Genomic DNA, 57671 nt, shown 5'->3' with positions numbered 1-57671 from the left:
TAGGTATAGACCCGGTCAAAGAGAAAAGTTCGCAGTTCGTCAAGGGCAACAAGCATCTTGTCACTGATGTGCAGATTCCCGTCATTGGCGGTAAGAGTCTCAACAATAAGATCACGGACCATCGCTCCGATACGCTTTGAATGATTGGCACCGACCACCTTGACGATACTTGCCGGCAGGTCATTTTCCTGGAGTATCCCCGCCCGCAGAGCATCATCCATGTCATGATTGAGATAGCCAATAATATCGCCGAGACGCACCACCTGTCCTTCGAGTGTACGCGCCAGCCGGGAACGCTGTATCGGAATAATGGGTCCCCGCCCCTTGGAATGGCAGATAATACCATTGCGCACCTCGTGGGTAAGATTCAACCCGCGTCCGTTGTTTTCCAGAAAATCGACGACCCGCAGACTATGCACATAATGGCGAAAACCGCCGGGATGCATTTCGTTGAGAGCAGTCTCTCCAGCGTGACCGAAAGGAGTATGCCCAAGGTCATGACCGAGGGCAATGGCCTCAGTGAGCGCATCATTGAGACAGAGAGCAACGCTGATTGTACGGGAGATCTGCGAGACTTCAAGTACATGGGTGAGTCGAGTGCGGTAGTGATCGCCGGTGGGGGCGAGAAAAACCTGAGTTTTGTGTTTGAGACGGCGGAAGGTTTTGCTGTGAATAATGCGGTCGCGGTCGCGTTGGAACGGGAGACGAATATCCTCCTCCACCTCCGGTTCGGGTTTGCGCCTGCCAGCACTGTTACAGTTTAATGTGGCAAGAGGTGAAAGGCAGATACGTTCTCGTTCCTCAAGCTGCTTCTTAATCGATTTTCCAATAACGGGGACGAAGGGCATGGCTCTGTTCCAAAGGGAGGTTTCCTTGAATAATACACCAATTTTTGATATTACACCTTCCAGACGCGAATTCAAAGAGCTGTACGGATGAAACTTTTTCAATATGACGTGCAATTCAGTACTGCGCCAGGCTGATTTCGAATGTTGTTCACCCCAAAAAATTCCCCGGAAAACTGTCATGAATTTCTCAAGACTCTCCCGTCCGCTCATCGTTCTGCTCATCGCCCTCGCGCTGTTTGCCGTAGAACGGTTTCAGAATGAACCGACCGTGCCTGCACCGCAGATCCGCTCAGAACGCCTCCAGCCCGCACCGCAACTGACCAGTGCACCACTCTCCATAAGCAACGCGATCCGCAATCGCGCCGACCACATACAGGTGACAGGTGAAGGCCGGGTTGTGAAACTGCTGCGGGATGATACCCATCCTCCGCGCCACCAGCAATTTCTCATCACTGTCAACGGTGCAGCAAAAACGGTGAAAATTGCCCATAACATTGACCTTGCTCCGAAGATCAAGGGGCTGAAAAAAGGTGATCTGATCAGCTTCTCCGGTGAGTATATCTGGAATGACAAGGGCGGAGTATTGCACTGGACCCATGCCTCTGACACTCCGAGTCATCCTGGTGGCTGGCTTGAGGTCTCCGGTCGCAGATATCAGTAAAAACGGGAAAAAAAATTCCTGCGCCATCTCATACCATTTACATTTTGTATTAACCAGATAACGCAACTGCGTGGAAATATTTTTTTAAAGTTTTTCGCTGTTCCGTCTTTTGCTTTTCCCTGTCTCCCGTCTCCTTTCTCCTGTTTCCCATCCCCCTGCCTTTACATTCGCCAATAGAAAGTGAAAATGGCATTTATTACGGTCATAACTTAATAGAAATGGTGTCATGCCTTCGCAATCCCGCTCAACCCGATAAAGACAAAAAACCACACTCCGAGCACAAACAGTACTGTCAGCGGCACCAGTACCAGCCGTCGTTCCAACACCTTTCCCTGTAATCCGCAGAGCAGTGCAAACATCGACAAAATGGGAAAAAGGTAGCGGCCCTGGGGCTGAAAATCCATCGTCCAGGAGTGAATAAAAGAGACCACAATCAGTGCTGCACTGAAGGCAAGGACCCCCAGCGCCGTAATATTTTCGGCGAAATTTCCACGGTAAAAATAATAGAGAAAGAAAAAGAAGAAAAAGGCTCCAGCACACCAGCGCACAAGGTTGTACCACCGCACCGGCCCGGAAATACAGGAGTAGCCGAACTCCCCAAAACCGCTGCGAAAACTCTTCTCAAACCAGAACTTGTCACGCAGCGCCTGCTTCCAGCTCACCCCCTTCGCTCTCAAGCCGAGAGAACCTATGCGCTCCTCGGGAGGCGTATCAGGATGCCAGGCAGGCTGGGCATATTTTCGCTGCATGGCGAGCTGCTTTTCGGCCAGTTGCCCGTCGTTGATGTAGTTGTCAAGCCCGATCCGCAAACCGAAAAATGCCGCACCGATCAGACCAATTGCCACCAGCCGTCTCAACGCCATCCACGTGGACTCCTTCGACCTCTGTTCACGATAGAGCTGCAGCAGGAGGAGCAGACAGACCAGCACCGTAAAGGGCAGATAATTCTGTTTAATCATAAACACCACCCCGGCGCCGATGCCCGCCAGTACCACCCCCAGAATCCGCCACCTGCCTTCATAGAAGAGAAAGCGCTGCAGCACACTTTCCTTATCCACTACCTGCCACCCCACCAGCCAGGCCATGAAAAGCGAAAAAGCATCGGAGTTGCAGTAACTGAAGAGATACCAGCTCTGTGAGGTCAGCAACAGGGGTAGAGCAGTCAACCGGGCACAGGTACTGCGCATGGTGGCAAGCAGAATAAGACTGAGAAGAAAAAGCTGGAAAGCTCGTCTGTCCAGGGGGGAAGGCAGTTGAAGGAAGGCGGTTGCTCGGGTGAACCTGCCCGCGAACAGATAATAAATTTCTTTGCTTGAGAGCCTTGAGTTACCATATACGCTGAAAGTACAGGCGATTTCCGGATTGTCCACCGCTGGCGGCAGCCAGTGGCTCTCATAATATTTCTGCGCCGCCAGATGGACATACTCATCCGGGTGGGCATTGTTCCGGCTCTGCAGTGCCATGACCAGTGCAAGGCACCAGACACCGAAAAGCAGCATCGGTACAAAGGCCACTCCCGGCACCAGACGTCTCCCCCCGAACCAGATCAACAGCACCCCGCAGCAGATCACCAGAAAACGCGGCAGCAGTATTCCCCAGTCCTGGCCGACAAAACCCTGCTGTGGAAAAATTTCAAGCTGCGGATCGTTGTCAGAAGAACGCACCAGCACCGTCTTCCCCTGCAGTTCAATCTGAGTCCCGGCAACAAGGGGATGAAGACGGGTGGAAAGTTCAGCAGCATTCAGCTCAATCGGTGTATGGCCCGGTTGAATCATTCTGAAGCTGGACAGTTTTGCCTCTCCCGCGTAATTATGGGTATCGATACGCAACCGTTCCACTTTCCTGAGGCTGGGCAAAGGAAAACTATAAACGACCAGCCCTGGCCTGATATGAACTGCCACAGAACGCAATTCCGACCAACTCTGCTCCCCGGAGGCGAAAAAAATGCGTACTCGACTGCCCTTCGGGGCATCATGTATCTCAAGATTTAGTTCCACCGTGGCACGGTTATACACCACGAAAAAGTAGAGGCAACAGAAGACCAGGCAGAGAAGAGAAAGAAAAACGACCGTGTGCAGTCGTGGATCACGCATCGCACGTATTTTTTTCATGGAGAGATCCTCACTTGGGTTTGATTCAGTCGCATTGCATGGTAAATACTTTTTATTACCATATTTCTACAGCTCTTTCCGTCAGGAAATAACGAGACCGGATCTGAACAATACGATATTCTTCAAATATTTTTTCTCCTGCTGCACATTCAATCTGAGGAAGACCTCATGAACATTCTGTCCATCGGTACAGTCCACATCCCCTGCACCACACAGCAGCGGTGAATAGAGTGTACTGTATACACCTCAATACTGGAACAGCAGACGTGGCTCCCCGGCGATGAGGGGGGGATACAAAAAGGGGAAAAGGGGAAAAGAAGAGTGGAAGAACAGTTTCAACAATCTGACGGTAACCGTCAGGAAAAAGCACAACAGTGGTGCGATTTGCAAGGCCGTAACACAGATCGGCCTGCTGACCGCACAGCACTTTCCGCCCAATAAAGCTGACGAAAATGAACTGCGCGATCTCGTTATTGAGTAGAAAGAGGAGGCTGCCCCGCCCACCTCTTGAGCTGGGCAATTTCCTGTGGCCAGATCTTCGGTTCCACAGTCTCAAGCACCAGCGGAATACCGTCGAAACGGCTGTCAGCCATCAGCCAGCGGAAACACTCCGCACTAATATTCCCCTTGCCAATACTGTCGTGGCGATCCACATGGCTGCCAAGGGTAGACTTTGCATCGTTAAGATGCATCCCTTTAAGATATTTAAAACCGATGATGCGGTCGAACTCGGCAAAGCTCTTCGTACAGGCCTTCGCGCTGGTCAAATCATACCCTGCTGCAAAAAAGTGGCAGGTATCAATACATACCCCAACCCTCTCTTTCTCTTTTACGCCATCAATAATGGCGGCAATCTCTTCCAGGCGCCAGCCGAGATTCGTTCCCTGTCCTGCGGTATTCTCAATCACCGTACACACATCCGGCACCTCTTCGTGGGCCAGGTTGACAGACTCGGCGATGCGGGCGAGACACGCCTCTTTCTCAATTTTTTTCAGGTGGCTTCCAGGATGAAAGTTGAGTAAGTGCAGGCCAAGCTGATGACAGCGCAGCATCTCATCGTTAAAGGCGGTGCGAGACTTCGCCAGCGCCTCATCTTCCGGGTGACCAGGATTGATTAGATAGGAATCGTGCGGTAGAATTTGTGCCGGAGTAAATCCATACTGTTCACAGGCCGCCTTAAAATCATCGATATCTTTCTCCGTCAGCGGCTTTGCTTTCCATTGACGCTGATTTTTCGTAAAGAAAGCAAAAGCTGTTGCGCCGATGGCGGCGGCATTAACAGGGGCATTGGCAACTCCGCCAGCAGCGGAAACGTGGGCTCCAATATATTTCATACTCCATTCTCCATTATACTCTGCAATTCATTTTCATACTGTTTCCCACAACAACACCACCTCCAGATCAAAAATATCCGCACGGCGGGGCTTGATGGCAAAAACCTCTGTCGTATAGTTTTCGACGGCATATTCTTTACTGAGGTCAGTTACCTTTTCCTCAATCTCGGTGGCCATCATGTCAATATCCTCCCTCAGGCGGAGAACCTCGTCCTCGGCCCGTTTTACGTCACCGCGCTCCCGTGAAACCCGGCCCACTCCACGCACACCGGTGGCTGCCTGGCGGATATTGGTGGCAGAGAAAGCCCTGCGGCCAAAGAATGCGCCAAGGACTGCAGTGCCAAAGGAAATGAGAGTGTCAGCAGTCTTTGTCTGTACATCCTGTTTTTCCTTCTCTACCTTTACCAGAGCTTTTTCCAGCCGATCCTCCAGCCGTTTCTGTTTCACTTCGTACTGCTGGCGCAGTTTTTCCACAGCCTGCTCCCTGCGGTCGCGCAGACAATCCCCCACCCGCACCATAAAATCAGCCTCAGTTTCTCCAGGAGTTGATTCCAGCCGCAAATCCTTCACCCGAAACAGCTCCAGCCTCCGGTTTTGATACAGCCAGTCGGCATACTCCTTCTCCAGCGGGTGCAGACTCGACAGCGCACTTAATGCCCCTGGCAGCGGATAGTATTTCGCCCCTTCCGGCGCACTCATCGCCCAGTCATCCGGAGACGAGACCTCTTCCAGCAGGTCCCAGTCGGGACGACTCCACTGCCTGTCAAGATAAAGGCGGCGGTTCCATGACTCCACAATGTCAATATTGCGACGCGCGTCATAATACCGCACCGAAGCGATGAAACCGAGCCACGGATCAAAATCCGGAACCTCAACAGGAGAGGCAAGATGGTAGCGCTGCGCCATTTCTCTTTTAAATACCGGAGCCATGCCCGTACTCCCCGCATCACGGGATGCAGTCATTGATGGACGATTTTCACCCGGGGGAAGACTTTCTGTAACCTGCCGATTTTTCATCAACCGCCTGATGTCATTCTTACTCATCGGCCCTTTCAGATAACTCATCACCCAGCGTGTTTCAAAGAGCACCGGCTCTTCAAGGTAAACGGAGTTAAGCAAAAACTGCCGGCCCTTCATACTGGCCAGCATCCGCCGCACCTCAACCGTCTTCACGTTGCCATCGCTGGCCCCGACAATTCCCTCGACCACGCGGTCCTGGTCCTGCCGGGTCTGCAGGCGGCCAACAAACCACGAACCGATATTGGCCAGGCCTCGATAGTCAAGATCCACTGGATTCTGCGTTGCCAGTACCACTCCCACACCGAAGGCACGCGCCTGTTTGAGCAGCATCATCATCGGTTTTTTCGACGGAGGATTGGCGGTAGGCGGAAAATAGCCGAAGATCTCATCCATATAGAGCAGCGCCTTCAGAGATGAAGCGCCCTGCTGGCGACGCATCCAGCCAATGAAGGCGTTCAACAGCATGGTGACGAAAAACATCCGTTCGTCGTCGGTGAGATGGGAGATGGAGAAGATAACGGTACGCGGCCGACCATCGCTGCTGTAGAGCAAATGCTGGATATCAAGCGGCTCGCCCTGCATCCAGGCGGCAAAGCCAGGACTGGCGATGATATTGTTCAGGGCAACAGCCAGCTTCATGCGTTCGGACTGCGGGTAAAAACTCTCCAGCGGGAAAACACCCACCTTGTCAAACGGAGGGCTGACGATGTCTCCGATAAGCCGTTCCATATTCGGCGATTCGCCACGCCGCCAGTGGTGAAGGAGCAGGGAACTGAGCAGAATGTGCTCGCGGCTCTGCAGCGGATCCCCCCTGACACCAATGAGCGCCAGCAAACTGGTGACGGTGGCGCTGACCATGCTGTGAAGAGTGTCGGCATCGTCCATCACATCCTGCGAAGGGGCCTCAAAGCTGGAAAGAACCGACACCGGCAGCCCCGCAGAGCTTCCCGGAGTATAGATGGCCACCTCCGTACGCCTGCGCAGTTCGCCGATACGACTCAGATCCTCTCCCCACTCGGAAAGTCCTTCACGCCACTGCGTGGCGGTACGCTCGGCAAAGGCCTCCACCGAGAGTTCCCTGCGGGTTGCCTCAGTCGGATCAACCCAGGGTTGAAAATCCTCCGCCCGACACTCGGGAAAAGTGAGCATCAGGTTCCCCATATCGCCCTTCGGGTCGATGATAATGGAGGGAACCCCGTCCATGCTCACCTCTTCAATCAAATCAATGCCGAGGCCAGTCTTACCGGAGCCGGTCATACCGATGATGATTCCGTGGGTGGTGAGATCTTTATTTTTATAGAGAAAGGGGGCTTCGCCAGCGGGGACACCGTTCATATCAAGTTCACGACCGAGATAGAGCAGGCCCATCTTTTCATATGTTCTGGTAATAGTCATTTTGTGCCTGTTTTTAAGGGGTTGCCGAAAGATGTTTCTTCAAATCAGGATGACTGTATTCCGACCCGCAGAGAGAATTCGGTGTGTTGTGCAGGATTTGTCGTTTTTTTGCTTTTTTGCTTTAGGGTCCCTTTACTTTTCTCCATGCGTTGCCACCAGCGGTTATACAACTGGCTGCATCTCAGCGTTTCAAAAAAGTTTGCTGCCGATTTTCGCATTTACCGCAGGAGAGACAAAAGTTGCCTCGCCACTGTCAGCCTTTGGATATTGCACGCCCAAAACCAAAACTTCTGATGTAACCAGCCCCATCTTTTTGGGACCGAAGTTCAGGACAGCGAGAACAAGCCTGTCTTTCACCTCTTCAACAGGATGTTTTGTAAAACGCCCATAACTCGTTCTGGTACCAAATTTCCCAAAATCAATAGTCATTTTATACGTCAGTTTTGGCGTTTTTGTCTCCAGCTCTACTGTAATTATCCTTCCCGTGCGAATATCAAGTTTTTCCATTGTCTCTTCAAAGAAAACAAGGGGTTTCGATTCTCTGGCCATGCGAATTCTCCTCTTAAAAATTTGAAAAAAAATGATTCCTGCAGGTTTGCAATGGTGCAGCTTCAGAAAGCTGTTACAGGATCCACTTACGAAACTCCTCGGTTGGATACGGCTCTGCCTCAAGAGATTCCGGAACAGAGTTGCGGTCTCCTCCCCGGAAAACAAGAACTGCCCGGCCACGGCGGGAATCATCAGGCGGGATCTTTCGCGCGTAGCGTACCATCAAAGAGGCGGACAGCTCAATATCAGATGAAAGCTGTTCCTTGTCACTGTACTCTTCCGCTTTTTTCAGGATTGCTGACGGCCCTGGCCACTCCTCCATGGTGAGCAGCATATCCTGCGTTCCGGCGAGCAGTTCCAGGCAGTCGTTCTCTTTTTCATCCCGTCCGAGAATCAGCCACCCGCCCGAGGGGAGATGGACCTGTCGCCCGATTAACAGTGAACGCACATCGCCGACACTCACGGAATCATTGTCAAGGGTACTCACTCTGCTGTATAACCCCTTGATTCTCCGGCTGAGAATTGGATCGGTAAGAATACAGCCTCCAGCTGGAGCGGGATAGTTTGTAATGCCCATTTTCCGCGCCAGAGCTATCTGGTCAAAACGCCCTCGACCGCTGATGCCATAGAGCTGCGAACGATCCACCCAGCCCTGCAGTTCCGCCTCAGTCTCTGGCATGAACTGTGCCGAAAGCGGCCGCAGGAGAAGCGAATGGACATCCGCATCGCGCTCAATAACATTCAGCGTATCGCGACGCTGTGACATCGGGCGCTGACCCAGCACTTCTCCGGAAATAAGGAAAGAGGCACCACGCTCGACAAGCAGTTCCTTTGCCCTCGTTATCATCATGATTTTACAGTCGATACAGGGATTGAAGTTTTTGCCGAATCCGTGATCGGGATGCCGCAGCATGGCAAGGTACGGCTCGCTGATATCCTCGACATGGACTTTTATACCAAACTGTTTTAATGCATAATCTTTATATGCTGGAATATCCCTTATAATATCATAATTAAAAAATGGGGTTACGAACTGTACCGCCTCCACCTCCACTCCCTGGGCCATCACCACCCGGGTGGCAAGAATAGAGTCCAGACCGCCGGAATAGAGTGCCAGCGCCTTCACCTTGTCAGATACTGCTTCAATCACGTAAACTGCTCCTTTTCATTCTTTTTCCAAGAAGATCCCGAGCCCAGGCCTCCGTCTGCTCAGTGGCTGAATCTCCGGCCAGCATTCGCACCAGCTCGACAACACGCTCCTCTTTACCAAGCACCTTCACATCAGTGCGGGTGCGCTCCCCCTGCACCGACTTCACCACTTCAAGATGCAGGCCGCCCCTGGCGGCAATCTGCGGCAGATGAGTAATGCAGAAGACCTGATGGTGTCCCGCCAGCTCCTGTATCTTGCGCGCCACAGCCTCGGCCGCCTCTCCACCGATCCCGGTATCAACCTCATCAAAAATCACCGTCTCCACCATATCTTTCTTTGCCAGAAGACACTTTATGGCAAGCAGCAGACGGGAGAGCTCGCCGCCGGAGGCGATCTTTGCCAGTGGCCGTGCTGCCTCTCCAGGATTGGCCGAGAAAAAAAACTCCACGGTATCCCAGCCGTCAGGACCTGCCACAGCAAGAGCTCCCTCCCGAGACATGTCCGGAGCCGCAAAGTTGACTTCAAATATCGGTCGATTAAACGACAGCGAAGCCAGTTCATCCACCATTGCGCCCTCCATGGCAATCGCCGTCTTCCGACGCATGCTGCTGAGTTTACTGCCGAGAACAAAAACTTCCTCCTCCAGCGCAGCCACCTCAGCTGCAAGGGCATTCATCTCCCGCTCCATATTCTCCAAATGCTGCAGTTCTTCCTCACCGCTGGCGACAAATTCGAAAATCTGTTCAAGGGTCTCGCCATACTTGCGTTTGAGTTGTGAAAGAAGATCAAGACGCTCATGGATATGTTCCAGCCGGACCGGGTTGCTCTCCAGACTTCCCTGGTAATTTCGCAGCTCCTGAACCAGATCTTCCGCCTTGAAGGTATAATCACTTATTTCTTCAGCAAGTTTATCAGCAGTGTCATCCAGCGTCGCGATCTGAATAACATTTTGACGAAGCTGCGACAACTCATCCATCAGTGTACCGGAGAGCAGATAATGGCTTTCCCTGCACAACTCCATCAGAGACTGACCGTTCTTCAACCGCTTTTTTTCCACTACCAGTGCATCGTCTTCCTGCGGCTGCAGGCTGGCAGCGTGAATCTCACCAAGCTGAAAGCGGAGGAGATCAAGCCGCTGCTCTTTTTCCTGCTCCTCCTGCAGAAGAACCGCCATCTCTGCCTTCTTTTCCTGCCACTGACGGTAGTGCTCAGTATAGGCCTTTTTCTGACCCTGAAGATCACCAATGGTGTCAAGGAGGTCGAGATGAACCCCGGTCTGCAATAGACGCTGCTGATCATGCTGACTGGCAACGTTGAGCAGTTCCACTGCCAGCTCACCAACCAGTTTTCCCGTGGCCAGCGAACCATTAACATAGAAACGACTGCGTCCGTTTGCACTCAGCACCCGCCGAATAATGAGTTTGGTATTTCCACCAAAACCGCCCTCTTCCAACCGTTCGAGAAGGCGCCAATGATGCGAATCAATCTCAAACAGAGCCTCAACCTCGCAATTTGATTCACCACTGCGAATCCACTCTACTGAAGCGCGGCGGCCGGAAAGAAGATGAATAGCCCTGAGCATGACCGATTTGCCCGCACCAGTCTCACCAGTCATTACCACCAGAGAACCAGCTCCACTGCCCGGCTGCTCAAAATTCAACTCCAGCGCCTCAATCAGTGCCAGATTTTTTATACGCAATTCACAAAGCATGATTATTCCTGCTACTGCCGAAAAAGAAAACGAATGAAGTTCACCTTGATTTTCGAAATTTCCGCTGGAAGAGGAAATGCCCCCTCTACAGAGCAGTTTTCCGTGTTTTCAACACCATGGAAATTTATAAGAAGAAAGGACGAGGAGAACGCGTTGAATGCTTTTTTCCCGCATTTTTTTCTGCCTTACTGCAATATACTCATTTTTCAGGAGTCATTCCCTGCAAAAAATGCCAGCCTTCTCTAAGAAGATACCCATAAAGTAACCGCAGTAATACCATTTACACTTTGTATTGACCAGATAACGCGACTGCGTAGACATCTTTTTTGGCGATGACGAATGAGTAATAATTCGTGTTTATCCGTGTCCATTCGTGATTCCTTTTGCAGTTTGTAACCACGAATGGACACGAATTTTCACGAACAGGGACAACGCACTAAACGAAAACGTTTGTATCCGAAGTTAAGCCGTACATTGCACCAGGATAATCAACTTTGGGAGTCATCCGAAAGTCGGGGTTGAGCGTTTTACGCTCTCATATTCCGTGGTTTACCTGGAACATGAGAACAGATCCTGCTCCTTATGGGCCGATAAGCAGAAACAATACATTGCCATAGTTCTCATGCAGTTTGCTCCCACGGAAAACACGGAAGAACACGGAAAAAATCAATTACCTCAAAGTAAATAACAGACCGAATTCAACCATAAGGGCATTCTCTTATGGTTTTTTCAGTAATAATTCGTGTCCATTCGTGGTTCCTTTTGTCGTTTGTAACCATGAATGGATAAACAGGATACAAAACGGGGTATAACTTAAGAGGAATGGTATAAAACATCTGCCAACAGCCCGGCAATAAAAAAGGCAGGAGCTTTTCAGCCCCCGCCTTCCACAACTTTTTCTTTCATCAGGGTACCTTGAAAAACCTTGCATGTCGTTCATATTCGAGGTTCTTCAAGGAAATTTACCGCCTATAACTTTAAATACCAGAGTCTGGCGCGTACCTTCGCGGATAAATTTTTAACTGTAACGAAGGAAATGGGTAAAAGACCGGTTCTTCGATATTTCCATTACGCTGTCGGATTCCGGTTTATTTGACAATGTTCTGAATAGTTTCAACGATTTCCGGATTGGCAAGGGTCATCACATTCCCCACATCCGACTTGCCGGAGATAGCCGCCAGTACCCGGCGCATAATTTTACCGGAACGGGTTTTCGGCATATCCGGAACAATCCAGACGTTCCGACACTTGGCAATCTTACCAATTTCACGGGTAATGGCATCGGCAATTTTCTGCACAAACTCCTCTGAAGATTCAAATCCCGGTTTCAACGAGACATAAATCTCCGGCTCTTTCCCTTTGATTTCATTGGCGACAGCAACTACAGCCGCTTCGGCAACCCCCTCTACTGTAAGTGCCGCCGACTCAATTTCCTTGGTTCCGAGACGATGACCAGAGACGTTAATAACGTCATCTATCCTGCCGTGGATACGAACATACCCGTCCTTACTCATTGAACCGGCATCACCGGTAAGGTAAAGCCAGTCATGCCAGTCTTTGCTGTCGAGTCTGCTGTACATGCCGTAGTAATCATTAACAAACCGCTCACGATTACCCCACACGACCTGCATACAGCCCGGCCAGGGATTGCGGATACAGACATTACCAGCCTTGCCGCAGCCCGGTTCAAGCATGTTGCCCTCTTCATCAAAGATACCGGGATGAATCCCCGGTACACCTGGCCCGGCGCTGCCTGGCTTCATCGGCTGCAGTGCCGGTACAGTGGAACAGAGAAATCCGCCGGTCTCAGTCTGCCAGTAGGTATCGCAGATCACTGCCTTTCCCCTGCCGACCACGGACTCATACCAGCGCCATACCTCCGGCTCAATCGGCTCGCCAACCGTCGTCATGTGTTTGAAATGAAAATCATATTTCTGCGGTTCATCCGGGCCAACCTTGCGCAATGCCCGAATGGCAGTGGGAGCAGTGTGAAAAATATTAACATCAAGATCCTGAGCAATGCGCCAGCTGCGTCCTGCATCGGGATACGTCGGCACACCTTCGTAGATCACCGAAGAACCGCCGAGTGCCAGCGGACCATACACGGTGAAACTGTGCCCGGTAATCCATCCGATATCGGCCGTGCACCAATAGACATCCTCAGGGTGCAGATCAAGGATATATTTCGTCATCGCCGTGACATAGGAGAGATACCCGCCAGTGCCATGCACGGCCCCCTTCGGTTTTCCGGTAGTACCGCTGGTGTACATCAGAAACAAGGGATCGTTGGAATCCATCTCTTCTGGTTCCACCCGCACGCCGTAGTATTTTTTCAGTTCTTCATTGATAACAATATCCCGCCCCTCAGTGAGAGTTGCTCCCGCAGAAATTGTTCCAGGATAACGCTGCCAGACCAGGACATGATCCACCTTCTGCCCACTCTTCTCTGCCAGTTCACATGACTCATCATCCACCTTCTTGTGCGGGAGAAGACGGCCGCCCCGATAGTAGGCATCAATAGTAATCAGCACGCGGGAACCTGAATCAACGATACGGTCAGCACAGGCGCTGGAGGAAAAACCACCGAAGACCACGTTATGGATCAAACCGAGACGGGCACAGGCCAGCATGGTAATGGGCAGTTCAGCACACATCGGCATGTGCAGAGCCACCCGGTCACCCTTTTTCAACCCGGCGGTATCGCGCAGCAGAGCAGCCAGTTCATTCACCCGCACCCACAATTCCTGATAGGTGATATGCTGGGTCTGTTCCTCCTCCAGCTCAGGCACAAAGTGAATGGCAGTCTTATTTTTCAGCTCGGCCAGATGACGGTCAACACAGTTGTAGCAGGCATTGAGTTTACCATCAACATACCATTTCCAGCAGGGAGCGTCACTGCCGTCAAAGATCTTTGAATATGGTTTATACCAGCTTAAAAGCTCGGAAAATTCAGCATAATAGTCTGGAAAATTCTCATATTTGAAACGTTCAAATATTCCCTCATCGGTGAGGTTGGCCTGGGCCTTGAACTCCTCTGAAGAATAGAAATACGCCTCTTCCTTTCCGCGTACGGCAAAGCCGGAATCACTGCTCATTGGGACTCCTTTCTGCTGCCACGAACCAGTCTGGTTCCTGTATTTTGGTTGTAAGAATCATCTTCGAGCCGCCTGCTCTAGAGAAAAATTCAGAGCAGTAATTCCTGCACCACACGACTGTGGCACGGCATGAAATGAAATGTAGGATAAAGAGAATAATGGACTTTAAAAAAAAATAAGAGTACCATCTTTCAAAGATACTGCAACCCATTATCTCTATTTTTTATATTCAAATTTTCTTAAACATCATGAAGATAACTGTACTTGTTGACAACCGTACCTCATCCCCGGCCCTCCTTTCTGAGTGGGGACTTTCCCTCCATATCTCAGTCGGGAATTCCCATCTGCTCTTTGACGCCGGAGCCGACGACGCCTTTGCCCGTAACGCTGAAACACTCGGGATCGACCTGAGCAACGTTGACGCCTTTATTCTCTCCCACAGCCACTACGATCACGGCAACGGCTTCAGTGCTCTCCTCCAGCGCAACAGTTCCGTGCAGGGCTGGCGTGCCTCTCTTCCTGACGGAATCTGCTGCAGCAAAAAAGGGATAAAACCCGCACGGATAATTGACCTCCGTGAAGACATCGCCGCCCTGGTAAAAAAATTCAACGAAGCAGACCAGCTCACTGAGATTCTGCCGAATGTATTTATTCTTCCTGCTTCTCTTGAAAAAGCAAACTGGCCAATGCCGCGAGGCAACCGCTCCCAGTTTCTTCGACACGCGGACGGCACAACTTCCCCGGATAACTTTCAGCACGAACTTATTCTTGTCATTCATGAGGGAGACGGACTCGTCATCTTCACCGGGTGTGCCCACAGCGGTGTCTGTAATATGATAGAGACCACCCGACACTACTTCCCCGACCTGCCGGTCAAGGCAGTAATCGGCGGTTTCCACCTCACCTCCACAGAAGGAGATGAAGCATCTGACGAGAGCGAAGAGGAAATCATCCGTATCGGTGAATACCTGCTGGCTGAAACAACCGGCCGGGTATGGACCGGACACTGCACAAGTGACCGGGCATGCCAGATTCTTCAGAGGGTAATGGGCGAACGAATTTCTCTGATGGAGTCTGGACTCGTTATTGAGCCTTAATCCCAGGTTCTTCAAGGTATCCTCAATATGTCAGCAGGAGATGCTGTTACAGCATGATCTTCAATAATTCCTCACCCCTGTCAGCACTCTCTTCATGGACATTCTCTTTAATACGCATGGTCTTATCCAGATAATATCATTGCTCGCTCTTGGCCTTGTCGCCGGAGTCATCAACACCCTTGCCGGTGGTGGTTCCAACCTCACGGTGCCTTTGTTGATGGTGTTCGGCATGCCGCCGGATATCGCCAACGCTACCAACCGCATCGGTGTTCTCATGCAGAGTTTTGCCGGTGCTGAAGGCTTTCGCCGGAAAGGCTGCCTGCCCCTGCACGATTTCAAGGCAATGCTCCTGCCTCTCTTTATCGGCGCTGCAGCTGGCGGATTTGCTGCAGCCTTTGCTCCGCAGACTCTGCTCAAATACTTCATTCTCGGGGCAATGCTCCTTGTTGCCGGGATAACCCTTGTCCGCCCTGATGTCATTGCACCCCCTCCCGGCACAGTGACGAAAAGGGTGACAGATGTGCCCTCTTCCCGCTGGTTTCTCCTTCTCACTGGTTTCTACGGCGGCTTCATTCAGGCCGGAGTCGGTTTTCCCCTTATTGCTGTCTTTGCCGGTTCACTGCGCTATGATCTGGTGCGCAGCAACGCTCTCAAAGCACTCGCTGTCCTTTTTTTCACTGCCGTGGCACTGCTCATCTTCATTGTGCAGGATCAGGTTCGCTGGATCCCCGGACTGATTCTCGGTGTCGGCTCCACCATTGGCGCAATGCTTGGTGTGAAGATGGCAATCCGTGCCAGTCAACGCTCCCTGAAATGGTTTCTTTTCATCATGACCCTCATTGCCAGCGCGGCTGCTGTTCTGCTCTGACCTTTTTCTGTCCACAACACCAGTGCAGTTGTCAGGTCACCAGATTTCAGGTAAAATCGGCGGCACAAAACCGCAAAACCGCCCCCGACAATTTATACCATTTACATTTTGTATTGACCAGAAGACGTAACTGCGTGGACATCTTTTTTGGCGATTACGAATGAGTAATAATTCGTGTTTATCCGTGTCCATTCGTGGTTCCTTTTGCAATTTGTAACCACGAATAGACACGAATTTTCACGAACAGGGACAACGCATTAAACGAAAACGTTTGTAGCCGAAGTTAAGCCGTACAGTGCACCAGGAGTATTAATCAACTTTGGGAGTCATCCGAAAGTCGGGGTTGAGCGTTTTACGCTCTCAAACATCAATTACCTCAAAACAGGCAACAGACCGAATTCAACCACAAGGGCATTCTCATCTGGTTTTTCCAGTAATCCATGGCTCAGCGTGTTCAGCACCGCCATGGCGCAGCAGCCCACAATCTGATAAACCTCATCTTTCAGTAATAATTCGTGTTTATTCGTGTCCATTCGTGGTTCCTTTTTTTCGTTTGTAACCATGAATGGATAAACAGGATACAAAGCGGGTTAGAACTTAATAGGAATGGTATTATCCCACCTCTCGGAACAACACATGCAGACCTCCCTTTTTGAGCAGAACAACTCCGCCGGGGCTCCCCTCGCCGAAAAGATCCGTCCGCAGGTTCTTGCCGACGTCTCCGGACACGAAAAAATACTCGGAGAAGGCTCCGCGCTGCGCAGGATGATTGACACAGACATTTACACCTCCTTTATACTTTGGGGACCTCCAGGAAGTGGCAAGACCACTATCGCCCGTCTGATTGAGAAGTCAACTCACCACCGTTTCAGCTCTTTCTCCGCCGTTTTCAGCAAGATCGCCAACGTCAAGGCACTGATGCACGAAGCCGAACAGCGACGCCGTTTTGAGAAGCAGTCAACTCTGGTGTTTGTTGATGAAATCCACCGCTTCAATAAATCGCAGCAGGACGCTTTTCTTCCCTGGGTAGAATCCGGGGCGGTGGTGCTCATCGGTGCAACTACCGAGAACCCCTCCTTCGAAATAATTTCTGCTCTGCTCTCCCGCTGCCACCTGTTCGTACTCGATCCCCTCAGCGAAGAGCATCTCCTCGCCATCTACCGTCGTGCCATTCCCCTTCTTGGCAAGCGTCTCTCTTTCACTGACGAGGCGCTGCAAATCCTCGCCGAAAGAGCCGGGGGAGATGCCCGTCGTGGACTCAACGACCTCGAAATGGTGGCTGGCAACGCCGAGATCGGCGAGACCATTGATGCCGAACAGACAATGTCTCTCGTGACGCAACGCTCCTCTTTTTACGACAAAAAAGGTGAGGAACATTATAACCTCATCTCTGCCTTCCAGAAATCAATACGCGGCAGCGACCCGCAGGCCGCTCTCTACTGGGCGGCACGCATGATCGAATCGGGTGAAGATCCCCTTTATCTCGTCCGCCGGCTGGTACGCATCGCCTCAGAAGACATAGGTCTGGCCGACCCCAACGCACTGGTTCAGGCAATTGCAGCGAAGGAGGCAATCCACTTTCTCGGCATGCCCGAAGCAACCACGGCCCTCACCCAGCTGGTAGTCTACCTTGCCACCGCGCCGAAAAGTAATGCCGTCGAAACCGCATGGTTTGCGGCAAAGAAGGATGCTGACAGCAGCGGCCATCTGAAAACGCCGATGCACATCCGTAACGCCCCAACCAAAACCATGGCGGAACTGGGATACGGCCAGGAATATCGTTACTCACACGCCTGTGAAAACAACTATGGCTATCAGAAATATTTTCCCGATTCCATGGAGGAAAAAGAGTATTATATTCCATCTACATTCGGCTTTGAGCGAGAAATCGCCAAACGGCTGGAATGGTGGCACGGATTAAAAGAGAAGCAACTTGAAAAGGAAAAGAAAAAATAAGAGAACATCGAATAATCGTCCATCTTCTTCGTTATTTACATTTTGTATTGACCAGAGAACGCGACTGCGTAGACATCTTTTTTGGCGATTGCGAATAGTAATAATTCGTGTCCATTCGTGTCCATTCGTGGTTCCTTTTGTCATTTGTAACCACGAATAGACACGAATTTTCACGAACAGGGACAACACATTAAACGAAAACGTTTGTATCCGAAGTTAAGCCGTACAGTGCACCAGGAGTATTAATCAACTTTGGGAGTCATCCGAAAGTCGGGGTTGAGCGTTTTACGCTCTCAAACATCAATTACCTCAAAACAGGCAACAGACCGAATTCAACCACAAGGGCATTCTCATCTGGTTTTTCCAGTAATCCATGGCTCAGCGTGTTCAGCACCGCCATGGCGCAGCAGCCCACAATCTGATAAACCTCATCTTTCAGTAATAATTCATGTTTATTCGTGGTTCCTTTTGTCGTTTGTAATCATGAATGGATAAACAGGATACAAAACGGGGTATAACTTAACAGGAATGGTATGATACATTTTCTTTTGTGCTTCGAATATGAACGAATACAGGCTGTTTCAAGGTACCCATGACAGTACAGAATTTTGAAGCAATAGAAATGCAGACAATAAAGGGGCTGACATCTCCCTCCGCAGCAGGCAGCAGCGCCACAGCAGCGTCTACACTCAGCCCTGCCGCCAGAGCAACAGCGGTGCGACAGAATATTGCCATGCGCCGAGAGGCAAATATACGAAAAAACGCGTTTTTCAATATCCCCGATAAAAACCCGGAACAAATCCGTCTTGATGCGGTGCAGTCAATTCTCGGCAGCAGAACTCAAAAGTTCCGTACCAGCGCAGGCGGAAGATTTTTTCTTCTCGGCTGCGCCATTCTGCTGATGCTTTTCATCCTTCTCTTCACCCGGGGCACAGCGGAAGCAGTCAACTGGATCATTGAGCTGCCCAACAGCACCAGCCACTGGCTCATCTGGCCGACGGGGGGTATTGGACTGGGAGTGATCATCATCGCCCTGCGCTCTTTTGTGCACTGTCTTCGCGTTGTCATCACCCCCGGGCCGCGCTGCATTCTGAAAAAAGACCGCATCATCTGCCCCTCTCTCTTCGGCAACAGGGAATTCAACTATGATGAAATTATCAAGGTATCCACAAGCTGTTCTGTTCAACGCAAACGACACCGTCTCTTCAATGAACTGCTGATCTATACGCTGGAGGATAAAAAGCCCGCACGGCTTGATATCAGTGGCCTCCCTGAAGCGGAAGAACTCTTCGCCACCATTGATGATATCATCTCCTGGCTGCATACAGAGAAATTCGACAGCGCCTTCATGGAATCTATGGATCAACTCGCGCATACCACACCGAACATTATCAAAACGCAGATACAGAAAGAGTTTCTCAAACGCCTCTTCGGCAGCTCAGAGAATATTCGTTTCATGACAACCACTTCATCCATAATGCGAGACGGCTTTCAGTTTGTGCTCATTGGCGGAATCATCGCCACAGCATGGTATTTGATGACAGAAAGGGCTCCCTTCTCCTTCAGCTGTGAATATATCGCCCTCATGTTCGGCACCCTTCTCGCGGCGGCCTTCATGTTTACCCCGTTGCTGTATGTCTTCCGCGTCAATCCACCCTTCATTCTCCACCATGACATGATTGAGTGTGCATGCGCCTTCCAGCGTCACACCTTTTTCCTCAAAGAGATTCAGAAAAGCAAGGTGATCGGCCGCGAAACATTGTACATGAGCATTAAAAATCGCAGGTATCTGCTGCACTTCCCGGCAAAAGGAATCAACCCGCCCGCCCATATCATGGAATATGCACTGAACGGTCTTATTCACATCTCCGAAAAAGATTTTCTCAGCTTCCGTGCACTGATTGAAAAAGATGTTCGCTTCCAGGACGCCCGCGAAGAGTATCTGAAGCAGGCGAAGACAACCGGCAAGTATTGACTCTCCTCCCACCTCATCTGCCGCATTTCTCAAGGTACCCTTAAGAGAGAGTTTTCCAGTGGTCTTTGATACGCAGCTGGCAGGGTTTAAAATGCTTTTTGTAGTTCATGGCACGCACCTCATCAATCTGATACCCGAGATAGAGATATTCAATATTCTCCTCGCGGCAGAGCTCCAGCAGTTTAAGAATATTGAAGGTACCAGGGGAACGGCGGTGGAAATCAGGATCAAAATAGAAATAAACAGCGCTCATCCAGTTATTACCGGCATCAATGATGCCGGTGCCCATCAGCTTTCCACCCACTCTGTATTCCACCATGTAACTCATCGTGATACTGTTGAGGAAAAAATCATGGAAGTATTTAAGGGCGGCATTGCCATCCTTTGGAAAACGGGTGCGAAGAAACTTTTCACAAAGAAAAAGATTCTCCGAATCGGGGGTGAGAGACTTTAACTCCATGGTCACGCCACTGTTTTTCTTCAGGACTCTTTTCTGATTACGGTTGGGAACAAATGAAGGGACGTGCTGCCGGATGGAGACACAGGCGGTGCAGTCAGCGCAGTGCATGGAGTAGAGCCAGTTGCCGTTGCGCCGAAACCCTGCCGAGAGAAAGAGCTCCATCTCTCTTGACCCCGGCGGCTGTACCGCCCCCTGATAGAAGGTGGCAACCTTCGGCAGTTCGTATGGGCAATCTACTGAAATACTTCCGAAATTGTACTGCACGCTGGCAAAAAATCTTTTAAAATCTTCGCGACACTGCTCGTCATAAGTGACGGTGGAAAAAGCTTTCATGGAATTTTCCAGAGGGGGATTGCAAATTGAATAAAAAAAAGCTGCCGTTCCTCAGAACGACAGCTTTTATTATGACACCCTTTCCCCCTTTCAGCAAGGCCGGGAGAGGTACCCTTCAATCAATATCAGACGCTTTTACTGATAAACGGACCGCCAACTGGTAAAACCGGTTTCCCTGCCAGAGTCTGCAGGATGATGGCTGCCATCATATACCAGGCACCCAGTGCACAGAAGATAAGATCAATCGCTGTAATGGTAAGAATGCTTTTCATTCCGCAGAGGAAAACGAGATCAAGCCCGATAAAGCCGAGCACGAGGGTGAAAAAGGTGAAAACCATGGCTGCATGCACCCGCAGTGAAGCAAAGAACATGATCAGGGTGTAAAGAGTAAAGGCAAAGAGAAACCAGCCGAGGTCTGTCCCGTTGACGCTGAGATGCTTAACGATACTGTTGTCACCGCCAATATTCTGCAGATCAAAAAGCATCCAGATCAGTGCAAGGGCAATCCAAAAACCACCATAGACAACAAATGCGGAGTAACCGAAGTTGTTTCCACACTTAAACTCCTGAAAACCTGCGATAAGCTGTGCCATTCCACCAAGCGCCAGCGCCGTGCAGAACACCACCCCCGTGCCACAAAGACCGAGGTTGTGAAGCTGAAGAAGCAGCGTTGTCATACCGAAGCCTGCGAGACCTACGACTGCCGGGTTGCCTTGTCCAGTTCCTGCCATACCGTACCTCCTGTTTGAAGTAGTCTAGTCTTGAGAAAATCTCCTATGGTGTGTCGGGTGTGTCGGCGCGGCACATAACCGACAAATCGCCTCCTGTTAAGAGTATGCCGCAGGATTAACTGCAGTTGTGTCATCTGAAGGATGACATGAAAATAACCCTTCTTTCAATAATTGTGCAGTGTAACCTACTTTACAACAAAAGCACTCACAATTTCTTGAAAAATGCCCTGAAAAGAAGACGTTGGTTCGGATATTATGAAAAGATTTCCAGTACTTGCAGGAGGAAAAAAAGGAAGGGAACCGGAAAAAAAATATTCAAAGCCGCACTTCGCGGCGTTCCGAGTAAAAAAGGTGCAGATCTTCCGGAGTGTTGACATTGCGCCAGGCGGCACGCAGCTCCCAAGGTACAATGGGATTGGCGATTTCAGGATGGCGGGCAACACGACCAATGCGGCAGTCGGCCTCCGCATACAGTGCCTCGAAAAGTTCCAGCGCGCGATGGGTGTACAGGGCAAAAAGAGGTTCATACCAGTCCCGGGCAGAGAGGCGTGGCACGACCCCCCGGTTCTCCGCTGTGCGCTGTTCAAGCACCCACCACACAGCCTCTGCACTGACAGCCGGCATGTCACAGGCAAGAACCAGCCAGTCAGTCTTCGGCTCACTGCGCATGACGGCAAGGATTCCGGCCAGGGGCCCGCTGATGCCCTCTACGTCGGCAATACGGCAGAGGTTCGCACAGGAAGGAGGGACCTCACCCTGGCCGAGAAGCACCGTCTCTGCCACGAAGGGCTGCACCAGTTTAACAGTGCGCTCCAGCCAGGTCGCCCGCAGAGTGTACTCGTCAACGCCAAGCAGATGTTTCGGCCGCCCCATGCGACGACTGCGACCGCCAATAAGAATCGCTGCTTTAAGAAGATTCAATGATAACGGACAGGTAAGGAAGAGGGGGGCAGAACTCCGGCGGTCCGTCCCCTCTCAAGAAAGGTTTCAATAGCCGCCATGCCTTCCGTGCCAAGGTCTGCCGACCAGTTATTCACATAGAGGCTGATATGACTCTGTACCACCTCCGGAGCCAGCTCCTGGCTATGCTGGCGAATCCACGGCAGGCTCTCCCCCGGGTGGGCAAAGGCGTAACGCACGCTGGCAGCGATGGCCCGCTCAAGGGCCGCGATAGTCTCCCCGCCAAGAGTGCGTTTTGCCGCAATACAGCCCAGCGGAATGGCCGTGCCGGTGAGGCGCTCCCACCATTCACCGAGATCCTGCAGACAGACGAACCCCTGGTCGGCATAGGTAAAACGCGACTCGTGGATGATGACTCCGGCAGCCACTGTGCCACTCTTGACAGCATCCATGATATGGTCAAAGCGCAGTTCCACCAGCTCACACCCGGCGGCATTTTCAGACAGAAACATCTGTAGAAGCAGCGCCGCAGTAGTATATCTTCCCGGAATGGCAATCTTCTTCCCGGCCAGGGCAGAAATTCCCCCCGAGTGTTCCGCCGGAGTGATGAGCAGCGGACCACATCCGCGTCCAAGGGCCGCACCGGCACTGAGTACACAATACTCCTCCAACAGATGCCCGAGGGCATTGAAACTCAGTTTGGTGATGTCAAGTTTTCCCGCAAGAGCCTGCTGGTTGAGCAGTTCCACATCGGCAAGTTGCGGCTCGGCCAGCGCCACCGGGCACTCGACAAGGTTGTGGACCAGAGCATGGAAGATAAAGGTGTCATTCGGACAGGGCGAAAAGCCGAGAGAAAGCGGGTTCATGGCTGCTCCAGAAAGGTCAGGATTCAAGGGTCAGGAGAGAGTGAACAACGGCTGGAAGAGCGGCCGTGACGGTTTCGCAGGCTGCATCAAGTTGCCAGCGGGAGGGATTGCGATCTTCTACATAATTGGAGATGGAACGAATTTCGGCAAAAGGCAGTGCAAATTCCTCACAGACGGCCGCCGCCGCCGCCCCCTCCATATTTTCGCACAGCCCCAGCCAGCGACGATGAAGAAAGTTCCCCCGCGCACTCGTGCCGCTTACCGCCTGTACAGTGACAAAGGTGCCGGACTTTGCCCCCGCAACAGAGCGCTGCAGCTGCTGTCTCAACGCGACATCAGGCAGATACTGCTGACAAGCAATCATTCCTTCGTCAAAGTATTCCATCTTCTCCCCCACAGCCACGCCAAGATCGCCAAACACCTCACGCTCGGCAATGCAGAGATCCAGCAGCGTTGCGCCTTCCTCTGCCCAGCCACCGCCAACACCGAACTGCACGACGCTGAGCGCCCCGGGTGCCACATCTCTATCGGCAAGCCAGCGGGTGAGACGAATCGCCGCAGCCACTGGTCCCACGCCGGTAACCAGCAGCTTAATCCGGCCGCAGCAGTCACGCTGCAAAGCGCGAAACCCGGGAAGAGCGCGCAGAGGTGCCATTTCCCGCTCGGTGGCAGCAACAAGAAGAATCACGAGTTGCTCCTGCAGGACTGTTTCACAGCCCTCTTTTGCAGACCAGCCGTGCTCATTTCACGGCAGATTGTTTTTATAGACATATACTTCAATCCTTGGAGTGCTGATGAATCTGTGGTACATCCTGCTGTTCGAGTTTGCGCGCGCAACTTACAACATTTTCCTGTCCATTTCACCATGCCCATTGATATTTCCGAGAATTTCAGCCTTCACGCTTATCACTATCATCTTCCCGAGGAGAGTATTGCCCAGCATCCGGCTGATCGCCGTGATGCCAGCCGTCTCCTGGTTCTCCATCCTGAAAGCGGAAGGCGGGAGCACCTGCAGTTTGCAGATGTCATCGACTTTTTCGCCCCGGGGGACCTGCTGGTGGTCAACAACACAAGGGTCTTTCCCGCCCGCCTGCACGGCCGCAAAGAGACCGGCGGCAAGGTGGAGGTCTTTCTGCTGGAGTATCCCCTGTGCCGGGTGGAGGGTAAAAGTTTCACCGCACCCGCACTCCTCAAGGCATCGAAACGACCAAAGCCGGGAAGTCGCATTGAAGTAAGTGAATCACTGCAATGCACCGTTCTGGAATTGCTTGAGGGCGGCAAAGCACTGCTGGAACTGCACTGCGAATCACCGGAGAAGCTGGCTGCAGAACTGGAATTCTGCGGCGAAGTACCGTTGCCACCCTATATAGGTCGAAAAGAAGGCGCTACAGAAGAAGATCGGACCCGTTATCAGACAGTGTATGCCAGCACTCCCGGAGCGGTTGCAGCCCCAACGGCAGGACTTCATTTCACGCCGGACCTGCTGGAGAAGATTCACGAAAAGGGCATAGAGATGGCTGCCGTCACCCTGCACGTGGGTTACGGAACCTTTGCACCGGTACGTGTGGAGGACATCCGCGAACACCAGATTCACACGGAATATCTTACCATCTCCGAAGAGACGGTCGACGCAGTGCGCCGGACAAAAGCCGCCGGGGGAAAGGTGTGGGCTGTGGGAACAACAACGGTACGCTCACTGGAATTCGGTGCACGTCAGAATGAAAAAGGGGAACTGCAGGCAGTAGAAGCGTGGTGTAATCTCTATATTTATCCCGGCTTTACATTCCGGGTTGTAGATAATCTCATCACCAATTTTCACCTCCCCGATTCGTCGCTGATGTTTCTTGTCTCAGCTTTCTGTGACAGAGAGAAAGTGGGCGAAAAAAACAAGGGCAGGGAGATGCTGCTGGAGAGTTATGACGAGGCGGTGAAAATGGGATATCGCTTTTTTTCTTACGGGGACGCGATGGCTGTCGTCGGCCCCCGGTGAAGCCCGGTTTTTCTCAGCTTCCTGAAGTGGAATTGCCACCAGGGTCCCTTGAATAATCTTGTATTTCGTTCATATATTATTCAAGGTTCCCACCAGTCGAAGAGGAACCGGATGAACTTGAACCGGTACTGGCATAACCGTCTGTATACCAGCCGCCACCCTTCAGTCGAAAGCTGTTGACCGACATAATTTTCTTCACCGGAGAGTGACACACGGGACACTCCTTAAGAGGTGCTTCGCTAATTTTCTGCTGAACTTCAAACACTTTATTACACTTTTTACATTCATACTCGTAGAGAGGCATCTCATTTCTCCATTATTATATTCTTTTCCGCATTTCGTGTTTGTCATGTCTGTTTCAGATCGACGAAATGCAGGTTAACCTCTTCTCAATGCGGCAATGGCAGAGGCTGCCGGGTTCTCCCACCCCCCGGCGAATGCAAAGGTAATGCCGGGGTGTTCCGCTGTCAACTCCGCAGACCTGAGTCCTGCAGCAGACATGAGAGGACAGCCCTTCTCTTGTGAGGTTCCCGCAAGTCTGGTATATGTTTATTTATATTTTGATCCTGTCCCATGACACTTCGGAAATTCCATGAATAAAGTGCTTCTCATAACACTCCTGTTCCTCAGCCTGCTCTCTCCTGCAGTCACACCTGCGTCTGCCGCTGAAAAGGCGGAAACAACCGGCACAACAACCGTTGACCGCCCTGCCATTGCAGAGCAGATCCAGCAGACCTACGACAGGATGCACAGTCTCGCTTTTAACTTCCATCAGATCACCAGCGGCGAGATGACCGGTCGTCCTCAGCGTGGAGCGGGACACACAGCCTTCCTGCGCAAAGCCGGGGTGCATAAGATGCGCTGGGAATACACCGAGCCGGATGAACAGATCATCATCTCCAACGGCATCACTCTTTCCATGTATTTCAAGAAACTGCAGCAGATGATTGTTTCCCCTGCTGACCGCATATCAGCCGATCTCACCTGCTCCTTCTTCTCCGGACGTGGCAGGCTCACCGACGATTTCATCATCGCCGGGCCAGACGAGGAGTACAGTGAAGCAGTCACAGGTATGACCGTTCTCAAACTTACCCCGAAACGGGCGGAGCAGGTACAGGATATTCACATCTGGGTTGACGACCAGGACCTCATCCTCCGTCTCGCCATCCGTGACCATTTCGGCACCGTCACGACCATGAACCTCAGTGACATCAGAGTGGATGCTCTCAGTGACATGTCCACCTCAGAACTGAAAAAGTTTTTCAGCTTCACCCCGCCGACAGGTACGGAGATCATCAAACAGTAATGTCTATTCTCGCTGTCATCTCAGACACCCACGACCAGATCACCCGTCTCAATGCTGCAGTTGGCTATGCCAACGAGGCCAACGCTGACGTAATGATACACTGTGGCGACCTGATTTCAGCCTTCATGCTCCACCGACTGGCCAATTTTCTCGGCCCGGTTCACCTCATTTATGGGAATAATCCTGGTGACACCCATATTATTATTCCCCGCTGTTTCAAGCAGTTCCCGGAGATAACCCATCACGGGGTATATGGCAGTTTTGTGGAAGGCGGCGTCTCCATCGCCATGGTTCACTACCCCGAAGAGGCGCAAAAGCTTGCCGAAAGCGGTCTTTATGATGTAGTGTGTTGCGGACATACTCATCGATATAAAGTAAAAAAGACGGGAAATACAGTAGTGATCAACCCCGGCTCCATGCTCGGGGAACACGATGACGCAGGCTTTGTCCTGTATAATACGGATACGCGGACTGTCCAGCGGGTCAGAATTGGAGATTGCATCTTTGATTCCATTGTCCCCGTCCACGCCCTCGAAGAGCGCCCTCTTGATGAGGACGAAAAGATTAAGCCTCAACTTTGATGCAGAGAATCATGACGGAATCCAGCGACAGCTTTGAAGCCCTCTTCGCCTCTGAAGAGAAGAAAACAGTCAAAAAACTCACCCCCGGTCAGAAGATAACGGCGACCGTTGTCGGTATTCGCGGGGAGAACACCTTTGTTGATGTGGGCGGCAAGAGCGAAGGCGTGATGAACACCTCCGAATTTGCTGACGCGGAAGGCAACCCGATGCTTGAGATTGGTGACAAGGTCGAGGTGTACTTTCTGCAGAGCAAAGGTGGCGAGCGTTTCTTCACTCGCAGCATTGGCTCCGGTGCCTCCGCTGCGCATATAGAAGAGGCTTTCCGAGCGGCAGTTCCCGTGGAAGGTTTCGTTAAGAGTGAGATTAAAGGTGGTTTCGACATCACCCTTGGCGGCAATATCCGCGCCTTTTGTCCCTTCTCACAGATGGGTCTGCGCCGGGTGGAAGATGCGGCGACAGAGTACCTGGAAAAACACATGACTTTCCTCATCACGCGTTTTGAAGAAAACGGCCGCAATATTGTTGTTTCGGCGCGGGCAATTCAGGAGCAGGAGCGTGAGGAGAAAAAAGAGAAACTGAAGGAAACCCTTGAAGAGGGGCAGGTGGTAAAGGGTGAGATCAGTTCTATCCGTGACTTCGGCGCCTTTGTTGATCTGGGCGGAGTGGACGGCTTGATCCCGGTTTCTGAAATCGGCTGGAGCCGGGTTGACAAGGTGGAGGACTATTTTTCTGTCGGTCAGCAGGTCGAGGTAGTGGTTAAATCTCTCGATTGGGATAAGGAGCGTATCTCCCTGAGCTACAAAGCCACGCAGAGAGATCCGTGGGAAGATATTCCCCTGCACTTTCCCGAAGGGACCACGGTCACCGGGAAAGTGGCGCGACTGGCACAGTTCGGAGCCTTTGTCACCATCGCCCCCGGAATTGACGGGCTGATACATATTTCCCGTCTCGGCGGAGGCCGACGCATCAATCATCCCCGCGAGGTACTGGAAGAGGGACAGGATGTCGAGGTCAGGGTGGAGAGTATCGATCTTGAAAGCCATCGTCTCTCCCTCGCCCCCACTGACTATATCTCTGAAGAGAGTGAAGCGGAGAAAGAAAAGAGTGAATACCGGGCCTTCTCTGCGAAGAAAAAAGAGCAAAAAGCCGAAAAGAGCATGGGCAGCCTCGGAGCCCTGCTGCAGGCAAAGCTTAAAGAGAAAGTGAAGTAAGTTTTTTTGTAAAGCACAGGAAAAAAAACAGGCGACGGGGAAATTACCCGTCGCCTGTTTTTTTTGTTTTTTCTGCCTGTCACTCAATCAGCAGCTGTCTCCTCCACCCTCTTGCGCCCCATCATCCAGAGGGCAACGCAAATCAGCACCAGCACGGAGCCTCCGACCACCCGGTAGGCGGCATCAATTCCCAGCCAGTCCATACTGCTGCCTGAGAGCACTGCTCCGCAGAAGACGCCGCAACTCATAGATAAAGCGTAAATGCCCATCATCGTGCCGTGTCCATAGTGATTCTTCGCTTCCACAGAAGCAAGAGCCCCGAGTACCGCCCATATCAGAGCCTCGGCAGTACCAATCAGCAGATAGACCAGCATCAGTGCATGAAAGGTACGACAAAATGGGATGCAGAAAAACAGTACCACAAGCGTGAGCGACCCGAGTAAAAGCATGCGTTCTCGATTCCAGCGGTCAGCCAGTCTGCCAAAGGGAACCTGCAGCCCGGCATTAACCAGCGTCCGGCAGGCGATAACCATCCCTACAGCGAAACCACTGTAACTTTCACCATCCCAGCTCGCCATGTAAAGCGGGAGAAAAGCCATCAACGGCACGGGTACCAGCATCGTTGAGAATCGGGCAAGGAGAATACCGAGGGTACGGGTATCCCGCCGCATAATGCGGAGGGTGGCAAAAAGACGCCGATCCTCATTGCCTTCTCTGCCCGCCTTCCCCGGCAGGGTGAACATTACCAGCAGCATGGCGATAAAACTCATCAGCGCCATACCATAAAAAACCGAAGGCATACCCCAGTTATCCGAGAGGACACCACCAATCATTGGTCCACAGCCAATTCCGCAAAAAACGGCGGCGTTGAGATAGCTCTGGTAACGCCCCTCCTGGCCGCTGGGGGCGAATTGACTCATGTACGCCATAACCACGGGACCGATCATGGCAGAACCGATACCGTGCAAAAAGCGGATAAAAATCAGCATTGTTATGCTGCTGGCCAGCGGAGTAAGAAGACCGACAAGGCCATAAATCCCCAGCCCGGTGATCAAAAATCCTTTCCGCCCCCAGCGATCCGACCAGTTGCCGACAAAGGGCTGCAACAGTCCGCGCGAGACGGAAAAAGCGGCCATGATGAGACCGAGGTCAAAACCGCTGGCACCAAGGCTTGCAGCAAAAACTGGCAGAACAGGGATGATAATGCCAATCCCGAGAAGACTGATAAAAATGGCAAGCAACAATGCCACAAAGGATCTTTTTTCCATTACACTGCGAGTTTCTGTCGCAGTGCTTCAAACAAAATTACGCCTGCGGCCACCGATGCGTTAAGGGAATCAAGCTCACCCTTCATGGGAATAGAGAGCAGCACATCGCACTCTTTCTGCACCAGCGGACGAACCCCTTTTCCCTCCGCCCCGATCACAAAGCAGGCCGGTGGGGTGAGATCACTGCTGTAGAGATTTATCGCCGAATCATCCTTCACGCTACCGAAAACCCAAAAGCCGATCTCCTTCAATTTTTTAAGAGTATTGACAAGATTGGTGACCTGGCAGATATCAATATGAGACATGGCCCCGGCAGAGGCCTTGGCCGCAGTACCGCCCAGCGGCGCACTGCGTTCACGGGTAACAAGGACCCCTGCAGCACCCGAAGCCAGCGCTGAACGGATGATAGCTCCCACATTGTGAGGGTCCTGCAGGGTATCAAGGGCAACGATGTGGCACGGCTCTTTTGCCTCAATGCGCGCCTTGAGGCGTTCGGCAAAATCGGCAAACTCGATAAAACCGGCTTCGGTGGTACGGGCGACCACTCCCTGATGCCGAATCTGCTCTGCCCCTTCCCCGTTGATACGCAGGGAATCCACAAAGAAAAGTTTTATCTTTGCCTCTTTGGCAATTTGGATGATCGCATCAATCTTCTCACCATGCCTTTCTTTCTGCAGAATGATCTCGTTGATACGTCCCGGCTCCTCGACGAGACTCTCATAGACAGGATGCACACCCCAGAGCAGATCATCGCTCAAGCGAATCAACTTCTCCGAACGTCGTTTTTCAGCATCACTGCGGGGCGATTTTTCACCCTGTGGACGGCGGCGGTTATCCCCCCTGCCTCCCTTTTTATTTTCTGCCATTTTTTTCTCCAGCTTTTTTACAGATGCAGACCCAGCTCAATCCCACGGCCATCTGGATGGCGGTGGGCCGCTGCGCGCTCGGCAATAATGATCGATTTTAGAGTATTCACCGCCGAACCAAGGTCGTCGTTGACCATAAGATATTGATACTCCGAGGCGGCGGTCATTTCCTGTTCCGCGTTTTTCATACGCAGCGTAACGGTGGAATCATCCTCGGTTCCACGCCCGCGCAGACGGCGCTCTAATTCTTCAAGACCAGGCGGGGCAATAAAGATATGGGCAGCGGAGATAATCCGCTCATTGCGGATTATCTCCGCACCCTGCACATCAATATCAAGGATGACATCACTGCCACCCTTCGCCTGAGCCATCACTGACTGGCGATTGGTGCCGTAAAAGTTGTCATGCACTTCCGCGAATTCAAGGAACTCCCCGGCAGCAATCATCCTGCGAAAACCATCGTGACTGATAAAATGATAGTCAATGCCGTCCTTCTCTCCAGGTCGTGGCTGGCGTGTAGTGTGAGAAACAGAAAAAGCGAGTCCCGGCAATTCCGCCATGACCCGCTTGAGAAGCGTAGTCTTCCCGGCACCGGAGGGTGCTGAAATTACAAAAAGTCGTCCTTTCATATTTCTTCCTGTTTTGTTATCTCATCATTCAGTAATTGTAACTGCGCCCCCTGCTGCAGGGCCTGCATCCTCAGCCCGATGGTTTCCGTCTGAACTGAAGAGAGAACGATATGCCCGGAATCAAGTACGAGGATAGAACGGGTGCGCCGCCCTTCGGTGACATCAAGCAGGCGGTTATCATTTTTCGCAATCTCTTTCAGCTTGCGTGCCGGAGAGGAACCGGTGTTAATAACGGCAACAATTCTTTCCATGGTAACGGTATTACCGTGTCCCACATTTAACAGCTGCATCCCTCTCTCCTATTCGATGTTCTGCACCTGCTCGCGTATTTTCTCCAGCTCGCTTTTCAGCTCGACGGTGTGCTGAGCAATGCCGGCATCGCTAATTTTGGAGACAGTTGTATTCACCTCACGCAGAAACTCCTGAATAAGAAAATCGAGTTTACGACCAATGGCGCCATCTTCTTTAAGGAAGGAAGAGAACTGCTCCATGTGACTGTGCAAACGGACAATTTCTTCCGTAACATCTGTCTTGTCTGCAAGAATAGCCACTTCCTGGGCGAGACGATCCTGATCGAGAGCAACAGAGTCAAGCAGTTTGGCAAGCCGCTCCTGCAGGGCACTCTGCCGCTGAAGGACAAGTTCCGGAATCCGCTCTTCAATAATGCTCACCACATCGGCAAAATGGTCAAGCCGCTGAAACAAGTCCGTGGCAAGAGCTCCACCCTCCTGTTGCCGCATGACATCACAGTTCTCCAGCGCCTCCCGAAGAGCTTTTTCCACCGGTATCCATAGTGCTTCAATATCTTCCGGCTCCTCTTCGCGAACCATTACGTCCGGAAAAGAGGCAAGCTGCTGGGGTGTCAATTCCAGACCAAGCCCGAAACGTTCAGACAGGCGCGTTATCGCCTCGTAATAACTCGAAGCAAGCTCCTCATTCAATAATACCCGCTGGTTCCGGACCCCGCCGCCGTTTATAGTGAGCTGCAGGTCTACCCTGCCACGTTGATGAACAGCGCCGACCAGTTTGCGTATTCGTTCTTCAAAGGCCTGAACTCCCCGGGGAAGTTTCAGCTTCACATCAAGGTAGCGGTTGTTCACACAGCGAATCTCTACACTGAAGACCCGCCCGCCTTCTTCTCTTTCCCCCCGGCCGAAACCGGTCATACTTCGCACTGCCATATCTGCTCCTGAAAAAAAAAATGGACGTCTGCACCCCGCCCATAAATAAGAAAACGGCGCAGAAGTCGAGCTTCTGCGCCATTCACAACCTACTGCAAAGCTGTCATTTCAGCAATCAGTTTGAAACCTTGTTAAAAGCTTTGGTTATCTCATCAGTAATATCATTGGCAGGATTAACAAAGGGAATCCCGGGCATCTTTTCGATGATAACAGCAAAGCCCTTTTTCTGGCCATAGGAATCAAGAACTCCCTGCAGAGTCTTAAACAGGGGCGCAAGTTCTTTATCACGAGCCTGTTTCATTTCAAATTCAGCATCTTTCGTCTTCTGCTGAAGAGCTCTTGCAGCTTTTTCAAAATCATGCAGTTTGGCCTTTTTCGTCTCTTCACTCCAGGCAGAACTTTTCTTTTTAATCTCGGTCTGAAGTGCTCTCAGCTTTTCGCTTTCCCCCTTAAATTTGTCCTTATAGGAAGCCATTTTGGCATCAAGAGATTTCGTTGCTTTGCTGCCAGCCTTGCTGTTGAGCAAAATTTTCTGCACGTCAATGACACCAATTTTAGTCGCAGCGGCAGCAAAAGCAGATCCACTGAAACAGGCAAGGGTTACAACAACAATGGCAGCGGCAAAAAAATTGTGGATTCTCATTGTTCATTTTCTCCCTGTGCTGAATTCATGCTGGCACTGCCATCGACAACGAAGTCGTCACGACGGTCCTGAGCCCAGCCCATTTCGTCATAGCCAGAGAAAAGTAACTGTTCTTTCCCGTAGCTTACGGTGCTCAGACGTTCGGCCCCGATACCAAGACGCTGCAAACAGTTTTTGGCAGTAAGGGCACGCCGTTCGCCGAGGGCCATATTGTATTCTTTGGTTCCGCGAGGGTCACAGTTCCCTTCGATACGTACTGAAACAGTGCCATTTTTCTTCATGTAACTGGCGTTTTCTTCCATGCGGGGAATCTGATCGGCCGGGATTCCAAAAGAGTCAAACGCAAAGTAGACGGGCAACATGCCTTTTGTCGTCCGTCCTTCTCCAATACCAGTAGTCAAAGGAATAGAATCAAGAGATTCTACAACGCCGATAGTTTCAGTCTCATCGATGACCTGAGGTTCAACCGGAACAGGCTTTGTGCCAGAACAACCTGCCAAAGTCAACGCTGAGACGCACAATAGTACGGGCAAAGCAAATTTAAGAGTAAACATAACCTTTTTCTCCTGATTAAAAACTGCAATATTAGATAACCTGTGAAAAAACGATATTTCGTTATTGGATAAAATATCGTCCTGTAAAAACAGACAAGTTCAATTCTGTACAGTATAGATACACAAAAGGCAAATTCAACATTTTTTTCACAACTCAGTTCCAGAGATGCTTGAATTCTAATTTTAATGCTTTTTTTATTAGCTAAATTGAAATTTAGTCAGAATTAATCCCTTTCTGACAGTATAAATGTCCTCTTTTACTCCCGGGAACATCGGAACATCAAAGAACCATTTTTTCGCCCATCTTCTTCGTTACAGTCAAAAATTTATCCTCGAAGGTGAGCGCCAGACTCCGATATCAAAGGTATGCCTGCGGTACATTTCCTTGAAGAGCCTCGCATATAAACGAAATACAAGGTTCTTCAAGAGACCCTGCTGGTTATTACAAATTTGCTGTGGTTATATTTGCCGTTTCCGATTATAGACAGGTGGTAAACAACAGCAGAAAACGGCAGTTGCCGTCAATTTCAGGAGTGTACAATGGCAAAAGTAAGTATCAGCCCGAATCGAACTACCGACAAAACCATCCGAACTATCGACCGTAAACGTGAACGTGAACGGAAGAAAATGTTTCACCGGGCTAAAGATCATGATCAGGAATTTAGTGTACTGCTCATCCAGCGCCTTGTTGATCGGGAAATCATAGAAACGGACAACGTTGGTGTATTACAGGAAGATATCGCTGCACAGCTCGGCAAGTTGCCATATATTGAAGATTTTGATCTTCAGATGAAGGTCGCTCCTTTGCGGACTCTTGTTCAGGATCCCAACATTGTGAGTCTCTATTTCACTCAATATCTTATTGAAGATCTTGTAAATCACCCAGCCATTCAGGACATTTTTGGCGATGATCTTGATATCTATCGTGCGGTGGACTCCGTCTTCCGCGTTCTTCGCCAGGAGTAAAAATTCAACTGCATGAAACATCCTGAATCACTTCCCTCACTCGTATTCGCAGATGCCGATGGAAACATCAACGATTTTCCAGAACTCGGCATGACCGGAATGAGTGGCAGTCATTTTCTGCCCCCGGAGCTAAACGATCTCATTCCGCTTCCCGAGGGCAGTGAACTGTTCACCCTGCCCGGCCGGCTGCCCGTCGGCTGGGACTTTGACTCCCGTGAACCGGTACTTCTTACGGAACATCCCTGGGATGAAGGGAACACGTCTGTCAATGCCGTTGCCGCCTTCATCGCACCCGCACATACCTCCATTCTTAGCAGCAGTTATCAGACACAAAAGGACGCACCCCGGTTGCCGCTGTTTGCCTACACCGCAGTTGGATGGAAAGATGATCAGTTCTGGGTTCCCGCCTTCCGCAGTGATGAAGACGTACGCCAGGACTTCAGCCAGTACTCCAGAGAAGATGTCGAACGGCGGACAGCTCTAAAACTGAAGGCCCACCGCGACAATCGCCTTATCCAGCATCTCGGCAAATGCTGTCTCACCTACGGCTGTCCTGCTGCACGAAATTATTTTCTGGAAAGATGGGAGGCTCCCCTGCCCACCTCTCCGGTGTGCAACGCCCGTTGTCTTGGCTGCATTTCCCTGCAGGAATCTGGAATATGCTCTTCTCAGGAACGGATTACCTTTGTTCCTACTGTCAAAGAGTTGTGCGAAATTGCCATCCCTCACCTGAAGAAGGCACCAAATCCCGTAGTCAGTTACGGTCAGGGTTGCGAGGGAGAACCTCTTATGCAGAGTAAAGTACTCCGCGAAAGCATCATTCAGATGCGGGAAGCGACTGACCTTGGGACCATTAATCTCAACTCCAATGCCAGCCTGCCTGAACAGGTGAAAGAGCTGGCAGCTGTCGGCCTTGATTCCCTGCGTATCAGTCTTAACTCCGCGCAGGAAAGTTGCTACAATTCCTATTATCGGCCGAAGAGCTATTGTTTTGATGATGTAAAACGCTCTATTGACATGATGAAAGATGCAGGGCGGTTTGTCTCTTTCAATTATTTTGTCCTCCCCGGCTTCACCGATTCTGACGAAGAGTTCATTGCGCTTTCGAATCTGGTAGCAAGTCATCCCCCGGATTTCATCCAGTTACGTAATCTCAATATTGATCCGGAATGGTATTTCGAAACGGTCTGGGGGAAACCGCATCCTCTCTCCGAGGGAATCACTCCATGGCTTGACAGGCTCAAAGCACGTTTTCCTGAACTGGGTTTTGGCTATTTCAATCCCAACGTGCATCCAGCACAGAAAAAGGAAAAATACGACAAAAGCTAAAGTTCCTTTCGTCCCCATACCATCTTTTTCTCTCAATGTATTGCCATACCATCCCCGACTTCCCTTGATTTACGTTGAAATTACATTATCATATCAGAATGCTGTTCACTTGAGATCCTTTATCAAATAAAAGGATATCTTAAAAACAACCTGCATTCGTTTATATTCGAGGAACAGTTAAAAATTTACCACAGGTACGTATACCGGCGTACCGTTCATCACGGGATAACTTTGAGATCAAAGCCTGGCGAAATCAGAGTCCAGCGTTTACCTCTGAGGATAAATTTTTAACTGTAACAAAGAAAATGGGCGAAAGACTGGTTCTTCGATGTTCCCAAAATGAGTTATGATTATCATGGATAAATCAACACAAGCCTCCCTTTTAACGCTGGAGCGCATGGAGAACTTTAGAATCACTCCACAACGCCAGGTGATTCTTGAGGAACTTTCAAAGGTAAACAGCCATCCCGCAGCCAATGAAGTGTTTGACATGGTCCGCACCCGCCTGCCGCGTATTGGTCTTGGGACTGTTTACAGAAACCTTGAAATTATGGCAGACAATGGCATTATCTTGAAAATTGATGTCGGTGGCACACAGAAACGCTTTGATGCCATCGTGGAACCGCACTATCACATTCGCTGCACTGAGTGTGGCAGGGTTGATGACATGGATGTTCCGGTGCAAAAAGAGTTTGAAACAATGGCAGCTGCCAGCACTGACTACAAAGTGCAGGGACACCGTGTTGAATTTTTCGGCATTTGTCCTGATTGCCAAAAGGCTAAACACGACACCTGAGAAGGTGTCTTTACAGCTTTCTGTCACAGGAAATCATGCATAAAAAACGGCTCTGCAGTCAATATGACTGCAGAGCCGTTTTTATTAACTCCCTTCCCCGGGGTCCTTCAAGAACACCCGGTCCGCTTGAAACGTCTCAGGCGAAGTGTACCCTGCAGAAGCGACGTTTTCCCACTTTAAACAGATATTCACCCTGCGGTTCAAGGAGGATCTTCTCATCAGCGACCTTCTCTCCATCGATAGAAACTGCACCCTGTTTGATCATCCGCCGGGCCTCTGAGGTAGACTTCACCAACCCCGCATCAACAAGCAGATTCGGCAGAGCAACAGCCTCGCCACCCTTCATTTCATACTCAGGAACCTCGTCCGGAGTTCCCCCTTTCTGAAAAATCGTCTCAAAATTTTTCTCTGCCTGGATGGCCGCATCCTTACTGTGGAAACGGGTCACCAGTTCACGGGCCAGTTGCTGCTTCACCACTTTCGGATGAATTTCACCTCTCTCCATCTTCTTCTTCAGTGCATCAATCTCTACCGTACTCAAATCACTGAGCAGATAGAAGTAACGAAACATCAGTTCATCAGAAACTGACAGCACCTTTCCATAGATATCATCGGCAGGCTCATCAATCCCGATATAGTTCCCGAGGGATTTACTCATCTTGTTCACTCCGTCGAGTCCTTCGAGCAGAGGCACGGTCATTACAACCTGAGGTTCCATCCCGCGGTTACGCTGCAGATCGCGTCCCATGAGGAGATTGAAGAGTTGATCGGTGCCACCAAGCTCAACGTCAGCGTGCAGTGCAACGGAATCATATCCCTGGGCAAGGGGATAGAAAAATTCGTGGATGGAGATAGGCAGATTGTTTTCGTAACGCTTTTTAAAATCATCGCGTTCGAGCATACGTGCAACAGTAAGTTCCGAACCAAGACGAATGATATCCGCAAAGTTAAGAGCTCCAAGCCACTTCGAATTGAAGCTGACCTTTGTCTTCTCCGGGTCCAGAATTTTAAAAACCTGTTTTTTATAGGTCTCAGCATTAACAGCAACCTGCTCCGACGTCAGCGGCTTGCGGGTTTGTGATTTCCCGGTAGGGTCACCGATCATACCGGTAAAGTCCCCAATGAGGAAATGCACCTCGTGTCCGAGATCCTGAAAATACTTCATTTTCTGCATCACCACGGTGTGCCCGAGGTGAAGATCCGGCGCAGTGGGATCAAATCCAACCTTTACAACCAGCGGTTTACCGGTTTCCTGTGATTTCTTCAGCTTCTTTTCAAGCTCTTCACGGGAGTGAAAATCTACTACACCGCGCCCCAAAAATTCGAGTTGCTCTTCGATGCTTAACATTAGCGTATTCCTCTCAGCGTTTTCTAAAAGTACCTTCTCAGGACGCAAGCTACTTCGCGTACTCAACGGCCCTGGTTTCACGAATAACGGTTACACGAATTTGACCGGGATAGGTCAATTTTTCCTGGATGGAGCGGGCAATATCTCGGCTGAGCAGTGCCGCCTCCTCCTCTTTTATTTTGTTGGAATCAACGATAATGCGCAGATCGCGACCGGCCTGAATGGCGTAGGATTTTTCCACTCCTTCAAAACCGTTGGCAATCGCTTCAAGGTCTTCCAGACGCTTAACATAACTCTGCAGCATCTCTTTCCGGGCACCGGGCCGTGCTCCAGAGAGGGCATCTGCGGCCTGCACAAGAACATCAAGCACGCTCTTCGGGGGAAGATCTTCATGGTGAGCCCCGATGGCATAAACGACCTCTTCCGACTCACCATATTTTCTGGCGATGTCTCTGCCGATAATGGCGTGAGAACCCTCAACTTCGTGGTCCACCGCCTTGCCGATATCATGCAGCAGTCCGGCACGCTTGGCCATCTTCACGTCAATACCAAGTTCAGCAGCCATGATCCCGCAAAGGAAAGCAACTTCAAGACTGTGCTGGAGTATATTCTGACCGTAACTGGTCCGATATTTGAGTCTCCCGATCAATTTAATAATTTCCACATGCACACCGTGTGCCCCCACATCAAAGGTGGCCTGCTCTCCTTCCTCGCGCATGGAAATCTCAAGATCGCGGGAGACCTTGTCAACCACTTCCTCAATTCTGCCCGGGTGAATACGGCCGTCACTGATGAGTTGTTCCAGGGCGAGCCGTGCAACCTCACGCCGGACCGGATTAAAACCAGAAAGCACCACGGCCTCCGGAGTATCATCAATGATAATATCAATACCAGTTGCGGCTTCAAGAGCACGAATATTCCGCCCTTCACGGCCAATAATCCGCCCTTTCATCTCGTCGTTGGGCAGCGGTACAATCGACACCGTGCGGTCGGCAACGTAATCTCCTGCATAGCGGCAAATAGCAAGGGCAAGGATCTTCTTTGCCCTCCGATCGGCTTCCATTTTCATTTCATTTTCAATGCGGACAAGACTTTTGGCCGCTTCCATGCGTGCCTCGCTCTCAAGAGATGAAATCAACGTATTCTTCGCTTCTTCCGCAGTAATACCGGCAAGGAACGAAAGCTCACGGGTCCGCTGAGCGACGAGCTCATCGGCCTGCTGATGCTTGCGTTGATACTCCTCGCGGGAAAGCACGAGGTCCTTTTCGGTCTTTTGCAACTCACTGATCTTACGATCGTAACTGTCCCACTCCCGTTTAAGGTTGTCGCGCTTCAACTGAACCTGTGCCCGTTCTTCTTTCAGTTCATCGCGGTCAGCTTTAATTTCCAGGTCAAGTGTCTGCTTTACCTGATACGCCTTCTCCTTGCTCTGCAGGAGTGCCTCTTTCTTTAATTGCTCTGCCTCAACGAGGGCATTTTCGATGATCTGCCGCCCCTGATTGCGATTGTTCGCTTCGTTGGTCAGCGTAATTTTGCGTTGAATGAAATATCCTGCGGCACCACCTGCACCGAGGAAGATAATCGCCAGCAAAAGCTGGAGGAAAAATCCCATTGTGATACCCCCTGTAAAGAGCCGGACTCAGGGTGAGTATGAGAAGAGAAAAGTAAAACAGAAGGAGGGAGGGAAGGGGGAGCAACTGCTGTCGCCTGTTCACACCGGCAGAAGAGGAAAAAACTTCCCTGAATCAGCACAACAAAATTGTAAAATTCGCCGGCTTCAACTGAAAATCTGCTACACCATGCAGAAAAAGAGTCTGCAGCCAATTGCAGCAAACTCTGATCAGGCACCATTCTGCCTGCACTCCAGAGGTCGACCTGGAAGTCATCGTTTTGAAACGTTCAGAAGAGTAATCGTGCTCTCAGGATATGGCAGGCATGCGCGATCTTCAAAAAAGTTATTCCAGAAATCCCTATATCTGCCCGGCGTGGCTGAATGCTGCCTCTCCACACCAGACATCACCCCGCCACGCATTCTCCAAAATGCAGGGTGAATCAGGAAGCGGCTTTCCCACCGCTTCTCGTCCGTTTTAATTTATCCGCCCGTAAGGCCGGTCTGCATTATATTAAATCGACGCAGCTGCAAAGCCACGCCGTCGTTACATCCTCAAAAAAACGGGTGCTGTTGGCAGCCGCTGCAATCTCCCCGAAAACTGCTTCAGGAACGGTAAAAAAACCCCACACTGCCGTGTCACCAGAAAAGTTAAACCTGAAGTTCAGGTGGGTACCCCATAAATCATTTTTGAAAAGCGGCAATTGCCATTTTCATCTTTGATCAGAGAGGGCTCCCTTTTTTAGAGAGTTGGCTCAACAATTACACTGAAAATCACTAACAGCGCAGGGTAATTATATATATGTTGTAACGAAGCTTTTTTAACTCCGTTTAACTTTTTTCAACAGTTCATTATAGCAGAAAACTGCCGAAGCGAAAACATTAAAATCCCGTAATTTCTTTAGAAAATTGTCTTGTCCAACCATGGGAACCTTCAGGGAAAAAGCATTCTCATTCCTGAAAAAAAATCTGTAAAACAGTATACCCTGAAGGGTCAGCGTTCGGTAATCAAAGTCCGAATCTCATTGCTCAGATTCCTCAAACGACTCTCAAAATTCTTACGATATTGATCAAAATCCCTCTGCAGCCGTACATGCCGGGAAGCAATATTAAGACAGGCAAGGAGTGCAATTTTCCCCATCGGAATCGTCCCGATGTTCTCATCAGGCTTGACCCCGACCAGATCCTGCACCAGAGCAACGGTTTCCTCCAGTTCCACATCTGAAGCATCAGTGTAGAAACTAAAGTCCAGCCCCATCATTCTTATTTCGACCATTCGCTCATCTTCGGCCATGAGAACAATCCGATTTCAAGTGGCGGAAGCCGCCCGCAGACGACCATTACACAGTATAAAGGAATTCCTGTCATCAGGAATTTTATCATATACCAGAAGGAATACCCCGGATTTCAACAGAAACTCAGGACATCTCCTGAGTTTCATCAGTGCCGTCTTTTTCCCCATCATTGGTATTCTCGAGGGAGTAACTTTCGTTGTCTTCGTCGAGAGAGAGCTCCCAGGATTCAATCTGATCAACAATGCTTTTTACTTTACCACTGATCTCTTCACGCTCGTTGTTCTTATCGTTGAGCACACCCTCGAGTTCACTGATACGGGCTTCTCTTTCCTGGAGAGTCACATCACGTTCGCCAATGGTCTCTTCACGGTCAGCAATAACACTTTCACGGTCAGCGACAATGGCATCGAGATCTGCAATAGCATCATCTTTTTCCACGATGGTGACATCACGATTTTTCAGGGTCTGTATTAGAGTATTACGTTCTTCTTTCAATGCAGAAAAAGTGGTCAAAAGTTTTTCTACAAACTGTTCAAGACGCTGAAGTTCTTCGTCTTTGTTCATTTCATCTTCACTCATTGCAGCACCTCTCCAGTAAAAAAATGCCAGCCCCACCCCCGCAAAATTTTCAGGGCGCCCAGCGTAAAATTTAATAATCTGAAAATCCTGTGACAAAAAAAACAAAATTTGTATGCTCTCCAGTACCCCGACGAAGCACTAAAACGAGCATAAAAACGAGTATAAAAAGATTTACAACACACAATTCATGGGAATATACCATGCAGTGTATCGACTGCAAGAGCAAACCCCGTTTTACTTGAGATTTTCCTCAACCCGTCGATACGCGGAGATGAACACCAGTGCAACTTCGCGTATTTCAGTGCCGTTCATAACTCCACGACAGCGGCCGGGCGTTGTCATAGGGCATATATCCATGAAAAACTCTGGGGTCAGCATCAAAAACAAGGGGCAGAAAGTAACGGTCTCCTTCCCAGAGGGGCAAATCCATGATTTTATCTACATCCACCCAGGAGAGATCACCCTCCTCGTTACCGTGCAGGGGGGTTCCCGTAAAACTGCGGATAAGATAAATGAAGCCGAACCAGTCTTCCCCGTCAGGACCGAAACCTGTCCAGTTAATGGTTCCCCGCAGTTCACACTCTTCACATGTAATTTGAGCTTCTTCCTTGATTTCTCTCGTCAAACAGGTGAAGATATCTTCTCCGGGCTTCATTTTTCCTCCAAGTCCGTTATATTTGCCGAGATGCTGATCGTCTTTCCGCTTGTTTCGGTGTATCATCAGCACTTGTCTGCTGTCAGGCGACAGGATATAACCCAGTGTCGCCAGTATTGGTGTATACATATTTCCTTTCCAATAATGGGAACTTTGAATAATCAGTCTTTCGCCCATCTTCTTCGTTACAGTCAAAAATTTATCCTCGCAATATCAAACATATAGCTCCGGTAAATTTTCTCCTGTGCCTTGAATATGAACGAAATACAAGATTCTTCAAGGAACCCTAATGTGAGGGCAGAGAACTGCCCGGATGAATCATGTTTTTGACCGTCTCGCAGAAAAAATTCGGGCGTTTTGCCGTCCTGGCATGTTCTCTCCTTCTGCTCATTGTCCATGGTACCAGTTTTGCCAGGGATGCAGAGGGTGAAACTCCTTCTGTCAGCCTCATTCCTGCTTTTCCCGTGTATAAAGCCATTCTCGGTAATGTCCGTTTTTGGGAAGACATCTACCTCAAACGCAGGAACAATGAAGTCGTGGTTCATGACGCTGGCAATCCCTCACGCGTCTACGAGGTTATCACCCTCATTGAGGCCGGTTTGCCCGGTGCCCGTAAAATAAACATTTATCGCGAGGAACAGGCAAAGAAAAAATATGTGGCCCTTCTTAAAAAATTATCCAGGCAGAAACCAACAACCAGAGAAGAAAAACGTATTGCCGCCCTCTTCCCCGGGAAAAATCCCCGCAGCCAAATGAAACATGCCGCAGAGCTGGTCCGACTGCAGGGTGGTCAACAACGGCGTTTTCGTCGTGGTATCATCCGCTCTGGAAAATATATTGACCGTATCAAGAAGATATTTCACGAACATAATTTGCCGGAAGACCTCGCCTATCTGCCAATGGTGGAATCTTCTTATCACAACGGTGCCTACTCAAAAGTTGGCGCAACCGGCATCTGGCAGTTTACCAAAACCACCGGAACCCGCTACCTGATCATCGACTCCGCCGTTGACGAGCGCCTTGATCCGATCACCGCCAGCCGCGCCGCAGCCGAATATCTCGCCCGCAGTTATAAACACCTCCAGCACTGGCCGCTTGCCGTCACTTCCTACAACTATGGCCTGCCGGGAACTATTCGTGCGTTCAAAGAGTTCCACTCCTATTCCGAAGTGTTCCGCCGACACAGTACCGTCAGCTTCCAGTTTGCCTCCCGCAATTTTTACTCCGAATTTGTCGCGGCAATAGAAGCCGGGAAAAAATTGGAGAGAACGCTGAAGCGAAAACAACCTGTCCCCGACCTCAATTTTAAACTCAAGGGTTATCTCTGCCTTGATGATCTCAAACGTTATTTTAATCTTTCTGAGAAACAAATTAAAGAATACAATCCAGCCCTGCGCCCCGCAGCGTACAAGGGTGATAAATGGATCACCAGGGGCTATACCTTCCGCCTGCCGGACATCCCGGGACTGCAGAAAAAAATTGTCAGCTTCCCTGACATCCTCTATTTTCACAAGCAGAAAAAGGTTCGCTATCACGAGGTAAAAAAAGGCCAGAGTGCCGGACAGATAGCAAAACGATATGGGGTTTCGCTCAAGGCGCTCAAAAGAACAAACCGCCTCAACCGCAAAGGAAGGATCTACATCGGCCAGCAGCTTCTTCTCCCCAACAGCAACACTCGTTCCACCAGCCGCTGGCATCTCTACAAAAAACAGATGAAGAAGCTTCAAGCAAAACACAAAGCCCTGAAAAAAGGACCTGACGGGTACCCCGTGTTAGAGGGGGGAAAAAAACACCTGCCGAAATAAAAACAATGAAAAACTGCGGTAAAACCAGCATAAAAGTCATCAGAATTCCCCTGGCATCCAGCTGCGGTGAAATCTGCTGGCAACACAACACAGAGCGAATTCATGGATATTAACAAAGAACTTGCAGAACTGAAAAAACGCCCCGATTTCGCTGACAACGTCGGCATGATTCTCATCCACAACGGGGTTGTACGCAACTGGTCGCGTGACGAACACAGCCCGGTACAATCTCTTGAAGTCATCCCCGACCAGAAGATGGTAGAGGCCTTCCGTCAGGAATACCTGGCAAAACCCGGTATTTGGGAGATTCTCGTTGAGGCGAAATCCGGGATCTTTCATCCCGGAGACGACCTGCTTTACATCATCGTTGCCGGAGATATCCGGGAGAATGTAAAAGCTGTGCTTGCTGAAATTCTTGATAAAATCAAAGGAGAGGCAATAGGCAAGAAAGAGATTCTCGTCTGAACCGCCCGCCGCCATGCTCTCCAACTTCGTCGAAAAATTCATCCACTGGATTGACACCAGCCCTGCCGGGCTCTCCCAATGGAAACGACAACTGCATTTTCTCTGCAGCCTGATTGCTGTCACCCTGCAGCAATTTCTGCGCAACAATCTCTCGCTGCGCTCCGGCGCGATGACCTGCACGCTGCTTCTCTCCCTCGTTCCCATGCTTGCCATGAGTACAGCGGTGGTAAAGGGGCTCGGCGGCGGCGACCAGCTGAAGAAAATAGCCTTCTCCTATATTGACAACATTGAGCACTACCAGGGATTTGATTCTCATACCTTCGGTGTCAGAGGGAAGAAAGAACCACTTCCAGGTATCAGCGATGCAGCGAGGGAAGAGAGCCCCTCCGAGAAAACGCTGACTTCAGCAATGCGCTCTGCGGTCAACACGATTTTTAACTATGTGGACCGCACCAATTTTGCCACTCTCGGCAGTTTCGGGGTCGCAGGTATTCTCGTCACCGTTCTGCTGATGCTCAGCCACGTGGAGAAAGCGTTGAACATTATCTGGAAAGTGAAGGACGGACGTCCACTGCTGCGCAAGCTGTCGGACTACATAACTCTGCTCTTCCTTTTTCCGCTTTCCGTGAATATTGCCTTTGCCGCCAGCACCTTTCTCAAACACCCGGTACTGGCACAGAAACTCAACATATTTCTTCCCTTTGCCTGGTTACAACCCCTGCTCTTCCAGGCGCTGCCCATCTTCTTCATCGCCATTTCACTTTATGCCGTCTACATTTTTTTCCCCTGCACGAAGGTGAAAAGTATTCCCGCAATGCTTGGCGCCCTCCTCGCCGCGACCCTCTGGTTTATCGTGCAGAACATCTATATTTCCCTGCAGGTCGGTGTGGCAAAATACAATGCCATCTACGGAACCTTCGCCTCGGCACCGCTCTTTCTTGCCTGGATTTACCTCGGCTGGCTCTTTATCCTGCTCGGGGCTCAGGTCGCCTGGACCCTGCAGAACATGCACACTGTGGTTTTTCTTGAAGATGACAGTAAACCAGCTGTCAGTCTTGCCGCCGCCTTCGATATTCTCGAAGAGATCTATCAGCATTTCGATGAAAAAAAACCTGTCTCGACAGAAAAGCTCGTGGAAAGCCTCTCCTGCAGTGAGTCTCTGAGCCGCAGAGCTGTGGAAATGATGATTGAAAGCGGCCTGCTTCATCCCTCCAGCACCGACGAGCGGCTGCTGCCTGCCGTTCCCCGCGAAAAATTTCATCGTGGTGAGGTTGTCGACCTCATCCTCGGTTCTACCGTCCCAAACACCCCCGGCGGTCACGAGAGCGGGCGCATTCTCACGGCGGCGCGTCTCGCCGCTGAAGAGAGCAGCGCAGCTGACTGAGCGACAGATGCGCCTGACTTATCACAGAGAACGCAACTGCGTGGACATCTTTTCTGGCGATTACGAATGAGTAATACTTCGTGTTTATCCGTGTCCATTCGTGGTTCCTTTTGTCGTTTGTAACCACGAATGGATAAACAGGATGCAAAACGGATCACAACGTAATAGGAATGGTATCAGACCGCCCGGAGAAACTCACCCTTCTGCATCCTCACTCTGCCTCTTCTTCAGCAGCTCCTGTTTTTTTTCCTCTTTGGCCGCAGCAAGGGTTCTGCCCAGCAGTGAGGCGTATATCGGTTTGTTTCCGAGAAAAGAGGTCAAGACCGCAGAGGCAGACGCTGCCAGTATAAGCGGCAGCATCAGCTCGTAGTTGGAAGTCATCTCCACGACCAGCAGCACTCCGGTAAGAGGGGCACGCACGGCAGCGGAAAAAAAGCTGCCCATGCCCACAAGGGCAAAAATCACCGGCGGCAGATTGAGCCCTGGCAGAAACTCCTGCAGCGCTATACCGAACGCCATGCCGAAGGTAATACCGAGAATAATCATCGGTGCAAAGATCCCCCCCGGAACCCCCGTACTGTAGCAGATAATTCCCAGTATCATTCGCACTGCAAAAAGAATAAGAAGAGTGGTAACGGTATGATCTCCCGAAAATAATTGGTCAATCATTCCAAAATCAGCACCAACCATCTCAAGATTCTGGTTGCCGATCAGAACAACGATGCAGGCAAGCATGAAAGAGAGGAAAATCGGCGGCAGATTGAGACGGCCGAAGAAATCAAGACAGGAGAGCAGTAAAGTATTGAAAACCAGCCCGAGAACTCCAACAAAGAGCCCGAAAATCAAAAAGATCCACATAGACTCAAAGGAAGGCATGTCATAGACCGCCATGGGAATGACCACCCGTGTATGGGTTATCATGCTGACCACAATGGTGGCAACCGCCGACCCCAGCATGACGCAGGAGAGAGACAGAAAGTTGAAACGAAAGTGGCCTTCCATCTCCTCAATAACAAACAGCATTCCCGCCAGCGGGGCATCAAAGGCGGCGGCCAGTCCAGCGGCGGCCCCGGTAGAAATCAGCGGGTTGTTTTGATGCTCCGGCTGACGAAAGATATCCTTCACCATCTTGCCAATATTGGCTCCGAGCTGCACGGTTGGTCCTTCGCGGCCAAGAAGCAGCCCCGGTCCAATGGTGAAGAGGGAAGCAAAAAATTTCACCGGGATGACCCGCTTCCAGCGGAAGGGACGCAGGCCGTCCAGCCCGCCTTCAATCTCCTGAATCCCGCTGCCGCCAGCCTCCTTCGCCAGTTTCCGCACCGCCGTAAGACCAATGAATATGGAGAGAGTGGCAATGCCAATTCCGACGAAGAGACCGTAGGGACCAAGGATTTTCGGGTTATTGAAAAAAATATCCCGCAGATCCGCCAGCTCAACAAGCAGCAGGCGAAAGGCACCACCGACAAGCCCGGTCAGTGCGCCAATACCGATAGCAAGCAAAATCATCCATGCATTGGCGCTGTTGGTCTTGAAGGCTGTCCGATGCCGGGCAAGGAGTGGAAGCCTCAGAGAAGTTAAACCTGAAAAGGGCAATTTCATAACAGTAAACCTGGGAAATGATTGAAAGGACAGAGCCCTCCCTGCGGGAGGAGGAGACAGAGTACAACTTTTCACTTTCAGAAGCATGGAATAAGAGGAAACATGACGCATCATGGCGTTATTTCATGCCTGCAGCAGGAAAAAGGCTCCGGACAATAAAATGTCCAGAGCCTTTTTTCACTCTTTTTTATACTGCGGGGAAAACTTTTTTTGCTGTACTCAACTCACTTTTCCTGCACGTGGAACGCCAGTTCAGAACACCGTCGACAGGAAAAAGAAAGACCGGCGCTTATCATCCTCCGACTTCCGGAGGATCGGCGGGACGGCCACCAGTCGCCCTGATAATTTTATCTGAGGCCCAGCCTCTCCCAGCCTCTTCCATATTGGTGGTCTGGGCACGCTGCAACAGCGCGGTGAGGTTGTTATTATAATCGCGGAAGGAAGAGATAAAGGTCTCTTCCCCCTTCTCCCGCCAGACCTCATAGAGGTCGTCACTTGCCCTGAGATCCTGGTGTTTGAACATCCGCAGCAGGCGAAAGGCCTCGTAGGAATGCATACCGAGCAGTTTCAGGCAGTCCACGCCAAGATCAAGCGCGGAGTCGCGGGTCTCGCGACGGATGAGCGACACCCCGAGATCTTTCATTTCAAAGACAGCACGCCAGTCGTCCACCGCAATGGCGATTTCAAGATGCGGGTAGTGTTTCTGCACCAGTTCCACCAGTTCTTTTGCCTTCTCAGCGTTACTTATGGTGACGATCAGCATACTGGCCTCTGCAATACCAGCTGCTTCAAGAAGATCAAGCCGGGTTACATCACCGTAAAAGACCTTAAAGCCGAAGTTGCGCAGCGTCTCTACGCCGACGGGATCGTGATCGAGGATGACAGGTTTGATCCCCACCGAAATCAGCAGACGGCCGAGGTCTGTGCCGAGGCGGCCAAAACCGGCAATAATCACCCGCTGCCCCTGCGGCGAGAGATCGTCAGCGCCCTTCTTCGATTCTACCCTGCGCTCAATGAATTTCTCCCAGCCTGTCGCCATCAACGGTGTGAGGAACATCGTGATCACCACCGCAGTGAGCACCAGCTCGGCCACCACCGCCGGTAACGCGCCGCTCTGCACCGCAAAGGGCAGCAGAATAAAGGCAAAGGTACCACCCTGGGCGGGGACGATGGAAAAATAGCCGCGTTCATGCGCCGGGAGACGGAAAAGAACGGCGATCAGATAGAGGACGACGAACTTGAACACCACTATCCCCGCCACCAGCAGACAGACTACCCACCACTGCTCTCTGAGCAGTGCAAAGTTCAGGCTGGCTCCGATAGAGATGAAGAAGATACCGAGCAACAGACCTTTAAAGGGCTCAATATTACTCTCCAGCTCGTGGCGATATTCACTCTCCGCCAGCACCACTCCCGCAAGAAAAGTACCAAGAGGAGCGGGCAGGCCGACCACTGTCATCAGCAGCGAACTCGCCACCACCAGTGCAAGGGAGGCTGCGGCGAAGAGCTCCCGCATCCCTGTCAGGGCAATGGCGCGAAAAAGCGGCTTCGTGACGAAACGCCCCATGAAAAAGACAGCGGAGATGGCCAGCATGGTAAGGAGAAAACGAACTCCTCCGGAGAAACCGCTGATATCAGCCAGTACTTTATGCTGGACACTCTCATGGGCACCGACAGTAGCGAGCAGCGGCAGCAGCGCCATGATTGGTACTATCGCAAGGTCATGAAAGAGCACCACCGAAAAGATTGACCGTCCGACGGAGGTGTCGCTGCGACCCCGGTCCTTCAACAGCTGCAGGACGATTGCTGTAGAGGAAAGCGAGAGGATCAGTCCAAGGACGAGCGCCTGCCGCCCGGGGAGAAACCAGACCCCGGCGAACATGATAAGCAGTGTCGTCACCACCACCTGCCCGCCGCCAAGGCCAAGGATGCTGTTACGCATCTGCCAGAGTACAGCAGGCTTCATCTCAAGACCAATCAGAAAGAGCATCATCACCACACCGAACTCGGTGAAATGCATCACGCTTTCCACATCACCAATCAACGACAGCCCGAAGGGGCCGATAACCACCCCGGCGGCAAGATATCCAAGCACGGACCCGATACCTGTTTTCTTTGCCACCGGCACAGCAATCGCCGCAGCGACGAAAAAAACAAAAATCTGGAGTAAAAAGTGCTCCATCTCAATCCTCCCCGCGTGATGCAAGCCACGCCTTCTCGCTCAGCCCCACGTTATTCTCCCCTTCGGCCTGCAGCAATGCGGCCATTCGGGATGTATGACGCCGATAGAGAAGCTGATACTCCGCCGCACTCTGCCTGCGGTGAGCGTGATAGAGTTTCGGCAGGAATGCCTCAGCCTGATGGCGGAAGAGGCGAGCCAGACGATACGCCTCATAGCGGCGAAAACCAAGACAGACAAGCACCTCGCGACCCAGCTCGACAGCACCGCCAAAGGTTTCACGACGGATGGCAGAGACACCGATATCCATCAGATCGTAGGTCGCGCTCCGGTCGCTGGCGCTGGCAACGATCTTCAACTGCGGGAAGTGTTCCCGGGCGAGGGTTATCAGCGCCTGTGCCTTCTCGGTATCACGATCAGTAACCACCAGCAGTTCCGCCTCGGCAGCACCGGCAGCCTCAAGAAGCTCAAGCCGGCCGACATCGCCGTAATACACTTCAAAGCCAAAGCGGCGCAGAGTGGCAACGTTGCCGGAATCCGAATCAACGATAACCGGGTGGATACCCGTGGAAAGGAGGAAACGCCCCACATCGGCACCAACCCTGCCGAAGCCGGAGAGAATGACCCTCGCCCCCTTCTTTTTGATAGAGTCTGCCTCCCGCTGCTGCTCCTCATTACCGCTGCGACCGGTCAACCGCTCCTGTAGAATAAAGAACAGGGGTGCAAGGAACATGGAGATGGTAACCGCCGAGACGCACGGAGTAATTATGTTATCCGTCAGCACACCGTTGCTGCGTGAAAATTCAAAGAGAACAAAGGCAAATTCCCCGGCCTGGACCAGCGCGGCCGCAAGGTAGCAGCGTCCCTCTCCCGGGGTGCGGAAAAGAAAACCAATGCCATAAAGAATCAGCCCTTTAATGAGCAGCAGACTGATGACAAGAGCTGCGATCAACAACAGATGGTGGCTGATAAAGAAAAAATCGAGACTGGCACCGATGGAGATGAAAAAGACACCGAGAAGCAGTCCCTTGAACGGATCAATGTCACTCTCCAGCTCATAGCGATATTCGCTGTCGGCGAGCACCAGCCCGGCGAGGAATGCTCCGAGCGCCGGGCTGAGTCCTACAACCGTCATCAACAGGGAAATTCCCACCACTATCGCCAGGGCCACGGCAATGAAGATCTCACGAACCCGCGTAGCTGCAATGATTCTGAAAATCGGCCGGGCGAGATATTTCCCGCCGACAAAAATAGATCCGATTGCCCCAAGGGTAGCTGCAACGCGCCACAGGGTCGGCAGGGTGGAGATATCCAGCAGGGCGGCCTCCCCGCCGGAACCGCCCTGTGCCGGAGAGAGCGCCAGCAGTGGCAGGATAGTGAGAATGGGGATAACGGCGAGATCTTGAAACAACAGGATGGAGAAGACGGCACGCCCGGCAGTGGTCTCCATGGTTCCTTTCTCCCGCATGGTCTGCAACACAATGGCGGTAGAGGAGAGCGAAACGATAAGTCCCAGCGCGAGGGAGGTCTGCCACGGAACAAAGAACGAGCCGATCAGGCAGATAACAAGCGCTGTCCCGACCACCTGCACTCCACCCATGCCAAGAATGGGAGTGCGCATCCGCCAGAGCAGACTCGGTTTCAGCTCCAGCCCAATGAGAAAGAGCATCATTACCACACCAAATTCGGTAAAGTGCATCACGCTCTCTACATCGCCGATCAGCGACAGGCCAAAGGGGCCAATGACGATACCTGCGAGGAGATAACCGAGTACCGAGCTGAGACCAAATTTTCGCGCCAGCGGCACCGCAACAATAGCAGCGGTACAGAAAAGTAAGAGCTGCAGGAGAAAATTATCCATTAGACTCTCCCTTCAAGAGATCCCGATCAAGGGCGTTCGCCTCCGGTACCGGGCCGTCAGTAATTCGATATTTCTCTGCCAGTTCCTCAAGCTGGCTGCACTGCTGCAGTGCCTCAAGCAAACGGCGATAGCGCTGCCCCTCACGGGCCAGTACCGCCCTGCTTTCGAAGTGAACTCCCGCAGCGACGAAGGGCGGCAGCCAGTGCATGCCACAGAGCCGGGCAGTAGCCCTCTGCGGTGCAAGATAGCTGACCAGCGGCATGGAACTGCGCTCGCCCCAGGCGTAGGTCTCGGCCTCACTGCCGGTGGTAATCGCCTGCATGAAATATTTTCCCCGCAACGACTCCCCGTCACTGCCATAGGCCCAGCCATGCTCAAAAACGAGATCCGTCCACTCTTTAAGCAGCGAGGGGGTCGAGTACCAGAAGAGAGGATACTGTTGAAGGATGATGTCATGGGCAAGCAGCAGCTCCTGCTCTTTTTCAACATCAATAAAAAAATCGGGGGAGAGGTCATAAAGATCACGGCAGGTGACCCCTTCCATCCCCTCCACCGCAGAATACAGTGCAGCGTTGGCAACGGAACGACCGAAGGCTGGATGAGCCAGGAGTAAAAGAATTTTGTTCATGCAGATCTCTATTTTGAAAATGTTTCGTGAATAACAGCACCCTGATCCAGAAGAAGGCCGTAACGGAAAAAGTGCTTCCGCTGCACCCACGTCTACAGTACCCCGGGATGAAGAAGAGGAAAACGGCAAAGTGCAATTGGAGAAGAGAAGGATAAACGGAGAGAGACAGCAGCCGACTTCAACGTCGCCGGCGGAAAGGATGAAATTACAGGGAACCACCCTTTTGCCGACGCGCGTAGTTGAAAAAAATAACGAAGAGAACGATCCTCGAAAAGATCAGGTGACCCCTCAGCAGATTCTGAACAGTGTCACATCACATTTGGCGTAATTACAGACACCATGGGCGGTGGAACCAAGCATGCTGCGAACACCTTTTTTCGAGTGTGTTCCGAGAATAATCAAATCGGCATTCCTCTTTTCCGCCTCCCGGCAGATTCTGGAATAGGGCTTGCCTGTCTTAATAAAACAGTCCTTGTCGGGCACCCCGACCGACTTGAGAATTTCATGTACCTTCGGAGAGACCTCTTTTTTTAATTCTTTTTGATAATCTTTTGGCAGGACCGAATACGGTAAAACATGTATTACCAGAAGCTTACTGCCGTAGAGGGCTGCCAGTTCAGCAGCTTTAGAGAGGACTTCCTTCCCTTCCGGGGAAGCTTCTATTGCGCAAAGAATAGTTTTATACATCTGTATTCCTCCTCCTTTAAGGGGTTATAAAACAGCTCAAATATTCTCTCTTTTCAAGGTAGACGATTCATTATGGAAAGTCAAAATTGAATTCAATGTGTGAAGGTGAAATTCACGCTATAGTCCAGAGTTAATACCATTCCTATTAAGTTGTGACCGTACTAAATGCCATTTTCACTTTCTATTGGCGAATTCAAAGGCAGGGGGATGGGAGACAGGAGAAAGGAGACGGGAGACAGGGAAAAGCAAAAGACGGAACAGCGAAAAACTTTTTGCCAACGAATAAAAGCTCTAAACATGCGAATAAAGGCAAAAAACTTTAAAAAAGATTTTAAAATTAAACAGAGAATTGCTGTTGTTCTATCTTTACTCGTTCTCTGGTTAATACAAAATGTAAATGGTATAACAACTTTTTTTGTAACTTCTCAAAAACCTGTGGAAAAACAAAAGGCGGAAGGACGGGAGAAAGGGGAGACGGGAGGCAGGCAAAAGACGGAAAACCAAAAATTGGATGGTCAACGAAACAGGCGAAAGGTTTTATATAAAATGCCTTTTTTCGCTGTTCCGTCTTTCACAAAAGTACCTCGAAACAGTCTCATCCCACAACGGATGTTAGTTACAGTCAAACAATTATCCTCGGAGGGAAGCTCCAGGCTTTGATATCAAAGTTATCCCAATCACATTTTTTACTGACCAGAGAACGCGATTTCGTGGAGATCTTTTTTGGCGATGAGGAATGGATAAAGAGGATGTAAAATTGATCTCATTGTAGAAACACCCGTTGTGCTGGAGATGCCCAAATTGGTCGCCTCTACGGAGTCTTTTGCTTTTTCCTGTCTCCCGTCTCCCGTCTCCCGTCTCCCTTTTCTCGCCCCTGGCTTTGAATCCGCCAATACAAAATGTAAATGGGATTATCCCTGCAGTAATTCTCCTGCTGTGCCTCGAATATGAACGAATGCAGGCTGTTTCAAGGTTCCCTTCAATTAAAGGATGGTGAAAATCTCATCCTCTGCAAAGCGGACTTTCGGTGCTTTGGCATTAAGATCGTCTTCGGCCCGGTAACCAAAAGAGAGAACCGCCACCGCAGTAAACCCTTTTTCACGCAGGCCAAATTCTTCATCCATGGCCCTGGCGTCAATCCCTTCCATGGGCACAGCATCAATCCCCAGAGCAGCAGCTCCGAGAAGCAGTGTCCCCATATTGAGATAGACCTGCTTCTCCATCCAGTGATTCACATCTTTCAAATCAAAGCGGTGTACGTTCACAAAATAAGTGCGACCGGCATTGATCTGCGCTTTCACTTCCTCGTTCGGCAGGCGTCCACCCTTCTCTTCAACATCCAGCACGTGTTTCAGATATTTTTCATCAATATCTGTTTTCGCACAGAAAACAACGGAGAGAGAAGCATCCTTCACTTTGGGCTCATTAAAGGCAAAAGCTCCCTGCACCCCTTTGGCGATACGTGCCAGCCCTTCGTCAGTACTGGCAATGATAAAATGCCACGGCTGTGAATTGACGCTGGAAGGACTCAGGCGCAGCAGGGTTTTCAGCTGTCCAATCTGCTCTTCAGTGAGTTTTCTGCGGGGATCAAATTTTTTGGTAGAGTAACGTTTTTCAGCCGCTTCAACGATGTTCATGGAATGTCTCCCTTGATTTTGGATGGATGGTGTCATTTTGCTTTACTGTCTTGAGTAGAACTCAACAACCAATATAAGGGGTGGTGAAAACAAATAAAGGTCAATACAGAACTTAAAAAGGTTGCAACGAATTGAAAAAACGTCCTGGACTGTACCCTCTCCCCACTTCGCTAAGATAGAATCAGCCTGTTAAACAGGAAAATAGATATTGATATTTCCTATATTTGTTCTATTCTTTATTTAGTAATCATTCCTGAATCAGGAGTGATAAACAACTTTTCATGGGAGGCAAAAATGGAAGTTGGATGCTCGCGTCCCGCACATGACTCTGTAGACAGTGCGGCAAAACCTTTGGTTGAGAAAATGGAACCCCAAAAGGAGACAAAACCCATGGTACGAATTGGTAAAAAAGCGCCGGACTTTGCGGTCTCGGCCTATAAGGATGGAGGATTTACTGAGGTAAAGCTTTTTGATTACCTCGGGAAATGGGTTGTACTCTGCTTTTATCCAGGCGATTTTACATTCGTCTGAGCTACCGAAGTTTCAGCGGTCGCTGAAAAAAATGCAGAATTTGAAAAGCTTGGTGTACAGGTTCTCTCCATGAGTGTGGACAGTGCTTTTGTACATAAAGTGTGGACTGATAATGAACTCAGCAAAATGATAACCGCAGGGAAGGTTCCTTTCCCCATGCTTTCAGACGGTGGCGGAAAAGTTGGCGAGATGTACGGGGTGTATGATGAAGATGCTGGCGTTGATGTTCGCGGTCGTTTTCTCATTGACCCGGATGGCACTGTTGTCGGTTTCGAAGTCCTGACTCCTCCCGTTGGTCGTAATGTGCTTGAAACCCTGCGTCAGATTCAGGCGTTCCAGCACGTGCGGGCAACGAAAAGTGCGGAAGTCTGCCCATCGGGTTGGAAACCGGGCAAAACAGTATTGAAACCGGGGCCGGATCTTGTCAGTAATGTCTGGAAAAACTGGAAAGTTAAAGAGGCCTTCGAGTAAAGGTTCCTTTTTCTTTCGGTGTTGCAAAGTCCACTTCGGCAATCTGTCAGAGTGGATTTTTTTGTGCAGGAAACAGAAGCCCTGAACGGAGGAGATTACTCCTGCCGGGCAGGAAAGCGTTGTAGTTTTCACTACGAAAAAAACAGTAACCCAGGAGAGGAGGAACAAATGGCAAATTTTCTGTTTGTGTTAAGTCAGGATGACAATGTTCAAGCAACGAGGTGTCTTCAGTTCGCCAAAATTGCTCATTCCAAAGGTCATGTTGTAAACATTTTTTTGATAGATGATGGTGTCTTATGGGCCAATAAGCAGAAATATCTTACCCAGAAGACACAAACAGGTGACTGTCCGAATGATTATCTCCCTTATCTGGTAGAGAACCATGTTCCGATTGGTGTCTGTACTCCCTGTGCTAAAAACCGCCAGATTGACGAAACAAAATTTTTCCCCAACATGCTCCTCGACGGTGGACCACATTTGATCGATATGGCTGCTGAATCCAAAGTTTTTAATTTCTAAAATACCTGTTCAAACAGACGTCCGACATAAGGGTGACAGGCAGCACATCCCCTGCATGCCGGGCGTTCTGCATTCAAGCAGCAAAAAAGAGGAGTGGCAGGGATTTATTATGGAAGAGAGAAAATTTGATCCACGGAAGTTGGAGAAGTTAAATAATCCCCAGAGATTAATAGATATCCCACCCGATTACCCCTGGGAAAAGCTGGCCATGGGAAAGCCGAACGTTCTTGTTGACATCGGCGCGGGAACGGCCCTTTACAGCATTGCTTTTCTGCAGAAATATCAGCCAGAGATTATCTATGCCTGCGACTCTTCTGACGTAATGTACAACTGGCTCAAGGAGAATATTCCGGAAAAATACCCAAATATTATTCCGTTAAAAACCGAAGAAAACGCAATCCCCCTTGATAACGGAATTGCAGATCTGGTGTTTATGATAAACCTGTATCACGAATTACATAACCAGGCTCTGATGCTCAGAGAGGCACACAGGCTTCTCAAGCCCGGTGGAAAAATCTTTATTGCTGATTGGAAAAAGGAGGAGATGTCGGAGGGACCTCCTGTCACAATCAGATTTTTCCCGGAACAGGTTGAAGAACAATTGATAAATGCAGGATTTGAGCAGACGGGCATGTACAACGATCTGAAAAAACACTTCCTGGTTATTGGAGAAAAATCCTCTCTTCCCGCATGATAACGGGTTGAGAGCAACAGATGGGAAATCTCCCCGGATACAACGTGAAACACGCTGCCTGGCTCAGAGGGTGACTTTCTTCAGTTTCATCTTGAAGCATTGTATGAATCACAAACCTCCATGGGAAAAGCAATCTGCTCACCCATGGAGGTTTCACGATATTCCGCAAAAAGCAATCATACCAATCACATTTTTTACTGACCAGAGAACGCGATTGCGTGGACATCTTTTTTGACGATGAGGAATGGATAAACAGGATGTAAAATTGATCTCATTGTAGAAACGCCCGTTGTGCTGCAGATGCCCAAATTGGTCGTCTCTACGGAGCCTTTTGCTTTTTCCTGTCTCCTGTCTCCCTTTTCCCGTCCCCCTGTCTGTGAATCCGCCAATACAAAATGTAAATGGTATCAACCCGGCCAGCTGTCAAAAGGCTGTTTTTCGAGCTGCATTGAACCGTCAGCCCCTTTGGAGATGTTAATCCAGGCATTCCAGTTCTTCGTATCGATTTCAGGATAATCAAGTCGATAGTGACTGCAGCGACTCTCTGTACGCATAATTGATGCCTTGAGCTTCATCTCTGCGCTGATAATCATGTTTCTGGTTTCAAAAGCCAGCCGTAATTCATGCATATCTGCAGCTCTCAGCATTGGTATATGATGATCCCGCAGCTCTTCAATAAAAACCAGGGAGGCCTTCAAGAGACTTTCTTTTTTTATGTAGAGCACAAAATTTGGAATCATAATTCCCTGCAGAGTCTGCGTTACCCAGGCAGGACCATATCCAGCCTCTCTCTTTAACGGTGCAAGGATCTCATCCTCTACCTTCTTCATTGCTGCTTTGGACATTTCTGGTCTGTCAATGTCCCTGCTGTATTCGGAAGCCGCTGTTCCTGCAACTGCACCCTGTACGGCAGAACCGGCAAGTGAGGATCCGATCTGGGTATAGATTGCCCCGGCCATATATGAACCAAGTGCATCACCGGCAGCATATAATCCCGGGATATTGGACTCACATTTATCGTTTATGGGAACCAGACCCTCTGACTTATGGATTGACATTCCAGCCGATGAACCTCCAACCGGATTGCTGCTAAATCCTGGAGGCGGCCCACCTTTTTTGCCTTTGCCACCCCCTGGAGGCCCCCCTGGAGGCCCCCCTGGTGCGCCATCACCAGAAGGAGCATCAACCGGTGGGCCGCCAGCGTCAGCAAACTCCTCAGGCCGCCAGGGGCCGCCTTCAACCATTTGCACTGAGCCTCTGGAGCCGGGACCCCCGGTGGCAGGATTACCAAGTTTGTATGCCCGGTAATTTATGTCCATTCCAAGGTCATGACGGATTCCTACAC

The 57671-nt window shown here is 50.6% G+C and carries 55 protein-coding genes, 1 other RNA gene and 1 pseudogene (1 of these 57 running past the window's edge); 21 read left to right on the top strand and 36 right to left on the bottom strand.

The annotated features are described in order from the left end of the window. Positions 1-848: the 5' portion of a deoxyguanosinetriphosphate triphosphohydrolase gene (locus JWG39_RS10135; RefSeq protein ID WP_205219280.1), read on the bottom strand. 247 nt of this gene lie to the left of the window's left edge; 848 of the gene's 1095 nt are visible here — the first part of the coding sequence; the start codon lies at positions 846-848; the stop codon falls past the left edge of the window. A 178-nt stretch (positions 849-1026) separates the two neighbouring features. Between JWG39_RS10135 and JWG39_RS10130 the strand changes: the two genes are divergently transcribed. Continuing rightward, a complete protein-coding gene (locus JWG39_RS10130) occupies positions 1027-1509 on the top strand; it encodes a DUF3465 domain-containing protein (protein WP_205219279.1) in 483 nt (160 codons plus the stop codon). 224 nt (positions 1510-1733) lie between these two features. Here JWG39_RS10130 and JWG39_RS10125 read toward each other — a convergent pair whose 3' ends face one another. Continuing rightward, positions 1734-3620, bottom strand: coding sequence for a hypothetical protein (locus JWG39_RS10125; protein WP_205219278.1), 1887 nt, complete (start codon positions 3618-3620; stop codon positions 1734-1736). Between the two features lie 280 nt (positions 3621-3900). Here JWG39_RS10125 and JWG39_RS10120 point away from each other — a divergent pair, with 280 nt between their 5' ends. Continuing rightward, a complete protein-coding gene (locus JWG39_RS10120) occupies positions 3901-4101 on the top strand; it encodes a hypothetical protein (RefSeq protein ID WP_205219277.1) in 201 nt (66 codons plus the stop codon). Here JWG39_RS10120 and nfo read toward each other — a convergent pair. The 6 genes from nfo to acs all read right to left on the bottom strand — a co-directional run bounded on the left by nfo (position 4091) and on the right by acs (position 13874). Next, positions 4091-4954, bottom strand: a complete 864-nt coding sequence (nfo, locus tag JWG39_RS10115; RefSeq protein ID WP_205219276.1) for a deoxyribonuclease IV — start codon at positions 4952-4954, stop codon at positions 4091-4093. The genes JWG39_RS10120 and nfo overlap by 11 nt on opposite strands. Before the next feature lie 33 nt (positions 4955-4987). Beyond that, the gene (locus JWG39_RS10110; RefSeq protein ID WP_205219275.1) at positions 4988-7369 is read right to left on the bottom strand and encodes an ATP-binding protein; all 2382 of its coding nucleotides are present in this window, start codon (positions 7367-7369) and stop codon (positions 4988-4990) included. Positions 7370-7558: 189 nt separating this feature from the next. Continuing rightward, positions 7559-7918, bottom strand: coding sequence for a hypothetical protein (locus JWG39_RS10105; RefSeq protein WP_205219274.1), 360 nt, complete (start codon positions 7916-7918; stop codon positions 7559-7561). Positions 7919-7991: 73 nt separating this feature from the next. Continuing rightward, positions 7992-9068, bottom strand: a complete 1077-nt coding sequence (locus JWG39_RS10100) for a thiamine biosynthesis protein (RefSeq protein ID WP_205219273.1) — start codon at positions 9066-9068, stop codon at positions 7992-7994. Then, the gene (gene recN / locus JWG39_RS10095; RefSeq protein WP_205219272.1) at positions 9061-10779 is read right to left on the bottom strand and encodes a DNA repair protein RecN; all 1719 of its coding nucleotides are present in this window, start codon (positions 10777-10779) and stop codon (positions 9061-9063) included. Before recN ends, JWG39_RS10100 begins: the two co-directional genes overlap by 8 nt. 1088 nt (positions 10780-11867) lie before the next feature. Continuing rightward, complete coding sequence (gene acs, locus JWG39_RS10090; protein ID WP_205219271.1) at positions 11868-13874, bottom strand: acetate--CoA ligase; 2007 nt, start codon at positions 13872-13874, stop codon at positions 11868-11870. Between the two features lie 248 nt (positions 13875-14122). Between acs and JWG39_RS10085 the strand changes: the two genes are divergently transcribed. After that, positions 14123-14971, top strand: coding sequence for an MBL fold metallo-hydrolase (locus tag JWG39_RS10085; protein WP_205219270.1), 849 nt, complete (start codon positions 14123-14125; stop codon positions 14969-14971). Positions 14972-15065: 94 nt separating this feature from the next. Further along, on the top strand, positions 15066-15839 hold the full coding sequence (locus JWG39_RS10080; protein WP_205219269.1) for a sulfite exporter TauE/SafE family protein: 774 nt from the start codon (positions 15066-15068) through the stop codon (positions 15837-15839). Positions 15840-16210: 371 nt separating this feature from the next. Here JWG39_RS10080 and JWG39_RS10075 read toward each other — a convergent pair whose 3' ends face one another. Next, on the bottom strand, positions 16211-16372 hold the full coding sequence (locus tag JWG39_RS10075) for a GxxExxY protein (protein WP_205219268.1): 162 nt from the start codon (positions 16370-16372) through the stop codon (positions 16211-16213). A 103-nt stretch (positions 16373-16475) separates the two neighbouring features. Between JWG39_RS10075 and JWG39_RS10070 the strand changes: the two genes are divergently transcribed. Continuing rightward, positions 16476-17795 carry a replication-associated recombination protein A gene (locus JWG39_RS10070; protein ID WP_205219267.1) on the top strand — a complete coding sequence of 440 codons (1320 nt, stop codon included), beginning with the start codon at positions 16476-16478 and terminating at the stop codon, positions 17793-17795. 592 nt (positions 17796-18387) lie between these two features. Then, positions 18388-19770, top strand: coding sequence for a hypothetical protein (locus tag JWG39_RS10065; RefSeq protein ID WP_205219266.1), 1383 nt, complete (start codon positions 18388-18390; stop codon positions 19768-19770). Between the two features lie 40 nt (positions 19771-19810). On the opposite strand, the gene JWG39_RS10060 is transcribed toward JWG39_RS10065, so the two are convergent. From JWG39_RS10060 to mqnB, 5 genes are all read right to left on the bottom strand, one after another. Next, positions 19811-20563 carry an arginyltransferase gene (locus JWG39_RS10060; protein ID WP_205219265.1) on the bottom strand — a complete coding sequence of 251 codons (753 nt, stop codon included), beginning with the start codon at positions 20561-20563 and terminating at the stop codon, positions 19811-19813. A gap of 125 nt (positions 20564-20688) precedes the next feature. After that, positions 20689-21294, bottom strand: coding sequence for an acetate uptake transporter (locus tag JWG39_RS10055; RefSeq protein WP_205219264.1), 606 nt, complete (start codon positions 21292-21294; stop codon positions 20689-20691). Positions 21295-21609: 315 nt separating this feature from the next. Beyond that, a complete protein-coding gene (mobA, locus tag JWG39_RS10050; protein WP_205219263.1) occupies positions 21610-22215 on the bottom strand; it encodes a molybdenum cofactor guanylyltransferase in 606 nt (201 codons plus the stop codon). Continuing rightward, positions 22212-23060 carry a 1,4-dihydroxy-6-naphtoate synthase gene (locus tag JWG39_RS10045; protein ID WP_205219262.1) on the bottom strand — a complete coding sequence of 283 codons (849 nt, stop codon included), beginning with the start codon at positions 23058-23060 and terminating at the stop codon, positions 22212-22214. Before JWG39_RS10045 ends, mobA begins: the two co-directional genes overlap by 4 nt. A 16-nt stretch (positions 23061-23076) precedes the next feature. Continuing rightward, entirely contained in the window at positions 23077-23748 is a 672-nt protein-coding gene (mqnB, locus tag JWG39_RS10040) for a futalosine hydrolase (RefSeq protein ID WP_205219261.1), read from the bottom strand. A gap of 177 nt (positions 23749-23925) precedes the next feature. Between mqnB and queA the strand changes: the two genes are divergently transcribed. Then, a complete protein-coding gene (gene queA / locus JWG39_RS10035) occupies positions 23926-25050 on the top strand; it encodes a tRNA preQ1(34) S-adenosylmethionine ribosyltransferase-isomerase QueA (RefSeq protein WP_205219260.1) in 1125 nt (374 codons plus the stop codon). A gap of 76 nt (positions 25051-25126) precedes the next feature. Here the strand turns inward: queA and JWG39_RS10030 are convergent, their stop codons facing one another. Together JWG39_RS10030 and JWG39_RS16795 are read right to left on the bottom strand one after the other, a co-directional pair. Continuing rightward, positions 25127-25354 (bottom strand): FmdB family zinc ribbon protein, encoded by a 228-nt coding sequence (locus tag JWG39_RS10030; RefSeq protein ID WP_205219259.1) that lies wholly within the window; start codon positions 25352-25354, stop codon positions 25127-25129. A gap of 74 nt (positions 25355-25428) precedes the next feature. Next, entirely contained in the window at positions 25429-25551 is a 123-nt protein-coding gene (locus JWG39_RS16795) for a hypothetical protein (RefSeq protein WP_275888996.1), read from the bottom strand. A 91-nt stretch (positions 25552-25642) separates the two neighbouring features. Here JWG39_RS16795 and JWG39_RS10025 point away from each other — a divergent pair, with 91 nt between their 5' ends. Genes JWG39_RS10025 through rpsA form a run of 3 tightly spaced genes read left to right on the top strand, consistent with a single transcriptional unit; the run spans position 25643 to position 28148 of the window. After that, positions 25643-26356, top strand: coding sequence for a LolA family protein (locus JWG39_RS10025; protein ID WP_205219258.1), 714 nt, complete (start codon positions 25643-25645; stop codon positions 26354-26356). Continuing rightward, the gene (locus tag JWG39_RS10020; protein ID WP_205219257.1) at positions 26356-26937 is read left to right on the top strand and encodes a metallophosphoesterase family protein; all 582 of its coding nucleotides are present in this window, start codon (positions 26356-26358) and stop codon (positions 26935-26937) included. Before JWG39_RS10025 ends, JWG39_RS10020 begins: the two co-directional genes overlap by 1 nt. A gap of 11 nt (positions 26938-26948) precedes the next feature. Continuing rightward, positions 26949-28148: a 30S ribosomal protein S1 gene (gene rpsA / locus JWG39_RS10015; RefSeq protein ID WP_205219256.1), complete on the top strand. Its 1200-nt coding sequence runs from the start codon at positions 26949-26951 to the stop codon at positions 28146-28148. 83 nt (positions 28149-28231) lie between these two features. Here rpsA and JWG39_RS10010 read toward each other — a convergent pair whose 3' ends face one another. The 7 genes from JWG39_RS10010 to JWG39_RS09980 all read right to left on the bottom strand — a co-directional run bounded on the left by JWG39_RS10010 (position 28232) and on the right by JWG39_RS09980 (position 33289). Further along, positions 28232-29416 (bottom strand): MFS transporter, encoded by a 1185-nt coding sequence (locus tag JWG39_RS10010; protein WP_205219255.1) that lies wholly within the window; start codon positions 29414-29416, stop codon positions 28232-28234. Then, positions 29416-30282, bottom strand: coding sequence for a 23S rRNA (guanosine(2251)-2'-O)-methyltransferase RlmB (rlmB, locus tag JWG39_RS10005; protein ID WP_205219254.1), 867 nt, complete (start codon positions 30280-30282; stop codon positions 29416-29418). Before rlmB ends, JWG39_RS10010 begins: the two co-directional genes overlap by 1 nt. 17 nt (positions 30283-30299) lie before the next feature. Next, positions 30300-30911 carry a guanylate kinase gene (gene gmk, locus JWG39_RS10000; protein ID WP_205219253.1) on the bottom strand — a complete coding sequence of 204 codons (612 nt, stop codon included), beginning with the start codon at positions 30909-30911 and terminating at the stop codon, positions 30300-30302. Beyond that, positions 30908-31201, bottom strand: a complete 294-nt coding sequence (locus JWG39_RS09995) for an extracellular matrix/biofilm biosynthesis regulator RemA family protein (protein WP_205219252.1) — start codon at positions 31199-31201, stop codon at positions 30908-30910. The genes gmk and JWG39_RS09995 overlap by 4 nt, the downstream gene beginning before the upstream one ends. Before the next feature lie 9 nt (positions 31202-31210). Next, entirely contained in the window at positions 31211-32092 is an 882-nt protein-coding gene (locus JWG39_RS09990) for a YicC/YloC family endoribonuclease (protein ID WP_205219251.1), read from the bottom strand. 115 nt (positions 32093-32207) lie between these two features. Beyond that, positions 32208-32735 carry an OmpH/Skp family outer membrane protein gene (locus JWG39_RS09985; RefSeq protein ID WP_205219250.1) on the bottom strand — a complete coding sequence of 176 codons (528 nt, stop codon included), beginning with the start codon at positions 32733-32735 and terminating at the stop codon, positions 32208-32210. Further along, positions 32732-33289 carry an OmpA family protein gene (locus JWG39_RS09980; protein ID WP_205219249.1) on the bottom strand — a complete coding sequence of 186 codons (558 nt, stop codon included), beginning with the start codon at positions 33287-33289 and terminating at the stop codon, positions 32732-32734. Before JWG39_RS09980 ends, JWG39_RS09985 begins: the two co-directional genes overlap by 4 nt. A 540-nt stretch (positions 33290-33829) precedes the next feature. Between JWG39_RS09980 and JWG39_RS09975 the strand changes: the two genes are divergently transcribed. The 3 genes from JWG39_RS09975 (at position 33830) to JWG39_RS09965 (ending at position 36380) form a co-directional block, all read left to right on the top strand. Continuing rightward, positions 33830-34255: a hypothetical protein gene (locus JWG39_RS09975; protein WP_205219248.1), complete on the top strand. Its 426-nt coding sequence runs from the start codon at positions 33830-33832 to the stop codon at positions 34253-34255. A 12-nt stretch (positions 34256-34267) separates the two neighbouring features. Beyond that, complete coding sequence (locus JWG39_RS09970; RefSeq protein ID WP_205219247.1) at positions 34268-35584, top strand: radical SAM family protein; 1317 nt, start codon at positions 34268-34270, stop codon at positions 35582-35584. Between the two features lie 355 nt (positions 35585-35939). Continuing rightward, positions 35940-36380, top strand: coding sequence for a Fur family transcriptional regulator (locus tag JWG39_RS09965; RefSeq protein ID WP_240192079.1), 441 nt, complete (start codon positions 35940-35942; stop codon positions 36378-36380). A gap of 136 nt (positions 36381-36516) precedes the next feature. On the opposite strand, the gene tyrS is transcribed toward JWG39_RS09965, so the two are convergent. Both tyrS and rny read right to left on the bottom strand, forming a co-directional pair. Beyond that, entirely contained in the window at positions 36517-37728 is a 1212-nt protein-coding gene (gene tyrS / locus JWG39_RS09960) for a tyrosine--tRNA ligase (RefSeq protein ID WP_205219246.1), read from the bottom strand. 49 nt (positions 37729-37777) lie between these two features. Then, the gene (rny, locus tag JWG39_RS09955; RefSeq protein WP_205219245.1) at positions 37778-39340 is read right to left on the bottom strand and encodes a ribonuclease Y; all 1563 of its coding nucleotides are present in this window, start codon (positions 39338-39340) and stop codon (positions 37778-37780) included. Between the two features lie 323 nt (positions 39341-39663). Here rny and JWG39_RS09950 point away from each other — a divergent pair, with 323 nt between their 5' ends. Beyond that, positions 39664-39819 (top strand): hypothetical protein, encoded by a 156-nt coding sequence (locus JWG39_RS09950; protein WP_205219244.1) that lies wholly within the window; start codon positions 39664-39666, stop codon positions 39817-39819. A gap of 137 nt (positions 39820-39956) precedes the next feature. Here the strand turns inward: JWG39_RS09950 and ssrS are convergent. From ssrS to JWG39_RS09930, 4 genes are all read right to left on the bottom strand, one after another. Continuing rightward, a non-coding RNA gene (gene ssrS, locus JWG39_RS09945) (6S RNA) lies at positions 39957-40132 on the bottom strand. Between the two features lie 199 nt (positions 40133-40331). Beyond that, on the bottom strand, positions 40332-40613 hold the full coding sequence (locus JWG39_RS09940) for a cell division protein ZapA (RefSeq protein ID WP_205219243.1): 282 nt from the start codon (positions 40611-40613) through the stop codon (positions 40332-40334). Between the two features lie 142 nt (positions 40614-40755). Next, on the bottom strand, positions 40756-41211 hold the full coding sequence (locus tag JWG39_RS09935; protein ID WP_205219242.1) for a hypothetical protein: 456 nt from the start codon (positions 41209-41211) through the stop codon (positions 40756-40758). A gap of 298 nt (positions 41212-41509) precedes the next feature. After that, positions 41510-41995 carry an NUDIX hydrolase gene (locus JWG39_RS09930; protein WP_205219241.1) on the bottom strand — a complete coding sequence of 162 codons (486 nt, stop codon included), beginning with the start codon at positions 41993-41995 and terminating at the stop codon, positions 41510-41512. A 191-nt stretch (positions 41996-42186) separates the two neighbouring features. Here JWG39_RS09930 and JWG39_RS09925 point away from each other — a divergent pair, with 191 nt between their 5' ends. From JWG39_RS09925 to JWG39_RS09915, 3 genes are all read left to right on the top strand, one after another. Next, positions 42187-43671, top strand: a complete 1485-nt coding sequence (locus JWG39_RS09925) for a lytic transglycosylase domain-containing protein (RefSeq protein WP_205219240.1) — start codon at positions 42187-42189, stop codon at positions 43669-43671. Between the two features lie 102 nt (positions 43672-43773). After that, entirely contained in the window at positions 43774-44136 is a 363-nt protein-coding gene (locus tag JWG39_RS09920) for a molybdenum cofactor biosynthesis protein MoaE (protein WP_205219239.1), read from the top strand. Positions 44137-44149: 13 nt separating this feature from the next. Then, a complete protein-coding gene (locus JWG39_RS09915) occupies positions 44150-45520 on the top strand; it encodes a YihY/virulence factor BrkB family protein (protein ID WP_205219238.1) in 1371 nt (456 codons plus the stop codon). A 195-nt stretch (positions 45521-45715) separates the two neighbouring features. Here the strand turns inward: JWG39_RS09915 and clcA are convergent, their stop codons facing one another. The 5 genes from clcA to JWG39_RS09890 form a co-directional block, all read right to left on the bottom strand. Next, positions 45716-47119 carry a H(+)/Cl(-) exchange transporter ClcA gene (clcA, locus tag JWG39_RS09910; RefSeq protein WP_205219237.1) on the bottom strand — a complete coding sequence of 468 codons (1404 nt, stop codon included), beginning with the start codon at positions 47117-47119 and terminating at the stop codon, positions 45716-45718. A 292-nt stretch (positions 47120-47411) separates the two neighbouring features. Continuing rightward, the gene (locus tag JWG39_RS09905) at positions 47412-49301 is read right to left on the bottom strand and encodes a cation:proton antiporter domain-containing protein (RefSeq protein ID WP_205219236.1); all 1890 of its coding nucleotides are present in this window, start codon (positions 49299-49301) and stop codon (positions 47412-47414) included. 1 nt (position 49302) lies between these two features. After that, positions 49303-51159, bottom strand: coding sequence for a monovalent cation:proton antiporter-2 (CPA2) family protein (locus JWG39_RS09900; RefSeq protein ID WP_205219235.1), 1857 nt, complete (start codon positions 51157-51159; stop codon positions 49303-49305). Beyond that, the gene (locus tag JWG39_RS09895) at positions 51152-51787 is read right to left on the bottom strand and encodes an NAD(P)H-dependent oxidoreductase (protein WP_205219234.1); all 636 of its coding nucleotides are present in this window, start codon (positions 51785-51787) and stop codon (positions 51152-51154) included. Before JWG39_RS09895 ends, JWG39_RS09900 begins: the two co-directional genes overlap by 8 nt. Positions 51788-52075: 288 nt before the next feature. Then, positions 52076-52474 (bottom strand): universal stress protein, encoded by a 399-nt coding sequence (locus tag JWG39_RS09890; RefSeq protein WP_205219233.1) that lies wholly within the window; start codon positions 52472-52474, stop codon positions 52076-52078. A 165-nt stretch (positions 52475-52639) separates the two neighbouring features. On the opposite strand from JWG39_RS09890, the gene JWG39_RS09885 reads away from it, so the two are divergent. Continuing rightward, positions 52640-53134, top strand: a complete 495-nt coding sequence (locus JWG39_RS09885; protein WP_205219232.1) for a hypothetical protein — start codon at positions 52640-52642, stop codon at positions 53132-53134. Between the two features lie 323 nt (positions 53135-53457). Here the strand turns inward: JWG39_RS09885 and nfsB are convergent, their stop codons facing one another. Then, complete coding sequence (nfsB, locus tag JWG39_RS09880) at positions 53458-54111, bottom strand: oxygen-insensitive NAD(P)H nitroreductase (protein WP_205219231.1); 654 nt, start codon at positions 54109-54111, stop codon at positions 53458-53460. A 294-nt stretch (positions 54112-54405) separates the two neighbouring features. Here nfsB and prxU point away from each other — a divergent pair, with 294 nt between their 5' ends. From prxU to JWG39_RS09865, 3 genes are all read left to right on the top strand, one after another. Next, positions 54406-55113 carry a thioredoxin-dependent peroxiredoxin gene (gene prxU, locus JWG39_RS09875; protein WP_205219230.1) on the top strand — a complete coding sequence of 236 codons (708 nt, stop codon included), beginning with the start codon at positions 54406-54408 and terminating at the stop codon, positions 55111-55113. A 63-nt stretch (positions 55114-55176) separates the two neighbouring features. After that, complete coding sequence (locus tag JWG39_RS09870) at positions 55177-55632, top strand: DsrE family protein (protein ID WP_338032201.1); 456 nt, start codon at positions 55177-55179, stop codon at positions 55630-55632. A gap of 109 nt (positions 55633-55741) precedes the next feature. Beyond that, positions 55742-56326, top strand: a complete 585-nt coding sequence (locus JWG39_RS09865; RefSeq protein WP_205219229.1) for a class I SAM-dependent methyltransferase — start codon at positions 55742-55744, stop codon at positions 56324-56326. Positions 56327-56733: 407 nt separating this feature from the next. Here JWG39_RS09865 and JWG39_RS09860 read toward each other — a convergent pair. Further along, positions 56734-57671: pseudogene (locus JWG39_RS09860) on the bottom strand (FAD-dependent oxidoreductase); the annotation flags it as partial.

Origin of the sequence: Desulforhopalus vacuolatus, from assembly GCF_016918505.1 — a bacterium.
Taxonomy (GTDB): Bacteria; Desulfobacterota; Desulfobulbia; order Desulfobulbales; family Desulfocapsaceae; genus Desulforhopalus; species Desulforhopalus vacuolatus.
The sequence above is the reverse complement of the archived record's forward strand: the minus strand, read 5'-3'. Positions and strand labels throughout refer to the sequence as shown.

Bases quoted from the DNA above. Each gene is read 5' to 3' on its own strand.
- JWG39_RS10130 (WP_205219279.1), top strand. From the start codon at position 1,027: ATGAATTTCTCAAGACTCTCCCGTCCGCTCATCGTTCTGCTCATCGCC.
- JWG39_RS10125 (WP_205219278.1), bottom strand. From the start codon at position 3,620: ATGAAAAAAATACGTGCGATGCGTGATCCACGACTGCACACGGTCGTT.
- JWG39_RS10120 (WP_205219277.1), top strand. From the start codon at position 3,901: ATGAGGGGGGGATACAAAAAGGGGAAAAGGGGAAAAGAAGAGTGGAAG.
- nfo (WP_205219276.1), bottom strand. From the start codon at position 4,954: ATGAAATATATTGGAGCCCACGTTTCCGCTGCTGGCGGAGTTGCCAAT.
- JWG39_RS10110 (WP_205219275.1), bottom strand. From the start codon at position 7,369: ATGACTATTACCAGAACATATGAAAAGATGGGCCTGCTCTATCTCGGT.
- JWG39_RS10105 (WP_205219274.1), bottom strand. From the start codon at position 7,918: ATGGCCAGAGAATCGAAACCCCTTGTTTTCTTTGAAGAGACAATGGAA.
- recN (WP_205219272.1), bottom strand. From the start codon at position 10,779: ATGCTTTGTGAATTGCGTATAAAAAATCTGGCACTGATTGAGGCGCTG.
- acs (WP_205219271.1), bottom strand. From the start codon at position 13,874: ATGAGCAGTGATTCCGGCTTTGCCGTACGCGGAAAGGAAGAGGCGTAT.
- JWG39_RS10085 (WP_205219270.1), top strand. From the start codon at position 14,123: ATGAAGATAACTGTACTTGTTGACAACCGTACCTCATCCCCGGCCCTC.
- JWG39_RS10080 (WP_205219269.1), top strand. From the start codon at position 15,066: ATGGACATTCTCTTTAATACGCATGGTCTTATCCAGATAATATCATTG.
- JWG39_RS10075 (WP_205219268.1), bottom strand. From the start codon at position 16,372: ATGGACACGAATAAACACGAATTATTACTGAAAGATGAGGTTTATCAG.
- JWG39_RS10070 (WP_205219267.1), top strand. From the start codon at position 16,476: ATGCAGACCTCCCTTTTTGAGCAGAACAACTCCGCCGGGGCTCCCCTC.
- JWG39_RS10065 (WP_205219266.1), top strand. From the start codon at position 18,388: ATGACAGTACAGAATTTTGAAGCAATAGAAATGCAGACAATAAAGGGG.
- JWG39_RS10060 (WP_205219265.1), bottom strand. From the start codon at position 20,563: ATGAAAGCTTTTTCCACCGTCACTTATGACGAGCAGTGTCGCGAAGAT.
- JWG39_RS10055 (WP_205219264.1), bottom strand. From the start codon at position 21,294: ATGGCAGGAACTGGACAAGGCAACCCGGCAGTCGTAGGTCTCGCAGGC.
- JWG39_RS10045 (WP_205219262.1), bottom strand. From the start codon at position 23,060: ATGAACCCGCTTTCTCTCGGCTTTTCGCCCTGTCCGAATGACACCTTT.
- queA (WP_205219260.1), top strand. From the start codon at position 23,926: ATGCCCATTGATATTTCCGAGAATTTCAGCCTTCACGCTTATCACTAT.
- JWG39_RS10030 (WP_205219259.1), bottom strand. From the start codon at position 25,354: ATGCCTCTCTACGAGTATGAATGTAAAAAGTGTAATAAAGTGTTTGAA.
- JWG39_RS16795 (WP_275888996.1), bottom strand. From the start codon at position 25,551: ATGTCTGCTGCAGGACTCAGGTCTGCGGAGTTGACAGCGGAACACCCC.
- JWG39_RS10025 (WP_205219258.1), top strand. From the start codon at position 25,643: ATGAATAAAGTGCTTCTCATAACACTCCTGTTCCTCAGCCTGCTCTCT.
- JWG39_RS10020 (WP_205219257.1), top strand. From the start codon at position 26,356: ATGTCTATTCTCGCTGTCATCTCAGACACCCACGACCAGATCACCCGT.
- rpsA (WP_205219256.1), top strand. From the start codon at position 26,949: ATGACGGAATCCAGCGACAGCTTTGAAGCCCTCTTCGCCTCTGAAGAG.
- JWG39_RS10010 (WP_205219255.1), bottom strand. From the start codon at position 29,416: ATGGAAAAAAGATCCTTTGTGGCATTGTTGCTTGCCATTTTTATCAGT.
- rlmB (WP_205219254.1), bottom strand. From the start codon at position 30,282: ATGGCAGAAAATAAAAAGGGAGGCAGGGGGGATAACCGCCGCCGTCCA.
- gmk (WP_205219253.1), bottom strand. From the start codon at position 30,911: ATGAAAGGACGACTTTTTGTAATTTCAGCACCCTCCGGTGCCGGGAAG.
- JWG39_RS09995 (WP_205219252.1), bottom strand. From the start codon at position 31,201: ATGCAGCTGTTAAATGTGGGACACGGTAATACCGTTACCATGGAAAGA.
- JWG39_RS09990 (WP_205219251.1), bottom strand. From the start codon at position 32,092: ATGGCAGTGCGAAGTATGACCGGTTTCGGCCGGGGGGAAAGAGAAGAA.
- JWG39_RS09985 (WP_205219250.1), bottom strand. From the start codon at position 32,735: ATGAGAATCCACAATTTTTTTGCCGCTGCCATTGTTGTTGTAACCCTT.
- JWG39_RS09980 (WP_205219249.1), bottom strand. From the start codon at position 33,289: ATGTTTACTCTTAAATTTGCTTTGCCCGTACTATTGTGCGTCTCAGCG.
- JWG39_RS09975 (WP_205219248.1), top strand. From the start codon at position 33,830: ATGGCAAAAGTAAGTATCAGCCCGAATCGAACTACCGACAAAACCATC.
- JWG39_RS09970 (WP_205219247.1), top strand. From the start codon at position 34,268: ATGAAACATCCTGAATCACTTCCCTCACTCGTATTCGCAGATGCCGAT.
- JWG39_RS09965 (WP_240192079.1), top strand. From the start codon at position 35,940: ATGGATAAATCAACACAAGCCTCCCTTTTAACGCTGGAGCGCATGGAG.
- tyrS (WP_205219246.1), bottom strand. From the start codon at position 37,728: ATGTTAAGCATCGAAGAGCAACTCGAATTTTTGGGGCGCGGTGTAGTA.
- rny (WP_205219245.1), bottom strand. From the start codon at position 39,340: ATGGGATTTTTCCTCCAGCTTTTGCTGGCGATTATCTTCCTCGGTGCA.
- JWG39_RS09950 (WP_205219244.1), top strand. From the start codon at position 39,664: ATGCGCGATCTTCAAAAAAGTTATTCCAGAAATCCCTATATCTGCCCG.
- JWG39_RS09940 (WP_205219243.1), bottom strand. From the start codon at position 40,613: ATGGTCGAAATAAGAATGATGGGGCTGGACTTTAGTTTCTACACTGAT.
- JWG39_RS09935 (WP_205219242.1), bottom strand. From the start codon at position 41,211: ATGAGTGAAGATGAAATGAACAAAGACGAAGAACTTCAGCGTCTTGAA.
- JWG39_RS09930 (WP_205219241.1), bottom strand. From the start codon at position 41,995: ATGTATACACCAATACTGGCGACACTGGGTTATATCCTGTCGCCTGAC.
- JWG39_RS09925 (WP_205219240.1), top strand. From the start codon at position 42,187: ATGTTTTTGACCGTCTCGCAGAAAAAATTCGGGCGTTTTGCCGTCCTG.
- JWG39_RS09920 (WP_205219239.1), top strand. From the start codon at position 43,774: ATGGATATTAACAAAGAACTTGCAGAACTGAAAAAACGCCCCGATTTC.
- JWG39_RS09915 (WP_205219238.1), top strand. From the start codon at position 44,150: ATGCTCTCCAACTTCGTCGAAAAATTCATCCACTGGATTGACACCAGC.
- clcA (WP_205219237.1), bottom strand. From the start codon at position 47,119: ATGAAATTGCCCTTTTCAGGTTTAACTTCTCTGAGGCTTCCACTCCTT.
- JWG39_RS09905 (WP_205219236.1), bottom strand. From the start codon at position 49,301: ATGGAGCACTTTTTACTCCAGATTTTTGTTTTTTTCGTCGCTGCGGCG.
- JWG39_RS09900 (WP_205219235.1), bottom strand. From the start codon at position 51,159: ATGGATAATTTTCTCCTGCAGCTCTTACTTTTCTGTACCGCTGCTATT.
- JWG39_RS09895 (WP_205219234.1), bottom strand. From the start codon at position 51,787: ATGAACAAAATTCTTTTACTCCTGGCTCATCCAGCCTTCGGTCGTTCC.
- JWG39_RS09890 (WP_205219233.1), bottom strand. From the start codon at position 52,474: ATGTATAAAACTATTCTTTGCGCAATAGAAGCTTCCCCGGAAGGGAAG.
- JWG39_RS09885 (WP_205219232.1), top strand. From the start codon at position 52,640: ATGCCATTTTCACTTTCTATTGGCGAATTCAAAGGCAGGGGGATGGGA.
- nfsB (WP_205219231.1), bottom strand. From the start codon at position 54,111: ATGAACATCGTTGAAGCGGCTGAAAAACGTTACTCTACCAAAAAATTT.
- JWG39_RS09865 (WP_205219229.1), top strand. From the start codon at position 55,742: ATGGAAGAGAGAAAATTTGATCCACGGAAGTTGGAGAAGTTAAATAAT.